Here is a 53726-nt window from a genome sequence, read left to right as displayed (position 1 = left end):
AAAAAGACCGCGAATATCACCAGAAAACACTTGCAATGCAGGAGCCACCCACAGATGCCGTTGATGGTGATCAGTGCTGCAAATGCAGCGAAGGCCCGCTTGGTGGCCAGTTGCACTACGGCGGTGGAGACCTTGGCGAATGTTTCTTATGGGCCGTTCCTTGTTTGGGCAGAATGGCTTTCGCTTGCGGGATGCTGCGTCGCCTCTAACGGCTACTCTGAGCCCAAAGCGGAAGTTCACTCGCCTAAAGCGAAACGAGTGGTTTTGGACGATTTTGCATTAGCCTGGTCCCAAGTAGCAAAGACAAACATCCAAACGCCAATCCCATAACGAGGGCATTGGCAACGAAGATACCGCCAAACAGGGATATCGCTGTTCTTCCCGCCTGCTCGATAGACGTGTCTACTACGATCGATACCCAGTCTTTCAGGTATAATGCGAACAGGATCGAAAGCCCTACGGGCGAAATGATAAGCGCTGCACCGAGAGAGGCCAATCCTCGCCCAAGGACGGCTCGCAGTGTTGAACCTTTCAGTACTATTGCGGCTGTGGAAGCAAAAACGACAAGCGCAGAGAGCAGGACGAGCAACATATCCAAAATTGGGAAGAGGTCTTTCGTAACAGTTCCTGTAAGGGCCGAAGTGAATGGCAATAGAACGAAGGTCGCAAACCCTGCTGCAAGGAGCCCTGTGAATAGCTTTGGCAACATGCCAGACGAGCGGCTATCGCCCAGCTTTTGTTGCTTAGGTAGAGTGGGCAGAGCCGGGTCAATCTGATCCCACTGCACAGACATTTGTTTTTGACGAGAAAGCATTACAGCCCCCTTGCATTGTTAAGTTTGAGACGACCCAGCCAGCCGCGTGTTATTGGAAATCTGGTGAGCTGGAACGGGGTTTCTTTCGGCGCTTGGACTAATGTTTGCGCGAGCTGGACATGCCGACGTGCGAGCATTGGTATCTTTGCAATTTCAGGTGATGAACAACCTGATTACGTAAGCGACATTGGCTAGGCACAAGACGCTGCCGAACCAGATTGCGCTGAACCAGAATACTTGCTTTAGCAGTTTCAATGATAGCTCTCCTCTGGATCGATTTTTCCGCGGAAAACCCAGTACGTGTAGGCGGTGTAGGCCAGGATCACAGGCAGCAGAATGACGGCTCCGACCAAAGCAAAGGCCAAGCTGCTGTCTGGCGCTGCGGCTTCGGCAATCGTGAGGCTTGGGGGTAGCATATAGGGATAGAAACTGATCCCAATGCCAATGAAGCACACGACGAACAAGGCAATGGCGCAGAAGAAGGGCTGATAGTCGCGCTGTGTCTTCAGGCCGCGATGAAGCATCCAAGCAATGAGAGCAACAACAGCCGGCACACACACAGAGAAAACTACACCGGGCCACGAAAACCATCTGATCAGATAGATCGGATCTTGGAACGGGGTCAAAAGACTGACGAGGCCAATCAACCCGAGCGTCATGAGCATCAGTGGACGTGCATAGGAACGCATCTGGTGCTGTATTCCGCCCGTTGTTTTCATATTGAGCCAGGTCGCGCCCAGCAAGGCATACCCGATCACCAAGGCCACACCCGATAGGACAGAGAACGGCGTCAGCCAATCCCACTGTGCACCTGCGTACACCCGATCCTCGATCGGGATACCCTGAACCAGGGCGCCAAGCGTGATGCCTTGGCCGAAGGCGGCCAGGGTTGACCCACCGTGAAACGCAACATCCCACAGCCAACGCCCGCGAACCGTTCGCCACCGGTATTCAAAGGCGACACCGCGAAAAACAAGCGCAAGAAGCATGATGATGATGGGAATATAGATCGCAGGCATCACCACAGAATAGGCCAGCGGGAAAACTGCGAACAAACCGCCGCCCCCCATGACCAGCCAGGTCTCGTTCCCGTCCCATACCGGTGTGACCGAGTTCATCATGACATCACGATCTTTGTCGGTTTTCGCGAATGGAAAGAGGATTCCAATTCCAAGATCGAACCCGTCCAAGATCACATAAGTCAGAACGGCAAAGGCAATGATACCTGCCCAGATTGTCGAAAGTTCAAGCATTACGCTGCCTCCGCCAAGGTAGAGACTTCAATGGGTTTGTGACTTTGCTGGAAACCTTCGACAGGTGGTTTTCCCATGAGGCGCAGCATGTAGAACGTGCCTGCTCCGAAAACCGCGAAATATACGACGATGAAGGCTATAAGAGATGCTGCGACAGCAGGCGCATCCACTTGTGACAGGGAGTCTGATGTCCGCATCAGCCCGTACACCGTGTACGGCTGGCGCCCCACTTCGGTGGTGATCCAACCGGCCAGCACCGCCACAAACCCACTGGGCGCCAAAAGAACGGATGTCCGGTGCAACCAACGATCTTCGTTGAGGCGGCCGCGAACCCGTTGAACAAGCGACCACAAGCCGACACCCAACATGGCAAAGCCAATAGCGAGCATGACACGAAAGCTATAAAAGACGATCGCAACCGGGGGTTCTTCTTCGTCAGGAATGGTGTCCAGCCCATCAAGTGGCGCGTTCAGGTCATGTTTCAGGATCAGCGACGAAAGTTTCGGAATAGCGATGGCATAGTCCACGCGCTTCTCATCCTCGTTTGGAATACCAAACAGGATCAGTGGGGCACCTTCGGGATGGCTGTCGAAGTGACCCTCCATCGCCATCACTTTCTGCGGCTGATGCTCCAGTGTGTTCAAACCATGAAGGTCGCCGGCGACGATCTGCAGAGGGGTGACTAGAACGGCCATCCACATTGCCATCGAGAACATTCGAGTGACCTCAGCCGTGCGATTGCGGCGTAGCAAGTGCAATGCCGCAACCCCGGCCACCACAAATGCAGTGGTGAGATAGGCGGCTAGAACCATGTGTGTCAGGCGGTAGGGGAAGGACGGGTTGAATACAATCGACCACCAGTCAACGGGAATGAACTGCCCCAGCTCGTTGATGTCGAACCCAGCCGGGGTTTGCATCCAAGAATTGACCGACAAGATCCACGTAGCCGATATCAGAGTGCCAAGAGCGACCATCGCTGTGGCCATCATGTGCAAGCTCGGACCGACGCGTTCGCGACCGAACAGCATAATGCCGAGGAAGCCTGCCTCCAGGAAAAAGGCCGTCATGACCTCGTAAGCCATCAAGGGCCCGATTACAGGGCCTGCGGTATCCGAGAATGTGCTCCAATTGGTACCGAATTGGTACGACATCACGATCCCGGACACGACACCCATCGCAAAACCAACTGCGAAGATCTTTTTCCAGTAGTTGAACAGGTTGAGGTAAGTCCTGTCCTTGTGCCATAGCCAGAGGCCATTGAGAACGGCCAAGAAGCTTGCCAAGCCGATAGAAAAGGCCGGGAAGATGATGTGAAACGACACAGTAAAGGCAAACTGGATGCGTGCCAGAGTCTCTGCGTCAAAGTTTGCGAATAAGTTCATTGCCGTTTCCTTTGGCATTGGGTTGCAAAGTGCGGCAGTGAGCAGAAGTACCTCGGCTGCCAGCTCGTCGATGTCATTCAGATGAGCCGGATTTGGGTTGTTGCCTGTATCAGTTCATTTGGGTTCTGGACGGTTGTTTTTGGGTTTTGGACAATACCGGGGTCGAGATTGGCGACTGAAGTCCGGAACCGCGGCTTCCTCAAACGTGTGACGCTTGAGGGTCCAAAACAAAGTTGCCATCCGGCTCATTTATCGAGCCGGATGGCAACCTATCAGAAACTGTACGAGTTCTGTGCGGGATGGACAGTCAAACTGCGTCTGGATGCTAACAGCGCATGCTGACCGGTCAGGTTTGTTCGGCTATGTTTCTCCTTTTTCTATTTCACTAGTGATCAAACTTTAGTCGTTCCAGTCCTTGTGTTCTTCTTTGAAGTCGTCGCGACGCTCTTGAGCTTCGTCCTGCGCGTCTTCGAAGTTGTCCTTCTGGATCGCACCGCCCACGGCACCAACTGCGGCACCCGCTGCAGCGCCACCCACGATGCTTTCGCCTGCGATACCGGCGACAGTGGCGCCGACAACTGCACCCTTGATCGCCTTGTCGGTGACATAGTCAGCATGAGCTGTTGCCGCCATGGTGATCAGAAGTGCGCCTGAGATCGGGGCGATAATGAATTTCTTCGAGGTCTTCATAGGGTTCATCCTTGTTCTGGGTTAGCAACCACCGTGGCTGCTGTGTGCCATTGAACTAGGTGACCCGATGGCCCGCTTTCTTTTGGAGACGGGACAAGGTTTTGTGGATCTTGGACATCTTTCGATCCCCGGTGCCAGTCCCTCTAGCGGCCAGCTTTACGGAATCTGGCAGGCGTTTCACCTGTCCAGCGCTTGAACGCCACCGAAAAGGCGGCCTGATCCGCAAATCCAAGCATGAAAGCGACGCGGGCAACACCTTCTCCACTCCGAAGCATCCGTTTTGACAGATCGCACAACACCCCTTCTAAGAGTGCTTTGAAGCTTGCTCCCTCGGCCGACAGGTGCCGGCTCATAGTGCGCCGCGTCAGTCCAAGCTCTTTGGCTATATCGTCGCCGTTTGGTATCGGTCCGGGAAGACGCTCCCCGAGCATGTCCACAATGCGGTCGGACAGACTACGGACTGCATCAGGCTGAGCCTTCAGTTGCGCTTCCCCGTGCCTACGTAAATGCCCCAACAAAGTGGGGTCTGCCGTTGGTATCCGAAAACTCATGCCGTTTGGGGGTAGAGCCAAGGCGTATCCGGATTTGAAACCTGAGACTTCACATCCCGCCAAATCCGCCAGCAGCCTACAGTGCTCCGCATCGTCCGTTTCTAACTCGATAGAGATCGGTGCAAGCCCGCCAGAGGTGATTTGTTGAACTCGCTTATAAAGACCGAATATCAGCATTTCGCGGTGGCGAGGGTATTGATGCGCTGGGATAATACTGCTCTCCAGAGTGATCTTTGGCTCATCTGGTGCACCCACGACGTCTAGGCGCAGGTCAGGGTCTTGCATTGCGTAAAAGCGCTGCGTCAATGCCAACGCGTCTTCCACCGTTTCGGCTGCCCGCACGATGTAGGTCAGAAGTGTTCCGGGACCTTGCGCCGAAAGCCCAACCCGCACTGCGAAGGTTTTGTCTTCCAGAACCCGACAAGCAATTTCAACGGCGCCTGCTTCATGCAGCAGCTCGACAGTGGCATCGGGGCTGTCAACGATATCAGAGGGTGCCCCCGCCATTTCCAGGACTTCAAGAAACGGAACCCGCGCGCCGGGTTCTTGCGAATAACGCAGCGCGACATTTTGCAGTCTGTAAGCACTGATGCGTGGCACTTTTGCGTTCTCCCCTGACTTGCACGCAACTCCCTGCAGTCACTGCAATTGTCCAGAAGCCAATAACAAATGTCCAGAACCCTCAGGATCGAGGACGCGATGACGGTTAGGTCCCGATCATCAGAAAGGAAATGACCATGATCTACTTCGCAAGGTACTACCGCGTACTGAAGGCAATTCAAAACTCCGCCAAACAAGAATGGTCCGGTGAGAGCATCCACGGCCTGCACACTTCGGCGCTTGGTGAAAAAACACCGGATGGGCGTCGCTGGGACCCTCCCTACACCCCGCCGGAACAGCCCTCAGACCCTACACAACAACAAACCGAGAATTGAAGTTCTCCAAACACCGAAAATCTACACGCGCAGCGCGGCTGCGCTACAAAAGGACATGAAAAATGAAACCACCCGCGTTCCTGATGGCGCCTGTACTTGGCCTCATCTCAACTCCTGCCTTCGCTGCTAGCGGTGATCCCAGATGGTGGGTCGCGCCCAATCAAACCGACACCTACGCATGGGTCGGCTTGGTCGTTCTCGCCCTTGCGATCCTGCTGGTCGTACACCTCTATGCGCGCTTTGAACGCTACACCGAACACAAGTCAATCGGCACTCCGCTGCGCACAACAATTCCGACGATGCTCACTGTCGCCTTGGCGTATGAGTTGATGCCTGCCCTGAGCCACTTCAGCAGTCTACTGCCGGGCGCCCTAATCCTGACCGCAATCGCCCGCGACTTCATGTTGTGGTGGCGTCCATCGAAAGAGGAGTTGGTAAAATGATTGAGCTTCTCGTCACATCTTTTCCGTTTGTCCTACGCGTGATTTATCTGAAATGGCGCGGGCTGCCAGTCACCCTGTACAATGTTCACCGGGCGCTCTTCATGTGGTTCGTCCTGGCCCTGATCGTGTTCTTTGCCGTGTTCTACTACTACCCTAAATCCTACACTGGCCTCGTGCCTTTCAGAACTGTTCCGGTCGTTGCCGAGAACGGTGGAACCGTCACAGACATCTATGTAAAGGGCGGTGATCGGGTAGAACCGGGCGATCCGCTGTTTGCCGTCGAGAACGCTTCTGAACAAGCCGCCGTAGAACTCGCGACGCGCAAAGTTGAAGAGATCGAAAGCGCGAAATTGGCTGCTGAGTTGCAAGTCCAGACCGCGCAGGCCGTTCTGGATGCCGCGATCACCGCCAGAGAGCAGGCCGAATTGGTACTCATGGATCACGAGGCGCTACAAGCAAAAGGCTCTGCGGCATTTCAAGTAAGTCAACTGGAACGCGCGCAGGCGACCTTGAGCACTCGAGAAGCCGAGGTTGAGGCTTCCGAAACGCAACTTGGTGTGGCAAAAGTTCAGGCAACTGCTGTTCTGCCCGCCCAACTTGCATCAGCGCGTGCATCTTTGAAGCAGGCTCAAGTGGAGCTGTCAAAGACTCTGACTCTCAACTCTGTCGACGGTGTAGTTGAACAAGTCACCCTAAACGTTGGGTCACGCGCGGCACAAGCTGCGATGAGCCCCGCAATGCTGATCGTACCCGACCGAAAAGATGTAGAGAAAGGACGTGTCGTAGCCGGCTTCTCACAGGTTTCTCGCACCGAACTGTACGAAGGTATGGCCGCAGAGGTGGCATGCGAAAGCAACTTCAACATCTCGATGCGCAACACCGTTCTTCCTGCAAGGATCGTACGTATTCAGGAGCAGATTTCTTCCGGTCAGCTAGCGCCTAGCGGTCGCCTGATTGAGCCCAGTGAGAAGGCAAAACGGGGTCAGATCGTTGTGCATCTCGACCTGGTGCACCCAGAGCACCGCGAACTTTTGGTTCCAGGTAGCGGTTGCATTGTACAATCCTACACCACCAATTTTGAAGGCGAAATGGAAGGAACACTTGTCGCCCACGGGATTCAGGCCATGGGTATCATCAAGGCGGTCGGTCTACGGGTTAAAGCTTGGTTCGGTCTGACTTCGGGTATCGGCTTAATCGGTGGTGGTCACGCCTGACTTTCCAACTGCATCCATTTTTAACAAGTGCGGCTCCCAACAAGTGTTGGGAGCCGTTTCGACAATTTGCAGACAGATCGCATGTCAAATAAATGCGAGTTTTGTGACGGCTTTCTACTACACGGCGAACGATTTGATTGTCCGCTCAGGTGATCTTATGCAGGAAAATGACAACCACATACAGTAGCCCGGAATGTCCGTTTCGTCCGCACAGCCGCCGTACGCTCCTATTAGCGAACTATCGCATCTTGGCCCGCTTCTGTTGCAAAGATTACTGAAGTTCAGAGAATTACATCTGACCTGCTTTGGTATGCGACCAGCTCTTTGAATTGTTGAAAGGGACAGAGCCTTGGTGTGTATTGGTGAAAACCGCGTCGACTGTAACGGATGACAGTGAAGTTGGTAGCCAACATATCAGGCAAATCGCCCCAGGCTTGCGGCGAGGTTCCGTTCACCAGGATCGGGGGGGCTATCACCTGTTGACGTGATCTTCAGCGTCTGTTCCTTTTCTTGTCCTTCAACTGTGAATCTGACCCGCAACGGAGACATTGGTTTCAGCGAGTATTGCCGCTTTAGGTTTTCAGTTCACGTAACAACTACGCGTTCGACAAACGCCGGATCGGTCCACACTTTGCGGCGCATACAATCCGCTATCACTTCAACGGCATCAAACAGGTCTACATAGCGCAAATAATACGGTGCTAACCCGAACCGCATGATGCCCGGTTCGCAGAAATCGCCGATCACGCCTTGTTCGATCATTGCCCTGACGACAGCATAGCCATCTCCGAAATCGAACGGTACGGCATGGCCCCACCATTCGGAAAGCGGTTGCCTTGCTTCGGAATGATGACGCTCGGCCACATAAACATCGGCCGGGGCACCACGGCCTCCAATCACATATTTGTAAGTGCAGCCTACAGCGAAATCGACGCCCAACCCGTCCAGATCCATGGGGACTACCCCGCCGGAATGACGCAGATCCCAGATGATCAGAGCGCCCGCCTCGTGAGCCAACCGGGTCATGCGTTCCATATTCATCAACTGACCCGAGCGGTAGTCGACATTTGACAGCAAAACAGCTGCCACCTGATTATCCACGCAGCCCGGCGAATTCGTCCTGTGCATCAAGTTCAGCGCAATGGTTACGTGTCAGCATCGAACGTGTCCCTCTAAGTTTCGGGCGACGACGCCTGCTGTTAGAAATTTGTTTACAATATTGAAGACAAATTCCTATAATTTATACAAAATTATGAATTATATAAAATATGACTCAAAACAAGCTATCCACCGCAGAACAGGTTTACGCGGATTTGCGGGCTCTGATCCTGAACGGGACGCTGAGGGCCGCTCAAAATCTGCGGGCAACCGCCTTAAAAAATGAATACGGATTTGGCCTGACACCGCTGCGCGAGGCCCTGAATCGTTTGAATACGGAGCACCTGGTTGTCTCGAACTTCAATCAGGGTTTTCGGGTCGCCGACATTTCCCTGTCTGAGCTTGAAGACCTCGGCCGCACCCGGATTTTACTGGAAACGGCTATGCTTACCGAAGCCATGGAACGTGGTGACGACGCTTGGGAGAGTGCAATCGTCGCTGCGCATTATCAGCTGGGCAAGCTTGATCCGCCCTCATACGACGCCGATGACGCGGCGATGACCCTATGGGAGCAGCGCCACGAAGCCTTTCACGAGGCGCTGTTTTCAACCTGCCAGTCGCCGTGGCTGCGGCGTCTAGCCAACACGATCGACGCACAACGCAAGCGATATCACAGGAATATTCTGCTGGGCGTTGGGGAAATGGCCCAATCGGATTTGTGCAACGTAGTCAACGCGCGTCTAGCGCAGATCATGGGCCTGCAACCTCATACCGAACTGATGGAAGCCGTATTGGCGCGCGATATTGAGCGCGCCTGTACTCTGCAGACAAAGCATGTCGCTCTGACTTCGGAAGCTTACCTGAGTATTAAAAAGCTTTTGAACGAACAACGTGCGGCGTGAATATCCAGTAAAGGGGATAGACATTGGAAACGAACGACAAGGGCGAGCGTCTGCTGAAACGGGGCGTCGAGGAAACGCTGGTCACCGATTTCGCCACCAAGCACCGCAGCAGCTATGGCGATTTTCTGGAGCTCAAGACTCTGCTAAACCTTCAAAAAACGTTCCAGGACCCAGCGGAACCGGATGAGCTGTTGTTTCTGATCATCCATCAGGTCAGCGAGCTGTGGCTGAAGCTGATGCATCATCAGTTGGTCGAAGTGCGGCGGTTTCTGCGACAGGATGACTTTGGTCCGGCTCTTAAAAATATCGATCGGATCAAGGCGATTCAGCGCCAGCTGATTGCAGCCTGGGAAACGCTGCTCACGATGACGCCGGCGGATTACATGACATTTCGCGACGCGCTGGGAAGTTCTTCGGGTTTTCAAAGTTATGGCTATCGCCAGATCGAATTCATTCTGGGCAATAAGGATGTCTCAACCCTGAAGGTCCATCGACACGACCCCGAGGTGATGGCAGAACTTAATGCCGCACTGAACAAGCCCTCGCTTTATGACGAAGTGATCATGATGTTGGCACGGCAGGGTTTTGATGTGCCGGCCGATCTGCTGGATCGAGATTTCTCGCAACCGTACGCGGGCGATCCGCGGGTCGTGAAAATCTGGATCGAGGTCTACAAGAACACTGGAAAATACTGGGATCTGTATGCGCTGGCCGAAAAGCTGATGGATGTAGAATCCCTGTTCCAGCGCTGGCGCTTTGACCATGCAACCGCAGTAGAGCGGGTGATCGGGATGCAGCCGGGCACCGGCGGGTCCAGCGGCGTGGCGTTTTTGAAAAAGGCGCTGGAGTTGAAATTCTTTCATGACCTCTACGACATGCGTTCGCAGCTGTTTTACGCGCAGGAGAGTGACGCTTGAACTTTCGCGGGTTCTCCACCGACGAGCTGAAGCGGGAATATTCCCCGAGCGCACAGATCAGGGGGATCTCTCTAATTATCTCAAGGCTTACACGGATATGAGCGCCGCCGCCCGCGTGGCGCTGAATGTGCGTGAAAACCTGCAATACGGCCCGTCCTAAGCACATGTGCTGGATTATTTCCCGGCGCCTTCAGACCGCGCGCCGTTTCATGTTTTTTTCCATGGTGGCTATTGGCAGGCGCTCAGCCAGCGGGAATCGACCGCAGTGGCACAGCCGATTGTCGGGAGTAGCACGGCCTTAGCGACACTGAACTATACGCTGGCCCCCGCCGCCCGGTTGGATGACATTGTCGTTGAATGTGCGGACGACGGTCAACGACCCCTTGCATCTGACGGAAACGGACATTGGCGATCTGTCCCCGATCCATAACCTGCCTCCCGCGCAATGACTTTTGACCTTCAGCCCGGGAAGCACCACTTCGACTTCATCATGCATCCCGACAGCTATCAACCGACACCTCAGTAGCTGCCCATTCGCTGTGCGTTTGCGGGCCGGCGGCATTGTAACTTCGCCCCGGTAAGGTTTTGGTGCAGCTATTTCAGCGTTGCCAGAAGTGTTCCAATTTCATCCTGACTCAACCCTTCGAACAACTCAGCCCGTGCTGCTGTCACGCCGGCTGCGCATGCTGACAGCCGGTCCTGTCCGGCAGGTCGCAATGTCACCAACGAGAACCGACGGTCATTTGGTGACTGTTCCTTTGCGATAAGGCCTCTGTCCACCATACGGTCGATCAAACGGCTGGTTTCCGTGCGTTCGATATCTGCCAATGAGGCAGGATCGCAGATCGACTTGATCAGCAAGACATTGTAGCAACCGCCATTCAACCAGTTTCAGGCCATGTGGCCGCAGAACGGTGTTCACCATTTCCCGTACCTGAGTGTTCAGTGCACTCAGACGAAACTCGGGTGAATCCTGTTCCTCGACCCTTGCCATGTCGGAATTTAACATAAGACCCATTCCGCAACGGGATGCCGCGACGTTGCGCGAACGATGATAATGAGTGGGGATTGGCGAGCGGTGCTTTTCCGATGATCACAGGATTAATCGTGGATATCAAAAACCAGAAAATCCTGTGCGCCACTTAGCTGATCCCACTTATGTCTGCCGGTTGCCCTTCAGCCAGTTGTCGATGCAGGCTGCGGTGCTTTGAACGAAAAGAAATTCGACCGGAAAAGGAACCGGAACAGGGACGCATCACGTTCTTTCCGAGCGTTGTTGATCAGTTCGAAATACTGCGTGTTGCTAAGCATTGTCTTTCTCCTTGTGTCTGTATACCCAAGGCGGTTGTTGGATTGGTAAAGTAGAATTACCAAATTTGCATAACCGATACCGGACTACATCATCGGATGTATTCGAATTACCTGTTTTGAATAAGCCAGAAATACCGAGTGTTGCGTTGCAAAGTGTTCTAAGGCCCGTGGATAAATTCATCGCAGACAAGACGGCAAACTGACCCAACAGAATTGGGTTGAAGTACGCAGTCACGTTTGAATGTGCCAGGTATCGAGAGGGGTAAAAGAGCTCGGCTGCGTCAACTACGATACAGACCAAAGCAACTTTATGCTAAATATCTTCCCCAGACATTCTGGCGTCGCTGATTTGGGCACAAATACCTAAGGTTGAAAACCTGCAGCAGGCGCAGATGTGACTGAAAGAGAAACGCCGCTCAAGTGAGCGGCGTTTTTGTTGGTTTGTTTGGCCAGGCTTACTCGGCAGCTTGAACTCCAGTGCCCTCAAGCTTGTCGCGCTGCCCGTCACGGTAAAGCGCCTTGGCCAGTGAGACACACATCAACCCCATCACCATGGTGAATGGCAGTGCACCAATAATCATTGCATTGCGCAGTGCGTCCATCGGGTTGTTCTCACCCGCTGCTAGAGTCAGCGCACCAATCACCGCGGTTAGGATCACACCCCAGATGATACGATGCTTGATGCCCGTTTCCTGGCTGCCACCCGACATGATCGTATTCATCACCAGAATGCCCGAGTCCGCAGAGGTCACCAGGAAGGTCATGATCAGGATCACGCACATGACATTCAGCATCGACAGCAGACCACCGTCGATCATGTAAGACAGTGTCACAAACAGCTTGTTGGTGTTCGAGGCCCCGATGATCGCACCTTCGGCCGCGCCCGCCAGTTCAAGGTCGATTGCTGTGCCACCCAGAACCGTCATCCACGCGAAGCACACCAGCGCTGGTGCGAAAACACAGCCCAGGATGAACTCACGCACGGTACGACCCTTCGAGATGCGCGCCAGGAACAGGCCCACAAATGGTGAGAACGCGATCCACCAAGCCCAATAGAACGTGGTCCAACCCGATTGCCAGCCAAACTGACGACCTTGCTCACCGGCGGCATAGGCAGCTGCCAGGGTTGCTTCGTCCAGCTCGGCGGCCGCGCCTTCCAGCCCGCCTTTGAATCCGTCAAAGCTGCCCCAGGCATTGGTTGCGCCACCCATCAGATCTGCAGCATGCGCCTGTGCTTCTGCAGGCAGGGCTGCAGCAAATGCTTCCGCCGACAACGGACCGTATGCACCAAAGCTAAGCGACAGGAAGTGGAAGATATAGTCCACCATCGCCGAACCATACGTGGTCAGTGCAAAGACGAACGAGCCAAATATCACAAATGTACCCAGCAGGATGATTGACAGCACAAGGTTCAGGTTCGACAGGTACTTGATCCCGCGCCCAACACCCGACACCGCCGAGATGATCGACAGCGCCATGATGACGATCAGACCCGCGATCAGGCCTACTTTGGATGGCGCCGGCACTTCACCGCTCAGATCCATTATCCACTGAATGCCTGTAATCGCGTAAACGCCGTCGATAAACTGACTGATACCAAAGCCGATGGTGACCGATACACCCAGGATGGTCGCAACCACGCCCAGAACGTCCACCACATGACCCAGAAAACCGTTCATCAGCTTGCCAAACAGCGGCGTCAGAGCCGCGCGGATCGTCAATGGCATGTTGCGTGTATAGGCGTAGTAGGCCAGCGACAGGCCGGTCACCACATAAATCGCCCAGGCATGAAAGCCATAATGCAGAAATGTGTAGCGATAAGCCGATTGGATCGCCTCGGGCTCATTGCCCGGAACATTGCCTGCAACCACCACGGGGTTCGAACCCCACAGGCCTAGCGGCTCGGCCGTGGCAAACACCATCAGACCCACGCCCAGACCGGCCCCAAACATCATCGAGAACCATGAAAAGTTTGAAAACTCGGGCTTTTCGCCGGGTGTACCCATGACCCGCTTGCCGGTACCTGGAAGGATGGCCACCACCACTAGGAACAGGAAAAACAGACCAACGATGATGACGTAGAAGCCGTTGAAGCTTTCCAATAGTTTGCCGTTCCAGCTGCCCAAAGTGCCATTGGCATTAGCTGGAAACATCAGCGCCCATAACACCAAGGCAACCATGATCGCCTTGCTTATCAGCGCAATGGGTACGCTGTAGTTTTCGTAAAAACCGTCATCCGCGGTTTTTATCTCTAAGTCCGTAAACGGTTCCTTTATCGACATCTCTGTTCTCCCTTGTCGGTAAATGGCTTGTTATTTTCTTTGAAAGTGCGCCATACCAGCCAAGTTTACAGATGGGGCGCAGCTCAGTTTGTTCTTCTCCGTCCGTTTTTCGCTTCTTCGCGTCACAGAAGCGCGCGGACTTTTTCCAGAAGGGCGGCGTTCACGGCTACACCTTTCTTTGCTGCACCCTCCCGGCACTTTTTGCGACCATCGCCCGGCAGGCGGGCACCGTCTTGTGAGCGGACCGAGTCGATCAACTCGGCCAGTTTGTCTTGAAACAGCCCGCCCGACGTTGCTTGTGGGTCAATGGCGATAAAAAATTGACCGGTTTTCGGCGGGCCGCCCGCCGTGCCCGAGAACGGGCTGGCCACTGATCCCAGCGCAGCACCTGCCATGGCGGCGGCCATCAGCTCGACTGTCAGCGCAATACCCACGCCCTTGTAGCCGCCCGAAGGAACCATCGAGCCTTTCAGACCGGCCTCGGGGTCGGTGGTCGGTTGACCGTTTGCATCCAGCACCCAGCCTTCTGGTACGGGTCGACCTTCGCGGGCGTGTTTCATCACCTCGCTTTTGGCAATTGTACTGGCGGACTGATCGATTAGCAGCGCGGCGTTGCCGTCGGCATCAGGGGCGGAAATCGAGAACGGGTTGGTACCAACAACGGGTTTTGCGCCACCCGAAGGCGCAATCGAGGCGGGAGCGTTGGTAAACCCAATACCCAGCAGGCCCGCCTGTGCCAGGCGCTGCGTATGTACGCCCAGAACGCCGCAATTATACGAGTTGTTGACCGCCAGAACCGCAACGCCCAGTTCCCGCGCTAGCGGGATCAGTTTCTCAAAACCCAGATCAATTGCACTGTGGGCAAAGCCGGTGGCGGCATCCACGGTGACAACAGCAGGGCGCGGCAGCGTGACCACCGGTTTCGCAGTGCCGTCCACCTTTCCGCATTCGACATGCTGGGCATAGATCGGAATATAGGCCAGCCCATGTGAAGCCACCCCATCCGCTTCGGTCATCGCAGTCGCAACCGCCAAAGGACGCGCGTTTTCCTCGGACGTGCCGGCATTGACTAGCGCGCGAAAGGCCAGATCTTCGATTTCGGACAGAGATAGGGATTCGGTGGCGATCATTATGGTTTCCGTTCGTGTGTGTTGTGCTCCCCCTGGGGCAGAGGTTGCGTTTCAGTCGTTGTCGCTTAGACCCGCACCGGCGCCGCGCAGGCGGCTTTCTTCGGTTGCGGGAGCGAACGTGCGGTGGGCAAAGGCGCTGAGTCTGTTCCAGTTTTGCTCGGACACATCGGCGCGCAGCATCGGTTCTAGACGCCCGGTCATCTCGGCGGGCGCAGAAAAAACCAGCTTTTCAGCATGGCGCGCCTCAAGCGCATCAGGTGAGGCTTGAACACAAACCTGCCGTCCGTCTGTTGCCAGCCGCGCGCTCTCCCATTCGGCGGCGACCGGCACACCCAGACGCAACGCCGCACCACCCATGAACGGCACCGACAACAAGGGCAGGCTGACGTTTTCCATGGTGATCAAGCCCCGCTCCATCAGACGCACGGCACAATCGCTTAGTGATGCTCCGGCGATCAGCGGACTCATCCGGCGGGTTGGGGCATGCCATATTTCCGCGCTGAGAGAGACCGGCGATACGTCAATCGAGGGGATGCGGTCGTTCATCTCAAGCAGATCGGCCAACATTCCGGCCCCGGAAAACCCAAAGGCCGACAGCCATCGTGTACCTTTTGCGGCCTCTTCGGCCAGACCCCAAGACAGGCCTGCACCGCGCGCGGCGCGTTTACTCATGGCTTCGATTTCATTCAGCGAATGACTCATACCGCAGCCCTTTCAAGCTCGGGGAAGATCCAGAAATCGGCATTTTCTGACGTCAATTCGTAGGGCAGGGGGGCATTTTCATACATGCAGATCCGGACCCAGCGGTCCGAACGGGGATCAAACTTGGTCGCCCCGAAGAAGGACAATTTGCAGCGCAACATGTCGATGGGCAGCACCCGGTCCGAGATCGTATTATCCCGGATTTCAGCATAAGGTGCGCGGCCTACGATTTGGACACGTCGTAGGACGTGACGGTGTTCAGGATGGCGCAGCAGAAAATTCGCAACCTGCGCCTCGTCCGACCAATGGGCCAGAGAGTGATACAAAAGCGCCGCATCCCGCCCGGGTGCCAGAGGCTGTTCATATTCCTCTATGGGTTCCTCGAAACGTTCACCCAGGCGCGGTTCCAGCTTTTCTTCGGACACGTACCAGGCCCGGGCCTTGCTGGCCGGGGTCGACCAATCCGTCTCTATCGCCCAGCCATAGATGTCCTTCAACAACACCCGCAGATCGCCGATCTTCATGGCACCCGCAATTCGAAAGGTTGCGGTGTTGTCTGCCGCCATGCCTTCGGCAAACCCGTCCACCAGTTCCCCGTATGGTTCCAGGATCAGCGACGCAATCCACTCCTGCCCTTCCAGTGTCAGGCTATTCTCGGCCCAAGTATATAGTGCGTCCCAGGGATAGTCCGCTCCTAGATCGGCGCCGGTCAGATATTCGGTGACCTTGCCGACATCGCCGCGTAGAGCCGCCAGTTTTTCAATCTGGATCGGGTGTTCTGAATGCCAGGTTTCAACGATCTGCGTGTTGCGTGCCAGCATATCGCGAAACAGGGCGATTTCAGCCTCGGTTGCCTTTTGAACGGCGCGCACGGCCTGAATGGCCTGCTCTCGTGCAGCCATCCAGTTGTTGAACAGCACCGGGTGGTTCAACAGGAACGGCGCCATGCCCAACCCTGTCGAGTTGCCAATACCGATCGAGCGGGCAATCCCGGGGTCCAGCCGCGCAGCCTGGGATCCGTTTTTCGTTGCGCGTTTATCGGCCATATGTTGCACCAAATCGGTTATGAACCACCGCGTCAGATAGACCGAGAGCATCTCAACTTGGAACGGCACGCGGAATTCAGGGCGGTCGGCGATCATCTCACGATCTGCCGCACCCAGCTTGCCCGAGCCGTAAACGGCTGTCGTGCGCATCAGGTAACCAACGTCTTCGATCTTTGCGGTCGACGGCTGGCGTCCCTCGGCCAGTTCGCTGACGACATGTTCCCACAGGCGCACGGATCGGTTTGCCCGCGAAACCGACAGTTCAGTACCAGTCACACGTCCGGCCTCTTGCACCGGGATATTCAGCGACAAGCGTTCAATGTCGTCGGCGGATGGCACCCCGTCAAACAAAGTGAATGTGGCATCCCAGGCCTCGGCAATCACTCGGTCTGACCGTTTTTCGGGCGGCAGGTCATGGGCATAGGCGATCAGCGAATAGGATGAATTCGGCCCGTGCGCGGTATACACGGCATGGCCGACGCCGTTTTCGTCGATCTCGAAAGCAGATTGTTCAAACCGCCAATTTTCTCGGGCCAGCCGCCGCGTCAGAATACGCATGAATGACAGGCGCGACTGGTGCATTGATCCAAGGCGCGCAAGACGCATCACCAGCTTTGGGTCGCGTTTGGCAACATCAGTCATTCGGCTATGCTCCCTCAGCTTTCTGTTGGCCCGAAGTTATCGCTAAAAAAGCGATACCAGTTGTCGCCCATGATCCCGTCGACTTCATTGGCGTTCAGACCGGTTTTGCCCAGACCGTCCCGGATATTCCCAAAATCGCGGTTGTCCTGAAACCAATTTGGCATGGGCGGGAAACCGGGGGCCGAGGCAGAGCCTTCACCATAGTCGATCTCTTTCGTCCAGCGACCCACGCGCATCCATTCCACGATACTGTCAGGCTGATCCTGGCACAAATCGGTGCCTATCCCCAAATGCTGGGCGCCGTATTTGTCCGCAGTGCGCGCGATCATTTCGCAGAAACTCTCAAGCGTGCAGTCGGACTTGTCCTTGAGGTGATGAGGGTAGACCGAAAAGCCCAGCATCCCGCCGTTTTCCGTAACCGCCCGGATCACCGTGTCCCGCTTATTGCGCAAGGCAGGCGACCATTCGTGCGGATTGGCATGGGTAATGGCAATGGGGCGTTCGGAGAACTCGGCCGCCTCGATGGTTGACCGATCCGCCGAATGGCTCATGTCTACGACTAGGCCAACCCGGTTCATCTCTTTGATGACCTGCTTGCCCATGCGGGTGATGCCGGTGTCTTCGGCCTCGTAACAGCCCGTCGCCAGCAGCGATTGGTTGTTATAGGTCAGTTGCATGAACCGCGCGCCCAGATCGTGCAGGATTTCGACCAGACCGATATCGTCTTCGATGGGCGAGGGGTTCTGGAACCCAAAGAACACTGCCGTCCGACCCGTTTCGCGCGCCACATCTATGTCGCTGGCCCAGCGACCTTTCATTATGAGGTCGGGGTATTGCTCAAACCAACGGTTCCATTTCTCAAAATTCAAAACTGTTTCTCGGAAATTCTCATGGTACGCGATGGTGACGTGAATCGCGTCCACACCCCCTTCGCGCAGTTGACGGAATATCCTTTCCGACCAGTTGGCGTATTGCAGGCAATCGATCAGCATCAATCCGGCTTTCCAGCGCTGATATAGGCGGTCTTGACCGTCGTGTAGAACTCAGCTGCGGCCTTGCCCTGCTCGCGGGGGCCGTAAGAGCTGTCGCCGCGACCGCCGAACGGCACGTGATAATCGGTACCTGCTGTGGGCAGGTTCACGGTGACAACACCGGTGCGGGCGTTGCGGCGAAAATGCGTGGCCCGGGCCAGCGATTTGGTTACGATGCCCGAGGTCAGGCCAAAATTGGTGTCGTTGACGACGCTCAGCGCTTCGTCATAGCTGCCCACCTTGATGACGCTGGTCAGCGGCGCGAACATTTCTTCGCGGTTGATGCGCATGTCGTTGTTGGTGTTCAGGAACACGCCGGGGCTCATGTAATAACCGTTATGCGGCATTTCCAAACGCTGACCACCACAAGCCAGTTCCGCGCCTTCGGATTTGCCCAGATCTACATAGCCCAGATTCTCGGCCAACTGCTGCTGGCTGACGACGGGGCCCATCTGAACCCCTTCCTCCAGCGCGTGGCCCACTTTCATCGCCTGTGCACCCGCGACGAGCTTATCAACAAATGCGTCGTGAATGCCTGCGTGAACCACGAGCCGGGAGGAAGCTGTGCATTTTTGACCCGTGCCACCAAAGGCACCACCCAGGGCCAAAGTTACCGCCAAATCCAGATCGGCGTCGTCCATAACGGCCAGGGCGTTTTTTGACCCCATTTCCATCTGAACCTTGGTCAGGTTTTGGATGGCCGCCGCCGCTATTCCCTTGCCGACCGGCACCGATCCAGTGAAGGAAATCGCGTTGACCTTGGAGCTTTCGACAAGGCGCTGCCCGATCGAACGGCCCGACCCCATCACAAGGCTGAACAGACCCTTGGGGATGTCCTGACGGTTGATGATCTCGGTCAGGGCCACAGCCGAGGCCGGCGTGATGTTGGCGGGCTTCCACACAACCGCGTTGCCGTAACACAGCGCCGGAGCGATCTTCCACGAGGCCGTCGCCGTGGGGAAGTTCCACGGGCTGATGATAGCGACGACGCCTACGGCCTCGCGGCGCACATCAACCTCGATGTCGGGGCGTACGGAATCGGCGTTCTCACCAATCTGGCGGAGGCATTCGGCGGCGTAATAGGTGAAGAACTGACCGGCGCGATACACTTCGCCCTTACCTTCGGCCAGCGGCTTACCCTCTTCCCGGCTGAGCAGAGTGCCCAGTTCCTCGGCTCGGGCCATCAGTTCATTGCCGATGGCATTTAGAACTGCCTGCTTACGTTCAAGCCCATAGGCCTCCCATTCAGCTTGCGCCACGCGTGCTTGATCCAGCGTTGCCTCTAGCTGATCGGCGCTGGCCTGCGCAAACATCCCAACCAGGTCGCTCAGATCAGATGGGTTGCGGTTTTCAATTTCGCTTTCACCTGCCAGCCATTCGCCAGCGATCAGGTTCTTTTGGATGTCAGCCATAGCTGTGTCGCCTCATTAAGAAAGTGTTGATTAGGTATGGACCTTTTTGGCACCATCAATCAAACTAAAATTATTGAACTTTACTTCAGCAAAACTGAAATAAACGGATGACACTCAAAATCGAAATACTTCGCGGCTTTGTGGCAGTTGCACGATGCGGAAACCTGACAGACGCAGCTTTGGTCCTGAAACGGACACCGTCGGCCGTGTCAATGATGATGAAACAACTGGAAACCCATCTTGGGGAGCCGCTGTTCGAAACGGACCGGAAAAACAAACTCACCGCGTTGGGAGAATTCGTGCTCGAGCAATCAGAGCAGGAGGTGCAACATTTCGACAATACGGTTCGTTCTATCGAAAATTTCGCCGATGCCAGCCTGGGGCATGTTCGAATTGCAACCGTTCCATCGGTGGCTGGTACAATAATTCCACAGGTGTTTTCTCGAAAAATCAAGGATTATGACAAAGTTCGCATTGACCTGCGCGATATGGATTCCAAGTCTGTCCTGCACGAATTATCGCGCGGTCGAATTGATATCGGCATCGCAACACTTGGCGTCAACGGATCCAGCCTCCACAGCCGACTTCTGTTGACGGACCGGTTCGGCGTTCTGTTTGCTCCGGATCATCCGCTGGCTAAAGAGAGCGGTCCTATAGGTTGGAAGGCGCTGGAACATGAACGCCTGGTTGCAAATAGCCTGTCCGACGGCATTCCTGGTCCCGAAGCAGAAAAACTGCACGCCAGATCGAAGCTTTCGGCCCATAACCTGACGTCTATTCTGGGGATGGTCAGGGCAGGTATCGGTGTAACCATTCTACCTGAAATGGCTGCAATCTCTTTTGGTCCAAGCGAACTTGTGTTCCGGCCACTGGCGGATGAGATCGTGAAACGCCAAATTCACCTGTTGCGCAAAGCGGGTTCGGCATTGTCCCCCGCGGCACGCAAACTGGAAAATGATATCATTGAAACAGTCGCAGAATTGACGCAAGAGCATCAATTTTGACGATCGGCCATGGGCAGGAAAGATAAGTTTAAGACCAGGACGTCATGCGGCTTTGGTGGCTGAGAACATGGGGCTGACCGCGGCCTCTGAATGTGCCAGAACCTGACAATCGGGCAGCCAAACGGTTTGCTCTCGCCTTGGCATAGTCTACAGCCGTCAATATCCCGGCTTTCACCATCTTCAACGACTTGGGGAAGGATCGGATTAACGCAGGTCCTTATCTGCTCGTCCGAGCCAAATTGCACTATCATACCCATCTTCGTCTGGGTTTCCGTGCGCCCCAGTGATTGCGCGCAGAGCAGGGGCCAATTCCGGATAGACAAAATCAAACCCTTTCCGCCGCAACAGTTCAGGCATTACGCGTTGCCCGCCCAGCATTGTTTCGCGCGCCATTTCACCCCCCAGACCCCTCAGCAGCCATCCGGGAAATTGCAGGAAAGCGGGTCGGTTCAAAGCCTGCGCCAGAGCGCGCGTGAAGTCTATATTGCGAACCGGCTCTGGTGCCGTTGCGTTGACGGGTCCTTTGATATCCTGCCGCGCCATCGTAATGGCGATGACGCGGATCATGTCATCACATTCGATCCAGGACATCCATTGCTGCCCATTTCCCAATATACCGCCACCACAGAACTCAAACGGGGTCAGCAACCGGGCCAACATTCCGTCCTCAACGCCAAGAACAAGCCCAATGCGCAGGGTAACAACCCGAACACCATACGCTGCGATCTTGTTGGCAACATCTTCCCAGCTCTCGCAAACCTGATGAACAAAGGCATGGGTGGGCTGAGAAGCCTCAGTCAGTTCTTCGTCCTGACGCAACCCATACCAGCCAATTGCGGACCCGTTGATCAGGCATTCGGGGTGGTGATCCAACCTTTCAATCACAGCTTCCAGTGCACTTGTCAAATCTACACGGGAATTGATAATCCGCGCCCGCTTCCGGGTGGTCCACAGGCCGTTTGCAACGGGCTCTCCGGCCAGATTGACGATAGCGTCAAACCGGTCGGAATTATGGATTTGGTTCAGACTGCTGATGATCCGCACAGGGTGGGGCACCGCATCGGCATTGCGCGGATCACGCGTCAGAACGGTGACATAGTGCCCACCCATGACCAGCGCCTGCACCAACCGCCGACCGATGAAGCCGGTGCCGCCGGTAACCAAAACGCGCTGCCTTGGGGGCAGGGGAGCAACAAGAGCTAAGGGATTATCTTTCATCAATCGGTCGCAGCGGCCTGCGGCAGTCAAATCACGCATACCAAACAGCACGACACCGATGGCCGAGAAGGTGGCCATGACGGTCCACCAGCCATAATTTGCGGGAACAAGTGCGGTGGGCAAAGCCGACCAGGCCCACAAGTAGGGCGCAGCAAGCGCCAGGATCGCTCCATAGTTCAATGCCAGCAGCGTGTGATTGATGCGTTCGCTGCCCGGCAAGCGACGCGTCATGTCTTCTTCGACAAAATCCCAAAGCGTGATCAATACCTCAAAAGCAAGAAAAACACTCAGGGCAATTGTGAACAACCCGTGGGGTTCGAACCAGCCAAAACTCAAAAAGATCACTGCATAGAGCAGGTTGCGAACCCCGTGCAAGCGCAATTCTGTCTTTTGCGACGGCCGCCAGGCAAGCCGTTCCGTGCCTTCATGATGCACGAGTGTGTCAAACGCCCCCATGAATACCTGAATAGAAATCAACGTCCAAAGTAGAGTGTCGTTCATATCCGTTCCTAACTGTCGTGAAAAATCGCATCCTGACGGATCAGCTCACCGAACAGGCGACTGCGCAGGCTGAGCGAAAACAAAAAGCGCGCGCCACCAAGATCGGTATGCGCGATGGTCAGAACACCCGGGCACACCCATTTCGGAAGCCGTAGCTTTTTGCGCCCAAGTTGAAAAAAGTAGTGATCGCTGTGAAATTTGATACTTGCGTGATCGGCACTGACCTGCAGAGCAATTCCGATCCCGCCCCCGATATATTCTTCGATCCCGGTGGGACCTGCAAAACGTTTTGAGCTGTGAATGACCTGAGGAAACCCGGCGGCACGGCCGTATTGGCGGACCCAGAACTGCCCAAAACCGGCACAATCCTCGGTCACGGTCACAATAGCAGGTTGATCCATGCATGAGGTGTCAAAGGGCAGGGGACCCCCAAACAACCGTGCAAGCTGTGCCACAAGGCGACCTGCCGCGTTCATACGCATCGCAACCACTTTGCCCTGATAGACAACGCTAACACCGTCAGACAGAGCATGGCCAAATCGATGCTGCAACCGTTGGGGCAAAGCAGACCAGGCTTTTCGCCCGACAAGCTCGCGAAAACGGTTATCAGTGGAAATCGGACAATGGGGTGAAAAGTTAACCTGCTTCATGATCCACCTGATACTGGTAATACGGTTATTTCTGTATAAAGAGAAATATGTTGGAAAATTTTTTTTAACTGCCCGTCTTCTTTCCTCCTATTTTCAAAAGGTTAATAACTTTATCTCCCATTTTCATAAGGTTAGACAGTTTCGCTTTTGGGACCGACAGCATTTGATTGGACCATCGATCTGCCGTATTCAGAAAGTCTTGCATGTTGTGCATACGTTCAAGAACAACGGGATGCAGGCCCGGTTCGGACGTGGCCTGAGACACACAGATGTCTAGGGCGCGCATGGCCGGATCGATTTCGCGTTCCTTGCGGCCTTTGGCAATCAGTAGAGCCATCTCCCATACGTCGGTTTCAGCCTCGAAATGTTCCCGTCGGTCGCCGGGTACTGGCACCCGGTGGATCAATCGCCACCCAACCAGTTCCTTAAGCGAGTTTGACACGTTTGACCGGGCAATTCCCAGCTCATTGGAAATCTGTTCGGCGTTCAGAGCCGTCTCACTCAGATACAAAAGCGCATGTATCTGCGCGACAGAACGGTTCACGCCCCATTGGCTGCCCATATCCCCCCAATACAGAATAAATTTGGATTTGGCAGACGATTCGGATAAATCAGTAATTTCTGTCATAACAGAAATAAAGGATATTAATGCACTGAAGTCAAGCTACTCGGCCCGACCATATTTTGACGAAACTTATCTATGACGATGAACCACGCGACGTACTTCATGGTCATGGGCGTTACATGGCCAAAACGTCTTTTGTGGATTTCACCTCTGCGATCTCACCCTCAAGCGTTGCCATACTGACTGAGTGAACTTGATGTGCACTGTGGGACTGCCCATCCGGGCCGGTAAGCCCGTATGTCCAGACCGCATCAGCCGTATAGATTGGCTGAAACCCAAGATCAGCTGCGCTGCGCGTCGTCGATTCCACGCAATGATTGGCGGTCGCACCGCACAGTATGACCCGTTCGACGCCAGCGTCTTGCAAAATTGCTTGTAATGGAGTTCCAACAAACCCGCTGCTGCCAGTTTTGACGACAAGAGGTTCGTCATTAGCCGGGGCGGCGAATGGTTGAACGGCGCATCCTGGGGCATCAGGGTGAAACGGATCATCAGGATCCGTACCATGATGGTGCACGTGAACGATCGTTCCCCTGTCGCTGCGGAATTTTTCCAACAATTGGGTAATGTTGCTTTCCGCTTCCGGGCAAGAGCGTTCCGTACCAGATGCATCCTCGTGCGCCAGCGCCATCTGTACATCTATCACCAGTAGTGCGGTTTTCATCTTTTTCTGTCCTTAGCCTGAAATTCCGGCCTTGCGGCTGGCCAGTATGTCTTCCACACGCTTGCCATAGATGCGAATACTGATCTCGTCATCGATAACGGTTCCTGGCTGCTCGTCATATGTCATGGTGGCCGTAATGCGCGGATGGCTGCCTTCAACCTTGGTCACACCGTGCAACGAATACCCCCCCCGAAACAAGGTCAGCGTTCCCGCCCCGCGTGAGAATGTCTGCGCATGCGACATATCACCGTCCAACAACCGGTCCACGGCCTCTCGGTCTTCATCCTCATCCGTTCGAGAATTCGGCAGAAAGGTGAACTCACCTCCTTTATCAGCGGCCTGCAACAACAGGGTCACCGTGCATTCGCTCGTATCATAATGCCAGGCGTGCCCGCTGCCGGGCTGCAAGGCAACAACGTTGAGCGCCTGAAACTCGTCGGCGCAGCGATACAGCTGATCTTTCATCTGCACCCGCCGCACAAACTCTGTCAGAATTTCCGAATGATACAGCTGTTTTAAGCCTGTCTCAGCTGGTATCTGATCATCCGCAAGCTGCACCGCGCTGTGAATAAATTCCTTCCGGCGCGGATCATTATCTGGCAGCGAAGGATCAATCGCACCTTGGTAAATGTTTCGCTTAACACGCAGGACTTCAGCGGTTGGCAGCAGCGCATTCGCCTCTGCGTTCATCTTGTGCAAGGCGTCCTGACGTAGAAAACATTCCAGATTGCACCATCCCTTGGCTTCAATGCTGTGCTGGCACTCGGCCAGAAATGCTGCACCCGAATTGTTTTCCAGATCGGCAATCGGATAACGATCAAGGTCGATGAAATCCAAAGCGACATCCCGTTGGGCTTGGCTGATGGCAGTCATGATGGTCTCCTCCAAGAAAATGCAATCGGTCAGAAGAACAGTGTCAGGTTTCGATACTATGCAGAGACCCGAAGATCAGATAAAACGAAACAATATGCACCCATGGACATAAAAATTTTATGGAAAAGGAATGCGCCACAACCTGAACCTCAACTGGCTGCGGAGTTTCGAAGCCGCCGCGCGATTGCTGAGTTTCACATCGGCGAGCCATGAGATCGGCCTGACTCAGACGGCTGTCAGCCAGCATATCAAAGCACTGGAGGCGCAGCTTGGCACCAAACTGTTCGTACGCCGTCCAAAAAGTTTGCAACTGACAGATGTAGGCAAAGCCTATCTACCTTCCGTCCGCGAAGCCCTTAGCACGATTGAGATGTCGACCAGCGGCCTGTTCGGTCCTCGTGAGGCAATAACGATCACCGTTCGTGCCTCGATGGCCTTTATCATGTGGATTTCTCCAAGATTGGATGGCTTTCTTCAAACTAACCCCAATACAAGCGTCAAACTGATGACCTCGATCTGGAAAGATTCGTCAGATCAACACCCGGTTGATGTCGATATCATTTTGGCATCCAAAGAGTATGCAGGCCCAAATCTTGAGCCGCTTTCAGTAGAGGCTATTGTTCCAATTTTCAGCGCTACATCCGATGTCGAGATTAAGCGCCCTAGGGACCTGTTGCAGCATCCTTCAATTCACATCCTGGGCTTTGACGATCATTGGGCCCGTTACCTGTCTGCCTTCTCTTTGGAACCGACCAATCGCGGAGCGAAATTGGTAACTGACACGTCCACAGCCGCTATTGAAATGGTTGCCTCCGGATTAGGCTGTGCCGTCGTCATTGAGCGGTTTGCGAAACAGGCGATAAAGACCAAGCAAAACATCCGCATTGTTGGTGAAGCGGCCGCACTAGAACAGTCACACTATCTAGTCCACAGGGCACTCCCCGCAACCGTTCACCCTCAGGTCGAAGCCTTCAATTCGTGGCTTAGACAACAGTTTTGAATTTCGATCTCGAATGCCTATCCTTCGGAAACATTGGGAGAACCCCCATATTTTCCTGTTGATCTTTAGGTGATCTAATCTTGCCCCATTGGTGATAGCGTGAAACGATCGGATTGTAGTCCGAGCCGACATCCAATCGAGAGGTTTCATGGAACAGGGTGGTTTTAGGCTATCACCTGTTATCAGGGAAAGCGTCAGGGCTGACCATGCGCGTTGCGCCTTGTCTGGGGCACCCCAAAGGGCAAAGATTTTTGGGGCTTCAACTATACGACCTGTGTTTTATCAAATGGCCAGTTCATGATGAGCAAAAAGATCCTAACAAAAAATCTCTCGGAGACACCCGAGACCCAGCGTCCGGCGTCAAATCTGGTCAACGTAATGAATATTAACCGTGACGACACACTTGGAATTCGCGATCAGATTCGTGCTGAATTGGCTTACCTGATATCAAACGGAGTATTGCAGAACGGGGCGAAACTGCCGTCCTGCAGGGCGCTTGCGCGGGATCTCAGTGTTTCGGTGAACTCGGTGTTGGGAGCCTATTCCAAGCTGGTAGACGAAGGTACGATCATTTCAAAGCCAAAATCTGGCTACTATGTTTCGCTTAACTTGAACCGGGCACAGGCCCAGACAGATCAGGAAAACAATGCGGAATTTCCAAATATCGTCGAAAGAATAACCCGAAGGCAGCTGCCATCAAAAGCAGGCTGTATCACGCGGCCCGCAGATTGGCCGGACTATCAGTTTCCATTTGTGTGTAATCAGGCCGCCTCGAACCGGTTTCCGTTGGCAGAATGGCGTGAATGTTCGCGTCTAGCGCTGAACATGCGTGACCTTAGCAATTGGACAGGTGACAACCAATATCGGGATTCCGACACATTTATCGAACAAATTTGCAGCCGGCTGTTGCCGCAAAGGGGGATTGTCGCGAAACCTGAAAACGTGCTTGTGACCATGGGCGCGCAGCAGGCCATCTATATCGTGGCGGCATTGCTGCGGAGCTTTGGCCGTGTTGTTGCGATCGAAGATCCGGGATACGCGGACGCGCGCAACATCTTCGAACAAATATTCGATGAGGTAAGGTATATCCCGGTCGACGGCGAAGGCCTTGTCGTAGATGACAGGTTAGCTGGGTGCGATCTGGTCTATGTGACGCCAAACCGCCAGATGCCGACAGTTCTGTCAATGTCCCAGGCGCGAAAGCGGCGGTTGCTGGAAATGGCAAAGAAAGAAGATTTTCTGATTATCGAGGACGATTACGAAGGAGATATGGACTTCGATGAGAACAGTCTGCTTCCACTGTATAGCGGTCATTCTCAGGGGCGAGTCATCTACACTGGCAGCTTGTCCAAAAGCTTGGCTCCGGGATTGCGGCTGGGCTATCTGGTCGCTCAGGAATCCCTGGTCCAGGAAGCGCGCGCCCTGCGCGGTATGATGATCCGCCATCCTCCCCACGTGATTCAACACACCGCATCGCTGTTTCTACGTTTCGGTCACCACGAAACGCATCGGGCAAAGCTGCATCAAATTTTCAATGAACGCTGGCACGTTGCATCACAGGTCATTCAGGAGTTATTCCCTGACTTCGAATTGCAATACGAATATGGCAGCACGAACTTTTTTTTCCGAAGCGTGCAGGGGCTTAACGCGCATCAGATCGCCGAAGCCGCGCGCCAAAGGGGCGTGATTATCGAACCTTCAAGTGTCTGTTTTTCTGATAAAAACAAAGGCGATATAACCTTCAGGCTTGGCGTATCCGCCGTTCCGGCGGGTCAAATTGAGCAAGGCCTTCGCACCTTGCGCAGTGCTATTGATACGCTCTGACTGTACCCACAATTAAACCAATCTGTGTCTATCCAACAGACCGACAGGCTTACCCTAATTAAGGGGCAAGACCATTCGGGCTGGTCTGATCAAGTCACTTGCCCACGCGAAAGCAAGTTCTTCTTTTGTTTTGAATCACCTTGCCCACAGGTCCGTCAGGTTGAAAATCAGGAGGTGGCTGATGATTATTCTGGGGCATTTTGTTTCAAACGAATTTTGGCCAGGTGTAAGCAACAGAATTTCCGAAATCAGAAACCCAGCGACCGGGGCCGTAACGGGAAAGGCTGCATTGGCATCCATAGAAGACGTGGACACCATCGTTAAGACTGCTGCGCTGGCGGCCCCGGCCTGGGCTGCCACCCCGCCTGCCAGCCGCGCAACGATCATGTTCGAGTTTCGCGACCTTTTAACAAAACATACCGATGAGTTGGCAGAGTTGCTGTCGTCGGAGCACGGAAAATCTCTGCCGGATGCAAAAGCTGAGATTGCACGCGGCATTGAGGTCGTGGAATTTGCTTGTGGCATTCCTCAGCTTCTGAAAAATGAGCATTCAGAAATTGATGCAGAAGAAGTAGCCAGTTTTTCCGTCAGACAGCCGTTAGGAGTAGTCGCAGGGATAACGCCGTTCAATTTTCCTGCAATGATCCCGCTGTGGATGTATCCGGTTGCCATTGCCTGCGGGAACACATTTGTCCTGAAGCCCTCGGAAAAAGATCCATCCGTGGTAATGCGCATTGCAGAGTTGTTTGCGCAGGCGGGACTGCCACCCGGGGTTTTCAATGTTGTGAACGGCGACAAAGTCGCTGCGGACGCCCTTTTGAACCATCCACAAGTCGAAGCAATCAGCTTTGTCGGCTCAACAGCAATTGGCCAACATATATACGCACGAGGCTCAACGAACGGAAAACGTGTTCAGGCGCTATGCGGCGCAAAGAATCATCTGGTGGTCATGCCGGATGCGGATTTGGACCGGGTAACGGACGCGCTTATTGGCTCAGCCGGCGAACGATGTATGGCTATGTCGGTTGCCGTGCCCGTTGGTGAAGACACTGCAAATCGCCTGATCGAAGCTCTTGTACCCAGAGTGCGGGCCATGAAGGTTGCCCCGTTTACTGACCCGTCCTCAGAGCTTGGTCCGGTGATCAGCAAACAAAGCTATGATCGTATCCATACCTACATAGAACAGGGCCTTGATATGGGAGCCGAACTTGTCGTCGATGGGCGCGACATCACTTTGCAAGGATACGAAGACGGTTATTTCATCGGCGGATGCCTATTCGACCATGTGACGGCGGATATGCCCATTTACAAAGATGAAATCTTTGGGCCTGTGCTTTCAGTGGTGCGTGTCGCCAGTTATGAAGACGCAGTTGGTCTGATAAACGATCATGAATTTGGAAACGGTACGGCGATTTTTACCCGCGAAGGCGACGCTGCGCGTGATTTCTGGGCGCGAGCGCGCACAGGTATAGTCGGAGTAAACGTGCCAATCCCGGTTCCGGTCGCTTATCATTCCTTCGGAGGGTGGAAGCGGTCCTTGTTCGGCGATCATCACATCCACGGCATGGAAGGAGTGCGATTCAATACCCGGCTCAAAACCATGACATCCAGATGGTCATCCGGGATTCGTACGGGCGCTAAATTCAATTTTACCGACGGTAAAGATCTCTGACCCAATGCTTGGATTGAGCGACTGTCATTAGAACTCTCGCACTGAGATGCTGAGGCGCCATATCATATTCTGGCAAATTTTTCACACGAAGCTGATCCCAAAGATTGCGTAAAATTGTTGACACGTGGCTATGCAAAATCTGTGCTGCATCCTGGTCTTTTTCTGAATCTCATCTTTAGAACGCATCAAGACGCCGAAGAACCACCGCAGGGACGATCCTTTGAATCGATGTTCGCCAGACTAGCGCTAACTGTTCCCATCTACACTAAAATTACCCGCTTGATTCTAACTCGTAATTGATAATTATCATTATTTTACAATACGGTAAACATTGCACTGATCTGTGCCCATATTTTCACCGATCTGTGCCTTTCGCTTATTGGCCTGCATAATCTTAACTTGACGCAAGGGGGACGATGCAAGCCTTCTGCGAAATGAGGGGTTGCGCCTACTCTCGTATGGAACGCATCATATTCCTTCAGGGAGAACAGAGCGGGGCCTGTGGAATCGTTGCAGCACCTTGTTCAAAATAGGCATTTTCACGGGGAGGACACAGCGTGCTGATGCGAGGACTTGACGCTCTTACAAGGGCCATATCCGAATTCGCGGGTTGGATCGGATGGTTTTTGATTTTGTATTGTATGGCGTTTGGCGTCTCAGACGTTTTCATGCGCTACCTGCTCAACAATCCGTCGCAATGGATCGGCACCACTTTGCAAGCCGCTATGGTGCTCTTGGCATGTGTGGGCGGGATCTATTCGCTTCAGCATGACAGCTTTGTGAAGCTCGATCTTTTCTATGCAAATGCAACGACCCGCAAGAAAGCCATTCTGGACGTTCTGACGGCGCCCATCGCAATCCTCTTTCTGGTCACTCTGATCTGGAAAGGGTACGAGGCGGGCCAGCTTTCTCTGATGCTCAATCAGTGGACGCCAACCTCGGTTCCGATTCCGATCTATCCCATCAAGTTTGCAATCCCTCTCGCCGGATTCTTTGTTCTGCTGATCGTCATCAAGAAGCTGCTTGTGGACTTGCAAACAATCTTCGGCGGCGAACCAGATGAGGCGTAAGCCGGACTTCGGTCACGTCCTTATCTGAACAAGTTCAAATCAAAAAATCATCTCTACAAACAAGGAGGATACAAATGAAACTAGAAAAATCCATAAAGACAGCCTTTTGGGCCGGTGCTCTTGCCACCAGCGCAAGCGTTGCTTTCGCTGCGGACGGCCCGCCGGATGAGGTTACCGAATGGGTTTTCCAACCGGCATTTGACCAAACGGACGCCGGTTGGGACAACGGTCTGATCCCATGGGTCGAAGCTGTCGAAGAAGCGACCCAAGGAACGGTTAAAATCCGTGTCGAGCCTGCCGGTGCGCTGGTGAGCGGTGCCGAAGCCTTTGCGGCCGCAGCTGCGGGCCAAACCGATGGCTATGCCGGTTGGGGTTCTGTCTATGGCGGTGACATGCCGGAAGGCATGCTGGCTTTCGGCATGGCGATGGGTGCCAATAACACCGAGGAAGCATGGGAAGTAATGTGGGGCAACCCTGACTATCGCGTTGGCGATATCGTTCAGGAAGCAGCACATGCACGTAACCTGCACTGGGCTGGCTGGACCAACCAGGGTCCGAACGCAATGTTCACCAAATTCCGGGTCGAAAAAATGGAAGACCTGGAAGGGCACAAAATGCGTGCAGGTGGTCCTCAGGCGATCTTCCACTCGACCATGGGCGGTGCTCCGGTTTCCATGAACGGTGGTGAAATCTATACCGCCATCAAGCTGGGAACGATCGAAGGCACCTACTGGGATACCGGCGGGATTGACGACATGTCCTTCCAGGAAGTGATCGACTACGCGATCATGCCCGGTTGGAACCCTGCACAGCACCAGGAAATCTTCATCAACCTGCAAAGCTGGAACGCCCTGACAGACTGGCAGCGCGAGCAAATCGACGGGATTTTTGAAGAAACGTACTTCCAAACCAGCCAAATGCATGCGGATGGTGTTGAAGAAGCACTGCAAATCCTGCGCGATGCCGGTGGCGAAGTGATCACGTTGAGCGACGAAGAAGTGGCAAGAATGCGTGAAAAATCCATCGCAGAAGTTTGGCCGCAAGTTGCTGCCGCGTCTAAGGGGAACGCCAAAGGCGTCGAGATCTACAAGAAGTATCTCGAAGATAAAGCCGCAGGGAACTAATCCCCCTTTAATTCGTCAGACATGACGCAAAAAAATTCCACTGGCTTGTAAACCAAGCCAGTGGTCCCCCAGACAATGCCGCCATCAATACGGCATTTGGAACCGCGCATATGCCGACGTTCTCAGGCTGCCACGTGCTAAGGAAAGACAAAAAATGAGCCTTGAACTTATCACAGCGCTGTACTTCATAGTGCTATTCGCCATTCTTTTCATGGGTTTGCCGGTCTCATTTGGCCTTGGCGGTACAGCAGTATTGTTCGCACTGATCATAGAACCCCGCGCACTTTTGTCAGTGCCAAGTGCCTTCTATTCGACTCCATGGAGCTCGATCCTGGTGACAGTGCCGCTCTTCCTTTTCATGGGGTCCCTGATACGATTTTCCGGAATAGCCGAGGCCGCCTATGACGCTGTCTATAAGCTGATTGGACACATTCCCGGTGGATTGGCGATGGGTACGGTTCAGGTTTGTACAGTTTTTGCGGCCATTACCGGCATCACGCCGCCCGCAACCACGACCATGGGGCAGATCGCATACCCATCCATGATGCGATATAATTACGACCGTAGGATCGCCATCGGGTGTATCGCGGCAGGTGGCGCCCTAGGCGCTTTGATCCCGCCAAGCGTGCCGTTCATTTTCTACGGTCTTTTGGCAAAAGTCTCCATTGGCGACCTGTTTATGGCCGGTCTGATGCCGGGACTTATGCTAGCACTCTTCTACACCATCTACATTGGTGTTCGTTGCCAATTTCAGCCGGAACTCGGGCCCGCCCTGCCGTCGGATGAGAAATTCACTGCAGGAGAGAAACTCAGCGCCGTTCTGAGCATCTGGCCATTCGCGCTTTTGATTGTGATCGTGCTGGGTGTTATCTGGGGTGGTATCGCAACACCGGCCGAGGCTGCTGCCTTTGGTGCTGCAGGTGCTTTCGTCATCAACTTTATCTATGGCAAGCTGACCAAGGCCGTTCTGGTTGAATCCCTGGTTTCGACAGTGAAGCTCAGCGGAATGGGCCTGTGGATCCTGATTGGCGCAACCGTTTACCTCAACGTGTTCAACACATTGGGCAGCCAGGACCTACTGACCAATCTGGTTCTGTCCATGCCTGGCGGTAGCACTGGCATCTTGCTGATGATGATGCTGATCATCCTGATCCTGGGTATGGTAATGGACGACTGGGCCATCATCCTGTTGTGCACCCCTCTATTCATCCCGATCATTGACGAATTGGGGATCGACAAACTGTGGTTCGGTGCCTTGTTCATCGTAAACATCCAGATCGCCTATCTGACCCCTCCGTTCGGTTTCGTTCTGTTCTGGATTAAGGGTGTTCTACCCAAAGACGTGAGCATGGGTGATGTTTACAACTCGGTTGGTCCCTTCGTTGTTCTGCAGTTTGTCGGCCTGACGTTGATCTTCATCTTCCCGGAAATCGCCACCTGGCTGCCTAACGCGCTGAAATAGAGGATATCAAATGTTCAAACATATACTTGTTCCAGTCGCACCCGGGCATGAAAAGGAATATTCGGAATCCATTGACGCAGCACGCAAACTGTTGGCAGAAGGTGGTCGAATTTCGATTCTGTCCATTATGGAAGAGCTTCCTTCTTACATGGTCTCATACTTTCCCAAAGATCAGTTTGAGAAAGCTAGCAAAGAACTGTCGGGCACTTTGACGGAAGAATTCGGATCGGATGTCGATATCCATGTGGTGTCCGGGCATACGACAAATACGATCTTGAACTGGCAGGAAAAGCACAAGGCAGACTGCGTTGTTGTTTCATCGCACCGACCTGGACTGTCTGATCTGTTATTGGGATCAACGGCCGCAAGGGTGGTACGTCACTCGAATTGCAGTGTTGTGGTCCTGAGATAAGCTGAAAACTTTATAGGCCGATCACTTAGGTCTGTTCCAAAACCAGAGGTCTCCGGTTCTAAGCTGAACCGGAGACCTTAGTATTTTCAGGTCGGGACATCTGTAAGGAGTGCAGACGCATCAACAAGCTATGGATGACTTTTTTAACATAATGTTCATTACCCGCCGAAGCGTTCGGCCAAAAGATGCTGGAGAAATTGGGTCGAGTCCCCTTCCCTCAAAGGCAATAGGAGTCGCGGTTCAGGTATCGCTCACACCGCCTGAACGGAACCCCGAGAAAGTGCCTCGGATGGCAAACTCCAACCGAGGCATTCAGAGATGAACTCATGAAGCTGAGATAGCGGGAACCGTCGCAACAACCCTTGAGACTTCTAGCAAAGTTAAAATGTCACCCGCGAACAATTCAGGAATGTCCCTTTCCTCGCCCATATTAAGGAAGAACAGGAAAAAGGCCCGATCAAAACCACAGTCAAACTAGAATGCGATCGAAATGGTCATCGCAAGAACGGGCGCAGAAACAATGGCTAGAACACACTCGCGGAAAGAAAACGCAAAGCCATCCAGAGCTACGATATATGAAGTCTCGCCCTGTCAGGCTTTGCTAAACAAGTGACATTCCAACTTGGTTGCAACATCATACCCAGAACCAACCCGAGCCACGGTGAGAAGGTCGTAAAGAACATTCGCCGTGCGATCCGCAAACAGTATTTCGCAGAAGAATAGATCAGATGTGTTCAATGCTTTTGGGGAGTTGTGAATCAATTAGCCTAGCGGAAATCTATAGGTCCTGAGCTTTGTCCCTAAGTTCACATCGGTCAAACCCCGATGGGCGCACCACCAGCAACCGGCAAAACGGCACCTGTAATGTAAGCAGACTCCGGCCCTGCCAGAAAAGCAACAGCGTTGGCTACATCTTCAGGATCTCCGGCACTCCGCAGTGCGACATTTGCGTATCTGCGCTCCTTCACTTCTTCGATTGAAAGGTTCAGATTTGCAGCAATTTTTTTGTTAGCCAGAATGTGCATTTCAGTATTGATGTATCCTGGGCAAACAGCGTTGCACCGAATTCCGTCTACGCCATATTCGGCGGCTATGGTTTTGGTAAGGCCAATCAGCCCATGTTTCATCGAAGTATAGGCGCCAAACCCCGCTTCGGCCCCAAGGCTTTTGGTCGATCCGATGTTGACTATCGATCCGGATCCGGTCTTGCGCATTTCTACAATTGCGGCTTTGGACAACATGGTTGGACCTAGCAGATTTACCAGAAAACTATCCTCCCACTGACTGGGTTCCGTATCAAGTATGTTGGCTGATCCGGCGAGAGATCCGGCATTGTTAACGAGTATGTCCACCCCGCCAAATCGGGCTTTGGCAAACTCAATGCAGCGCTGCACATTTTCTTTCTTGGTGACGTCCGCCATAAAATATGCTGCTGTGCCGCCAGATGCCTTTAATTCACTCACCGCCAGAGCAAGCAACTCCGCCTTACCAATAGCTCCGTCGGGCGTTTCAAGAGGTTCGTCGATATCAGTGAGCACAACAGCAGCGCCATCTTGTGCCAGCCTCCAAGCGATAGCCCGACCAATGCCTCCTGGTGCAGATGTACCTGTGACAATAGCGACTTTTCCAGTTAATGTGACCATTTCGGAGCTTTCTTTCTTACCAGGCAACGACACTTGCATCAGATATTTTGATTAGATGATCGGCGTTTGTCTAGAATCTGAGCAGTGCCCCAAAAATCCAGATGCAGCAAATGCCTGACCTCGTCGGCTGCGACGATAATCGAACATGTGCGGATACAAACTTTCATGACCAAACTGGTTACGAGCTTTCAAAGACAGGGCGTGGAATGCCGTTGACGTCCAGAGCAACGAAAACGAAGTCAGCATCGGTGACCTTTTGGGCTTTGTCTGAATACCACGGGCGCGCCCAGGCGTCGACATGAACGCATATGGAGGTTCGTCCAACTTTGCGCAATGTAGCGTATAGTGTAACTTCGTCACCTACTTTGATGGGGCGCAGAAACTGCATAGCCTCTACAGATACTGTAGGTCCACGGCCCTGCGAAACACGCCCTGCCATGTTGCCGGCAGCAAGATCCATCTGCGACATCAGCCAACCACCAAAATATTCCGAGACGGATTTGTGTCTGCAGGCATAGCGATTGTGCGTATCACCAGAACACCTTCGTCCTGTTGCCGGCCATGCGATCCCAACCGTTGACCCTTCGCCAGAGTATTATCCGTGTCATTGCTAATATTTTATGCGCCTATGGGAACCGAAACCTAATTCTAAACGGCTCAACGACCAACAATGCAAATCATTCCAAAAGAGCATTGTTGCACTTACTGAACTCGCCACGTTGTTGGAAAGATTGTCCCCTTTTCACACAAATTTCGGAAACAGGTTTGCTACGCACGAAATTTCGATCCTAGCGCCAGTCGAATTGTTGACGAATTGACTTTCGGGGTACAGCAAATAGCTTAGATACTGCGCATTATTTGTTCCTTGCCAAAGTCAGTGAGCGAATTTCGCGTTTGCGCCTGAATCCTACAAATTTGAGGCGATGTACCAAGTCTACAACTCGGCATGCAGCTCTCTTGTGGGCAAATGAACATAGCGTGCACTTTCCTTAAAATTGTCTAGCGACAGGTCCCAGCACATCCCAGGCCAAACTAGTTGCAGTTGCTTTGCTGCTGGCCGGTAGACAGCAGTATAAAGCGTGCCAAAGCCCGAGTTGAAGGCCGTGGAGTAAAGCGGCGGGCGCAGAAAGGCGTCGATGAAGCGCTTTTCACTTTCAGGGTGCTGATTGAGACGGTTTAACAGAAACCTCTCCCGCTCGACAGTCGCTGTAAAACGTGCGTGCTTGGACCATTCGACATGGCCCTGATGATTGGTTGCCACCGGCACGTTCGAGATTTGTGGGTGCCGGTCGGGGGCAAGGTAGACCGTGCTGTAGTTATACTTCGCATCCAGAAGGGTGACGTTATAGCTCATGTGGCAGGGAATGCGGCACAGGCAGTCGACCGCCTGCTCTGTCGTTTCGCAGGTTTGCAGCACATAGCGCAGGATCAGCGGCACACCGAAACCGTCGCCCACTTCACGCCTACCGCCAAAGGTAAGCGAAACCGTCAGTCCTGAGTCATTGATACCGTCGAGAAGACCCAACACACCATCGCTCATTCCAATCACGCCACGTCCGTCCCAGTGGGTTTTCAGCACGGCGGCGTCAAAGGTTTTTGGATGATAGTCGTAGTTGCGCACCAGAAATGGTGTCTTGCCCCGCCATACCGCCTGACTGCAGCCCGAAAGGTATTTCGGGGGGCAATAAAAGCTGAGAAACCGCGCTTGACTGTCACTGCCCCCGACCAGTTCGACAACCTCTTCATAAAGCGGCAGAATCTCGGGCATGTGCTTTTGCAGCGCGCGTAGGCATTCGCGATAGGTGGGGCGGGCCGAATACCCCTCTTGCGCCCACCACTTGTGATAGGCGGGCCAGTATTCGGCAAACAGCCCGGCCAACTTGGGGCCGGGCTGTTCTTCGTCGATTGAGCGAAATACAAGCGCCATGGAGCTTTCTACATGATTTTGAACGCGGGGTCTTCCATCGGTTGGGCGGCGGGCAGAGGCTCGGCCGCATAGGCCGACGTGATGCCGTGTATCCACTTCTTAGACTTGTCCGTCAGTTTGAAGCCCTTGGTCATTGACCGGCCGCGCGTCACCAGAATCCCCAGATCAGCACCTTCATAGCGGTAGTCGCCGACATTCGAGATGCGTAGGAAGAAAGCCTCATTCTCTCCCACCGCCCGGCGGTGATAGTCGAACCGGTCGAACACCACACGGCCATCCTCGAGCATCTTGTAGATGCCCGACTGCGGGGCCTGCGTGATCCGATCAACGCTGTCATCGGTGTGTTTGATAACCATCTGTGACCAACTGTCGATCATGTCCGGGTCGGCCCAGCGGGCATTGAGCTCTTCAACATCCAGATCGAACGGTTTTTTCGAAAACTCCAGCAGATGAAACAGGAACAGCGGCGCGTCCGCATGGGCAAAGGCTGCGTGGTTGGTCATCGAACTGGCACCGGTGATGCGGGGGTTCAGTTCGCCCAACCACAGCTCGTCGGTTTTCTTGTCGATAAGGAAATCGAGTTCGAAATAGCCACGATAGCCGGATTTGCGTAGCTCTTCACCGAACTCGAAGGTCAGTCGCCGCGCCTGCTCGCGGGCTTTCGGGGGGAACGCGGTCGAGAAAATTTCATTCCCGCACCAGCCCCCGCGATAGGGGGTGAGTTCCTTGAAGCCCACAAGTTCGGTCATCAGCGGGCCCACTATTGTTCCCTCCGAAGTGGCACAGGCCTCAATCGCTGCCCCACGGCAGTCAATCCGCTTCATGATCTTGATTTCGCCTTCGCCGACGATCTCGTGTTCGTGCTTTTTGAAATCGATTTCAGACTTGATGAAAAACGTTGTGTGGCCACTATCGCCAAAGGCCGATTGCAGTACCAGATCATGGCCTAACCCGGCTTTTTCGCAGATCTTACGCAGGTGGTCATAGCTTTTGACGACGCTCAAGGTGTTGGGCACCGAGGGCACGCCCGCCTTGTTGCCGATGCGCACGGTTTCAATCTTGTTGTCGCATTTCGTGCGCAGCTTGGCCTTGGGGAACCACAGCTGTCCGCCCAATTCCTTGACCAGCTTCTCGGTGGTCTCATCGAACATCAGGAAGACAAATTTCGGCTTGCCGCCGCGCCGTTTGATCAGGTCAATGACCTCTTTGTGCTGCAGCAGGTAGTTGTTGATATCCTCAATCGACTGAAACTCATCATGTGGCATTTCCGAGGGTACGAACACGTTCGGATGTCGCCCGTCAAAGCAATCCATGTAGCAGATATAGGTGAAATTCATCACCCATTCATCCAGCCCCAACAGGTTGAAATTGGTCGCAGACACAAAATAGATCGGGTCCTTGTTGGTGTGGAAATAACGACGAATTTCCGAGATGTTCTTGAGCACCTTCTTTGGCATGTTTGTTGTCCTCCCTGACCCCTTAGGGGCTCTTGATTGATTTCAAAGCGTCTTCGGTAAAAATGCGCAGGCCCAGATCGGCGCGGAATCCGTGGATCTCGGACACGTCCAGTTCCTGCATGAATTTCAGAATTTCGGGGCTGATCACCTGCCCCGGCACCAGAATTGGGAATCCCGGCGGATAGGGGATCACGAAGGTGGCCGAAACCATCTCTTCTCCGGCCTCCAGCCGTTCCAGCATTTCTTTGTCGGGCTCGACGTAGTCGCAATTGTCTTCATCATATGACAGGAAAAACGCCGTGCGGATGTCACCGGCTTCGGTACCTGCTTCACAGCGGAACGCATCGTGGAACCGACTGAAATCGGGCAGAGGCGGGACGTGTTCGATCAGGTTGCTGACGCGCTTGTCAAAGGCCCGTTTCTCCATCTTCGACGCGTCATCCATCAGATCGTCCAGTTCCTTGGCGATCTCGACCAGCACCTCGATCAGATAGGCGACTGAGCTACGCGTGGTGCCGATATTGGTCATAAACAGCACGGTATTACGTGAAGTCTTGTTGATCTGGATGCCGTATTTGTCCATCAGGATCTTGGTCTTGAACGTATCGCCATCCCAGCCGGTCGCGCCGACATGCAGGGTGATCCGGGTGGCATCCAGAACGAACTCGTCCTTGGCCCAGCAATCCCAGACGTCGGCCCAACCCTGATCGGGGTCGAAATAGCTGGTCATGCCGCTTTCACGATATTCCTCGGGAATCATGTCGCCTGCCGTGACGAGCTTGAAATACTTACTCAGCAAAGGGTGGGTTGTGACCGCCCTGCGAATTGCCATGGCGCTTTCGACCTGCCGCTGGACGAATTCATATCCTTCGATCTCTACCTGTCTGCGGCCTACATCCAACGAAGCGATTATCTGATAGTTGGGCGAGGTGGAGGTATGGGTCATGTAAGCCTCGTGAAACGCCTCTTCGACTGCTCCCTTAAACTGTTGATCGTTGACGTGGATCATCGAACCCTGCCGCAATGAAGTCAGCGTCTTATGGGTTGATTGAGTTGCATAGACTCGGACCCGCGCATCAGGCGGCGCGATCAGGCGGGTGTTTAGCAAGACCTCGTCGTCTGCGCCATCGAGAGCCGCCTGTTGGGCCTCGTAGGCCTCGGCATGTTCTGTCGTACGGAATTGTTCGCGCAGAATATTGGCCGACCGCATTGCAGTACGTACACGCGAGTTTGGCGCAAACCTTGCGTAGGCGAACCAGGCCTCATCCCACAGGAATACAAGGTCTTTCTTAATCGCCAGGCATTCCTGTATCACTCGCTGAACGTTATAAACGATGCCGTCAAATGTGCAGTTGGTCAGCAACACCATCCGCACCCGGTCCAGTTTACCTGCGGCGCGTAATGCAAGCAGCTTGTGCTTTATTTCGCGGATCGGCACCGCGCCGTACATCGAGTAATCGTGCAGCGGATAGCTGTCCATATAGACAACGCTCGCCCCCGCCAGAACCATCCCGTAATGGTGCGACTTGTGGCAGTCTCGGTCGACCAACACGATATCGCCGGGGCGCACCAACGCCTGCACGACGATCTTGTTGCAGGTCGAAGTGCCGTTGGTAGCAAAGAACGTCTGTTTCGACCCAAAGGCGCGGGCAGCGGCCTCTTGTGCTTCCTTGATCGGACCACGTGGCTCTAGAAGCGAATCCAGACCGCCTGAAGTGGCCGAAGTTTCGGCCATGAAAATGTTTGATCCATAAAACGCCCCCATATCCTGAATCCAGTGGCTGCGGCTGATGGACTTGCCGCGGCTGATGGGCATGGCGTGGAACACACCGGTCGGTTGCTTGGAATATTCCTTGAGTGCGGTGAAGAACGGAGTTTTGAAACGCCGTTGCACCCCGCGCAGAATGTTGAGGTGCAACTCCAGAAAATCTTCCTGATTGTAGAACACCCGCCGGCACAGACCCAGATCAAGGCCCGCGATATCCTCGGCGGAACGGTCGGTGATCAGATAGGCATCCAGCTCTGGGCGCAGCTTGCCGATGCGGCGACAGGTTTCCGGGCCGTATTCCGAGGGCGACAGAGCGTCAAGATCGGAGCCTTCGCCATAAAGGCTGACATACCGACCCAGAACATTGGATTCGTTCTTGGATTTCAGGCCAAGCCCAGGGCGCACGATCACCGCTTGCACATTCTGGTTGAATAGAACCCCGATCAGCGCATCCTCAACGCTGGGAACCACAACAGTTTCATAAATGAACGGGTCTTCGCTGCGCCGCATCCGTTGCAGGCTGGATTGCAGAAACCTTTCTTGGTGTTCGTTGACATCATCGACGATCATCACCTCGAAATACGGCCGCCCCAGCGCGCGCGCCTCATGGGTTTGGGTCGACTCATCTTCGAACTCATCGCCTTCGGTCTCATCCGCAATCAGCGGGATCGACCGGCGACGATATGCGCCAGATGTCAGCGCGCGGGACACCCGACGCACGGCTGTCGAGAAATCTGTGAAATTACCATGCTCAAGCAAGCGCCGCAGATAGTCGAAGGCCGACGCCCCTGGAAAGGCGAAATACATCTCGATCGGGGCCAGTGCGTGCAACAACTCAAGCGCCCGAGCGCGGTATTTGTCACCGCCGTCGCGATACAGGGACTCAGCTGTTTCCCGTAGCGCGCTCCATCGGTCTGCCCTCAGTTGAGAGGCGCTGTAGTAATCCGAGATGGTGTGGAGCTTTTCGCTATCGGAAATGCCGTGCATGAAATCTGTGTCCTTTCTGCCGATACCGAAAAGCTGCCTCGGGATCAGTCTGTGCCTGAGCGCCCTTTGTAGAGATAAAGATTGTCGGGTTTCGTTTCGGCGCTTTCGCTATATCCCAGCGCCGTTCTGGGGTCGGATGCCGCAACCCCTGCGACATCACCTTTTTGCGGAATGCGCAGCGGGCCCAGCGTGTTCAGATAGGCATCCGCCCCGCTGGTGCGGTCATAAACGGGGAAATCCGCCTCGCGGTCACGGAAGCTCTTGAGAACCTGCCCCAGGCCTTTCAGCCCGACCTCGCGCTGACGGCGAACCTGATCCAGATCGATTTCGATGGGGAAGATATCCTCTTGCCCGGCTGATTGGTGCAGCACGGTGGCCGACGGATCAACCACCAACGAGCGGCCCACGCCACCGGCAGCCAACCCGTTTACGTCGAACACGTAACACTGAAACTGCGCGGCAGTGGCCTTGGCAATCGACAGCTCAGCCTCACGGTCGGTAGTGCCGGTCAGAACCGGGTGCAGCAGAACCTCAACCCCCTGACTGGTCAGGTGGCGTGTGGTTTCAGGGAACCAGATGTCATAGCAGATCGACAGGCCAAACCGGCCCACATCCGGAACATCGAAGATGCAGAACTCGGTGCCCGAGGCGATGTTCTGTTCATAAGGTTTGAACGGAAACATCTTGGAGTATTTCGAGACGATCTCACCATCCGGGTTGATCACCACGGACGTATTGAAGATGCGTCCATCCTCGCGCTTTTCGAACATCGAGCCGGGGATCAGCCAGATGCCATAGCGCCGCGCCGCATCCTGAAAGCGTGACAGGTCGTCATTGGGAAAGGGCTGGGCAAACCGGTCGAGCGGACCATGGGGTGCCAGTTCACTGAACAGGGCCATCTGGGTCCATGGGAATCGCGCCATCATGATGTCGATCCGGTGCAGCATCGCCTCGACATTCGATTGCAAAGCGCCGACATGCATCTGAATTCCGGTTATCGCAAAAGGGGTCATTTTTCTTTTCTTCTCATTTTCTTGCCGATTGCGACCACCGTTTGATCCGGCATTCTTCATCGGAACATAAAATCGCATATTCGTGCAAGCCCACTGGCCGCAAGAGTTTCAGTTATCCCGTCTCTTCCTCGCCTAACGTCTCAGTAAAGTCGATATCGTTGCGCACCCAGAAGAACCGAAAACCGCAACTGCGCAGCCACTTCTCCAACCGATCCAGGCTAGCCCATTCCCGCCGCAGCCCGCGCGTCGATTCTACCAGCGCCCACTGGCCATCGACCAGAAAGTAGACAATCCAGGTGTTGGGATGGGCCACCTGGTTGGCAAAACCGCCGCTAACCACTTCGCGCGCGGTACGCACGGCTACCGGGTAATCACCAATGCGGTTCTCAGCAGCCAGGATGGCCAGGTCGTTCTGTCGGATCGTGAAAGAAGGAAGAGGGGTGACGTTCATGATTTGCCTATCAAAATAACACACCTATTCCGGTACCTCACGATCCATGTTTTGTTCAACCACGGACGGGATTACGCGGCCTCGGTCTGATCTGGCGTATCCAGCTCTGCTTCAGAGTCCAGATCCTGAATTGCGTCGAACAGTGCTTTGCGACGCTCGCTGATATCTTCGGATTTGAGGTTTTCCAACCGCGTTGCCAACGTCCAGATATGGCCGAACGGATCAGCAACTGTGGCACAACGCTCGCCCCAATATGTATCGTTAGCTTCGGCAATTAGGTTTGCTCCATTTTCCAACGCGGTCGACAGAACAATGTCGACATCTTCAACATACATGTGATGACCAACCGGCGTAACTGTTCCTGAACCGACAGGCACGTGCGCGCCCCAGCCAGCAGTGACGAACAACATCGAGTTGCCAATCTTGATCGCTGCGAAGCTCGGGGCTTCCTCAGCATCATAGGCCTGAATCTTTGCGTTAAAAGCACTCTCATAGAATTGCAAGGCAGCCGGAACGTCGGCCACCGCAAGCGATGCAGTGCAAGTGCGATATCCGCGCGGCAGGGTGGCAGGTTTCTTTTTCATATCCGAAATCTCCGAATAGGGCGGGAGTTGTCCAAAGGAATATGCGGGAAACTCCCGCACTATGCATCATACTGTGGATCAAATTTTGTGATGTTGCAACACTATGAATCATAGTGCTTGGAAATCCGTGCGACGAACCTCAGAAGGTCGGCGGGGTGCAGGCACTGACAATCCGGCACTTTTCCGGACCCATCTGCCGGAACCGATGCGGCGTGCGGCTGTCAAAGTAGTACGCATCCCCTGGTCCCAGCACTTTGCGCTGTTCCCCCACAGTCACCTCGACCCGACCCGAGATCACGATACCGCCCTCTTCGGCCTCATGCCCATACATCACGCGCCCTGTATCGGCGCCCAGATCATAGGTTTCCTGCAGGATCATCATCGCGCGCCCATGCAGGTTCGATCCCACCTGCCGGAGTGACAGCCCGCCCTTCCCGATCTCGGTCAGCTCCTCGGCGGCATAAAAAACAGTCTGTTCCGTCTCGATCTCAAAAGAGAAAAAGTCGGACATACCAATCGGTATTCCCTGTAGGATGCGCCGCAAAGCGCCGACGGAGGGGTTCATCTTGCCCGATTCGATCAGCGAGATAGTTGAGTTCGGAACTTCCGATTTCTTGGCCAGCGCCCGCTGCGACAGGCCCGCACGTTCGCGCAGGGTACGCAGGCGCAATCCAAGGGTCAGGTCATCGTGATTGGCGTTTTTCATGTTCAATATCCGCAACACTTTTCTGCGCCGGAACGGTAAATCAATGAGTTATGATTCACAAGAAATAGGCTTTCGCTTGGCCTCACAGCCTCTACAGTCGCGCGATCAAACACGCGGGCGCAGCGCCCGACAACCGTAAAGGATGCAAGATGCTGAACGCTCAGATTGCTGAACGCCGTAACACCTCGATCGCACAGGGCGTAGGGATGCAGACGCAGGTCTATGTTGATCGCGCAAAGAACTCCGAGGTTTGGGACGTCGAGGGTAAGCGCTATATCGATTTCGCCGCTGGCATTGCCGTCGTGAACACCGGACATTGCCACCCCAAAGTAATGGAAGCGGTGCAGAAGCAGGCTGCAAGTTTCACCCACACTTGCCATCAGGTTCTGCCCTATGAGAATTACATTCGCCTGGCCGAGCGCCTTAACGAAAAGGTTCCTGGTGATTTCGCCAAGAAAACCGTTTTTGTAACAACGGGTGCCGAGGCAGTTGAGAACGCCGTCAAGATCGCCCGCGCTGCCACCGGCCGCCCCGCCGTGATCGCCTTTGGCGGCGGTTTCCATGGTCGGACGTTCATGGGCATGTCGCTGACCGGCAAAGTTCAACCCTATAAAGCGGGCTTTGGCGCAATGATGCCCGACACTTATCACGTGCCCTTCCCTGTTGAACTGCACGGTACGTCGACCGAGGATTCGCTGGGGGCGCTGAACAAACTGTTCAAGGCTGATCTGGATCCTGGCCGCGTTGCCGCGATTATCATCGAGCCGGTTCAGGGCGAAGGCGGCTTTTATCCTGCACCCGCAGAACTGATGCGCGGCCTGCGTGCCCTGTGTGACGAACACGGGATCGTGCTGATTGCTGATGAGGTGCAGACAGGTTTCGCCCGTACCGGCAATCTGTTCGCAATGGACGCCTATGACGTTGCCGCAGACATCACCACAATGGCCAAAGGTCTGGCGGGCGGCTTGCCTCTGGCAGCGGTCACTGGGCGTGCCGACCTGATGGATGCGGCACACCCCGGCGGTCTGGGCGGCACCTATGGCGGTAACCCGCTGGGCATCGCAGCGTCCCACGCTGTCTTGGACGTGATCGAGGAAGAAGATCTGTGTGGCCGTGCCAATGAGCTGGGCTCGCGTCTAAAACAACGCTTGGAATCGATCCGTGCCCGTACGCCCGAGATTGTGGATATCCGTGGCCCGGGCTTCATGATCGCGACCGAGTTCAACACCGCTGATAGCAGCGCTCCGAACCCGGAAATGGCCAACGCCGTGCGCGCCGAGGCGCTGAAGCGTGGATTGATCCTGCTGACATGTGGTGTTTATGGAAATGTGATCCGCTTCCTGGCGCCACTGACAGTTCAAGATGAAATCTTCGCTGAGGCGATGGACATTCTCGAAGCATCGATCGATGCCGCGAAAGGAGCTTGATTATGCTGGATACCAAAATCACCAAGCTGGAACTGAAAGACCCCGGTCTTCTGGAAACCCGCGCCTATATCAATGGCAAATGGATTGAGAGTGAGGCGACCTTTCCGGTCTACAACCCCGCCACGGGTGATCTGATCGCCGATGTGACGGATGTCAACATCGAGGGCACCGCGCAAACCGTCGACGCGGCCTATTCAGCCAAGAAAGACTGGGCGGCTAAAACCGGCAAAGAGCGGGCGGCAATCCTGCGCAAATGGTTCGACCTGATGGTCGCAAACGCCGATGATCTTGCCACGATCCTGACCGCCGAGATGGGTAAGCCCTGGGCTGAAGCGCGCGGGGAAATTCTCTATGGCGCATCCTTCATCGAGTGGTTCGCCGAAGAAGCCAAGCGTGTTTACGGGGACGTCATTCCGGGCCATCAGCCCGACAAACGGATCGTCGTGCTGAAACAGCCCGTGGGTGTGGTTGGCTCGATCACCCCGTGGAACTTCCCCAACGCCATGATCGCGCGCAAGGTCGGTCCGGCGCTGGCCGTGGGCTGTACCTTTGTGGCCCGCCCAGCGACACTGACGCCGCTCTCGGCGCTGGCAATGGCTGTACTGGGCGAACGCGCAGGCATCCCCGCTGGCGTGTTCAACGTTATCCCAGGCACCGACAGCTCTGGTGTTGGCAACGAGCTGTGCACCAACGAAAAAGTTGCCAAGATTACCTTCACCGGGTCGACTCGGGTGGGACAGATCCTGATGCGCCAGGCGTCAGGCACCATCAAGAAAATGTCGCTCGAACTGGGTGGCAATGCGCCCTTCATCGTGTTCGATGACGCGGATGTGGATGCAGCCGTCGATGGCGCGATGATCGCCAAGTTCCGCAACAATGGCCAGACTTGCGTCTGTGCTAACCGTATCTATGTTCAGGCCGGTGTCTATGATGAGTTCGCCGCAAAGCTGGCCGAAAGGACCAAGGCCCTGAACGTCGGCGACGGGTTCGGCGATGGCGTGACCACCGGGCCGCTGATCAACGATGCGGCAGTCGCCAAGGTCGAAGAGCACATTTCGGATGCAGTGTCGAAAGGCGCGACCGTCACACTGGGTGGCAAACGCTCGAATCTGGGTGGTACATTTTTTGAACCTACCGTCCTGACCGGTGTGACCCGTGACATGGTGGTGGCGAAGGATGAGACCTTTGGCCCCGTCGCACCGCTGTTCAAGTTTGAAGATGAAGACGACGTGGTCGCCATGGCCAATGACAGTGAGTTCGGTCTGGCCTCGTATTTCTATAGCCGTGATCTGGCGCGTGTTTGGCGTGTGGCCGAGGGGCTTGAATCGGGCATGGTGGGTATCAACACTGGCCTGATCTCGACCGAGGTTGCGCCCTTTGGCGGCGTCAAACAATCCGGACTGGGTCGCGAAGGCTCGAAATACGGGATCGAGGATTTCCTTGAGATCAAGTATCTCTGCATGGGTGAGATATCCTGAAGCCAACTAAGGCGCCTACAGTAATGTGACGCCAAGTAAGGACTGGGCATATGCTGCCCAGTCTTTTTTTGTGCTTCAGTTCAAAGGTTTTTGGCTGTCTGAATGTTCGGTTCAATATAATCAGAATGGACTACTTTATTATAAGTCTAGCATTTGACTGTTAAAACCTCGTCGTTACATGGCGGAACTATTATCATTTCGACATTGGCAAGGCACTACGTTGAAGTTTGAAAACCCTTTTATGTTCTAGGAAACCACTGCAATCTAGAGGTTTAGCTACCTAAATCGCACACACAACCAAATTGACCACCTAGGTACAGTGACGAGTTGATGTCTTACAGCGCGTTGAATCCGTTGGGCGATTAACCTAAAACCATGGAACATCTTGAAACTATTTGAGCATAGCTCTATTCGCATAAATTAGTTTCACCTTCGACCACCCCTAAAAGGGACTAATTTCGAAGATTGAGCAAAAATGCCATCAGGCTATCAAGAGATCACTTCATTATTGTAGTTGACTTCATTTTCATATATGTTTCGAACATGACTGGACTACGTGAACGTCAAAAAGCACTGCGACGAGAAGAGATGATGAAAGCGGCGATGTCGCTGTTTGGATCTCGTGGCTATGAATCGGTGAAACTTGAAGAAATCGCACATGAAGCGGGAGTTTCGCCGGGAACGCTTTACAGCTATTTCAAAACCAAAAATGACTTGCTACTAGCTGTTTTAATTCAAGATTTCGAGCTTGGTTTCAAGAATGGGCGTCTGATACTTGAAGGTCCTTTATCGGATGGAATAACGGCCATCAATCAATTGTTATTGGCCCATTTCTCTCGCCGCCAACATGGCCTGACAGAAGATATGTGGCGCTTTGCAATTGCCGCATTTATTAGCCATCCTGACACCCATTTCGCAATAGAATACGAAAAATGCCTGACTCAGATGCATAATCAATTTTTGATTCTAATTCAAAAATTGAAAGTTGAAGGGCATTTGCCCAACTATGTTTATGCCGATAACCTTGCTTCTGTGATAACAAATTCAGCAATTATGAGCTTTTTGAAGTTCATTCGAAAACCCAATGTTTCTAGCGAGAAATTTGAAGCCAAGCTTTTGTCGCAGAATTCTCAATTAATCAAATTAGCACAACAAGCAAGCGTGTAGATCAGATGTACAGCGTCAGGAGCGGACCAACCTGTCTAACCCACGTTACTTAAAGGCGAGCGTAGACCCGCACTTATGATGAATTTACATGAATAGTTCATTATTGGGGACTTAATGCCCAGGCTAAAGCGTCACAGCTTGTCGCGCAAACTAAACCAGAGCATTGCAAGTACCAGCAGAGGTGTGCGCAGCATCGGACCGCCAGGGAAGGTCTTTGTGGGAACCTTGGCCATGATATCAAACCGCTCTGCCTGACCGGCAATAGCTTCTGCAGCGATTTGCCCTGACAACGTTCCCATGGCAACGCCAGCACCCGAGAATCCTGAGAGCGACAGAATGTTACCAGACATGCGTTCGTAGTGGGGCATGCGGTTCATAGTGATCCCCAGCGTCCCGCCCCAGGCATGATCGATTTCGACATCTTTGAGCTGCGGGAAGATTTCGGCCATCGGCTTGCGCACAGCGCCAGCTATGTCAGCTGGAAACTTGTAGCCATAAGATTCTGTTCCACCGAACAGAAGACGGTGATCGTCCGAAAAACGGAAATAGTTGATCACAAATTTGCTGTCCGCCACAGCATAGTTGTTGCGGATGATTTCTTCCTGAGCCTCGCGGCCAAGCGGTTTCGTGGAAACGATGAAGTTGTTGATCGGCATGACCCGCTGGGCCACATGCTTGTGCATGGTGCCTAGGTACCCATTGCACCCCATGACCACATATCGCGCCTTAATGGTCGCTTCATCGGTCACCACGGTGGCAGGGTCGCCTTCCTTGACCTCAACAACTTTCGATTGCTCGAAAATCCGCGCCCCGGAGTTCACCGCCAGACGGGCAAGACCAAGCACCAGCTCAAACGGGTCCACATGCCCTGCCCCCATATCCAGGGTTCCGCCATTGTAGGCTGGCGAGTTAACCAGATGGCGGCATTCGTCCTTGTCCAGCAAACGGATCTTATCGTACCCGTATTTTCTGGACATATGCTCGACATACTCAGCGTTATGCGCCTGATACCGCTCCCGGTGTACCGTGTGGATCACTCCATCATGGAACTCAGCTCGAACTTCTGGTTTTTGGGTCAACGAACGGACCAGATCGACCGCTTGGGCGCCGATATCCCAAAGTTGGCGGGCGTGAGCCTCACCAACCATTTTCTCCAGACCGTCCTGCTCGACCCTCTGGCCCATGCTGACTTGACCGCCATTTCGACCGGATGCGCCAAACCCAACGCGTTGTGCGTCCAGCACGACCACGTCATATCCACGCTGTGCCAAATGATATGCAGCGGACAGGCCGGTAAAGCCTGCCCCTACGACGCAAACGTCGCATTCCAATGCACCTTGCGCCTTTGGAAACGGGGCAAGCGTTTCAGCCACGTCTGCATAGTAAGAATTAGGGTACTCACCCTGACGATCGTTTGCAGTCAGCAGATCCATTGGGAACTCTTATTTTTCAGGCCGCTTTGAAAATACCGTCGGCGCGGATTTTCTCGAGGCATTCATCAAGCGATTTGCGGGCACGATCCACGAAGATATCGATCTCTTCGCACGTGATGACCAGCGGCGGCGCGATAACCATCCGGTCTCCAACGTGGCGCATAACGATATTGTTCGCAAAACACCGTTCGCGGCAAATATAGCCAACGGTTCCCGCATCAGCGGCAAATGGCGCGCGCGTTGCCTTGTCGGGCGTCAGAGCAATGGAACCCATCAGGCCTTCAACCCTTGCTTCACCGACCAGCGGGTGCTCCGCCAACTCTTCCCACCGCTTCTTGAGGTGGGGGCCAGCCACGTTGCGCACATGCTCCAGCACATTTTCTTCTTCGAGAATACGCAGGTTTTCAAGAGCAACAGCACAAGCAACCGGGTGACCGGAATAGGTGTAGCCGTGATTGAATTCAGTATCGCCGATAACCTTGGCAATCTCGTCCGACACGATCGAGGCGCCAATTGGCACGTAACCCGCACTAAGCCCCTTGGCCACTGTCATGATGTCGGGTTTGATGCCCATGGTTTGCGACCCGAACCAGTTTCCGGTCCGACCGAACCCGCAAATCACTTCATCCGCGATCAGCAGGATACCGTATTTGTCACAGATACGCTGGATTTCAGGCCAGTAAGTCGCAGGCGGGATAATGACGCCGCCCGCACCTTGGATCGGCTCACCAATAAAGGCTGCGACCTTTTCCGGTCCGATTTCCTTGATCTTCTCTTCCAGCTGTCGCGCGCGCGCCAGACCGAACTCTTCCGGAGTCTGGTCGCCGCCTTCTGCCCACCAGTTCGGTTCGTCAATGAACTCGATACCCGGGATCGGCAGACCGCCTTGCGCATGCATGCCTTTCATACCGCCAAGCGAAGCACCACCGATGGTCGAGCCGTGGTAGCCATTCCAGCGCGAGATAATCACATCACGTTCGGGCTGATCCTTCTCTGCCCAGTATGTACGCACCATGCGAATATTGGTGTCGTTGGCATCCGATCCGCCATTGGCAAAGAACACGTGGTTCAGGTCGCCCGGAGCAAGCTCGGCCAACTTCTTAGCCAGCATGAGAGCAGGCACATGTGAGGTCTGAAAGAACGTATTGTAGAATGGCAATTCCCGCATTTGACGCGCGGCGACATCGGCGATCTCTGGGCGGCCATAGCCGATATTGACACACCACAGGCCCGCCATACCGTCCAGAATCTCTTGGCCTTCGCTGTCTTTCAGCCAAACGCCCTTGGCGCTGGTGATAATACGGGCACCATTTTCATTGATTTCCTTGCCCGTTGTGAACGGGTGCATGTGGTGAGCAGCGTCAATGGCCTGCAATTCGGTGGTCGGCAGATGATTTGCTACAGTTGTCATGTTAGCCTCTCAAATCAGACGTTCAGCAATAGGTGCTGGCGTTCCCAGGGGGAGATTTCGCGTTGATATTCTTCGTTTTCGGCGCGCTTGATGTCCGCGTATAGGCAACAGAACTCTTCGCCCAACAAATTACGGATCTCCTTGGCTTCATCAAAGACGTCCAAGGCCTCGCGCAGACTGGCGGGCAACGGATATTCCGCGTCCCAGACTTCTTTTTTGGCTTCTGCCCGCGGTTCGGTCTTATTCATCATTCCTAGGAAACCACATGCCAGCGACGCGGCTATTGCGATATATGGGTTACAATCCATACCGGTTACGCGGTTTTCCAGCCGACGCGCGGACGGCCCGGAATGCGGCACTCTCAGGCCGGTTGTCCGGTTATCCGATGCCCATTCAATGTTCGCCGGAGCGCTCTGCCCTTCAACCGTTATCCTCCGATAGGAATTCACATAAGGCGCAAGCAGAGGCACAACCTCCATCAGATACTTTTGGGACCCGCCAATAAACCACCGGAACAGATCGGATTCTGTTCCATCTTCCTTGGAAAAGATGTTCTCACCGGTTTCGATATCCACGATACTTTGGTGCACGTGCATTGCGCTACCGGGTTCGTCCCGGATCGGCTTGGCCATGAAAGTCGCGAACACGCCGTTCTTCAGAGCGGCCTCGCGGATCGTGCGCTTGAAGTAGAAAACCTGGTCAGCAAGACGCAAGGGATCGCCGTGCATCAGGTTGATTTCGATCTGGCCGGCACCACCCTCTTGGATGACAGTGTCAATTTCCAACCCCTGCGCTTCGGCAAAGTCATAGATCGTGTCGATAACCTCGCCAAACTCGTCCACAGCAGCCATAGAATAGACCTGCCGGCTGGCGCCCTTGCGCCCTGTCCGACCTACCGGGGGCTCAATTGCTTCGTTCGGGTCATGGTTAGGCTTGGTCAGGTAAAATTCTAATTCTGGTGCGACGACGGGCTTCCAACCTTTTTCACGGTAGAGATTGACGACTCGTCGCAGAACTTCACGAGGTGCGATTTCAAGCGGAGTTCCGTCTCGGTTGAACATGTCACAGATCACTTGCAGTGACAGATCGCTTGACCACGGAATCGAGCAAGCCGTGCTCATGTCGGGCCTTAGGACGATATCGTGCTCGAGCCACTGACCTTCGATTTCCATATCAACGTACTCGCCCGAGATCGTCTGATAAAACAGCGAAACCGGAAGTGCCAGATCTGTGGATGGCTTGAACTTCACGGCCGGCATTGCCTTACCACGCGAGGTACCGACCAGATCAGGGACAATACACTCGACCTCCTCGATCCGGCGACCTTGGGCAAATGAGATAAACTCTTCGGGCAGATCGTCTTGCCAACTAGATGTGATCGCCTTTTTCATCAAAACCTCCACAATGCCTCAAGACGCGAGGCATTCAATTTTTCTGCCACAACTTTTGATCAAAATTTTTAGTTAGTCAATCGCAACTTTGAAATCAGAGTGGCCATAGTCGCATAAACCTAAGCCCGAAGGGTCTGCCGAACTAAGGCTAGCCCCTGTCGGATGTCTTCTTCGATCGCCTTCTTAACCTTCTCTGTATCACCCTCACGCAAAGCCAGAGTCGCCTCCCGATGCTGATCCAATAGCTTCGCAGTTCCATATCGCCCGCATACGACCCGCAAAGATGGCCCAACCTGAAGCCAAAGGGATTCCGCAATCCGTTGCAATATCAATGCGTCTGCCGCTTCATATAGTGTGAAGTGGAATTGGTAATTCGCTGCCAGATACTCACGCGTATCGCCATTATCGATGGCCTTGTCTACAAGGGTATCTATTTGTTCTAATTCGGCAATCACACGATCATCAATATTTGCTGCCGCCATCGTGGCCAAGGCGGGTTCGACAGACATTCGAACCAATTCAATCTGACTCAATCGGTGATCGGACATTTCTGGCACTTCAACGCGGCGGTTCTTTAAAGAGCGCAATGCACCTTCGGCGGTCAAACGCCGAATTGCCTCACGGACCGGAGTGACACCGGCACCAATCGATTCTGAAAGACCAAGAATTGTAATCGGTTGACCCGGTATAAACTCTCCAAAAAGTATCATCTCCTTAACACGAACATAAATCGTCTCGTGTTCGGGTTTTTTATCGCTCACGTGGTTCATTTCTTGCCTATCTTCCGTCGGTCTTAGCCAAGCAACCTAACTGCTCGCGTTGAAACTATCAAATTTTTAGGAAAAGGTTGCAACGAATCTATTTTTGATCAAAAGTGCGGAAAACCCGCCATTTGGCGATCAGTTTTTATGGGAGGAATATATGCTGAATTTGAATTCCAGCGCTGCCATTTTGGCGGCGACACTTTTTGCGCAGGCGGCTTTTGCCGAAGAGGTGCGTGTATACAACTGGTCTGACTATATTGACGAG

At 54.1% G+C, this 53726-nt stretch carries 49 protein-coding genes; 17 read left to right on the top strand and 32 right to left on the bottom strand.

Translation table 11 applies throughout. The features are described 5' to 3' along the window. A partial coding sequence (locus RUE5091_RS23455; protein WP_207383763.1) for a hypothetical protein occupies nt 1-209 on the top strand: 209 nt, incomplete at its 5' end. Between the two features lie 35 nt (nt 210-244). On the opposite strand, the gene RUE5091_RS21260 is transcribed toward RUE5091_RS23455, so the two are convergent. The 5 genes from RUE5091_RS21260 to RUE5091_RS21240 all read right to left on the bottom strand — a co-directional run bounded on the left by RUE5091_RS21260 (nt 245) and on the right by RUE5091_RS21240 (nt 5290). After that, on the bottom strand, nt 245-814 hold the full coding sequence (locus tag RUE5091_RS21260) for a hypothetical protein (RefSeq protein ID WP_131726355.1): 570 nt from the start codon (nt 812-814) through the stop codon (nt 245-247). A 251-nt stretch (nt 815-1065) separates the two neighbouring features. Next, on the bottom strand, nt 1066-2067 hold the full coding sequence (cydB, locus tag RUE5091_RS21255) for a cytochrome d ubiquinol oxidase subunit II (protein ID WP_058283948.1): 1002 nt from the start codon (nt 2065-2067) through the stop codon (nt 1066-1068). Continuing rightward, entirely contained in the window at nt 2067-3449 is a 1383-nt protein-coding gene (locus RUE5091_RS21250) for a cytochrome ubiquinol oxidase subunit I (protein ID WP_058283953.1), read from the bottom strand. Before RUE5091_RS21250 ends, cydB begins: the two co-directional genes overlap by 1 nt. 399 nt (nt 3450-3848) lie before the next feature. Then, nucleotides 3849-4139, bottom strand: a complete 291-nt coding sequence (locus RUE5091_RS21245; protein ID WP_058283947.1) for a glycine zipper domain-containing protein — start codon at nt 4137-4139, stop codon at nt 3849-3851. Nucleotides 4140-4282: 143 nt separating this feature from the next. Further along, complete coding sequence (locus RUE5091_RS21240) at nt 4283-5290, bottom strand: helix-turn-helix domain-containing protein (RefSeq protein WP_058283946.1); 1008 nt, start codon at nt 5288-5290, stop codon at nt 4283-4285. A 137-nt stretch (nt 5291-5427) separates the two neighbouring features. On the opposite strand from RUE5091_RS21240, the gene RUE5091_RS23150 reads away from it, so the two are divergent. The 3 genes from RUE5091_RS23150 (at nt 5428) to RUE5091_RS21230 (ending at nt 7282) form a co-directional block, all read left to right on the top strand. Further along, nucleotides 5428-5625 carry a hypothetical protein gene (locus RUE5091_RS23150; protein WP_131726354.1) on the top strand — a complete coding sequence of 66 codons (198 nt, stop codon included), beginning with the start codon at nt 5428-5430 and terminating at the stop codon, nt 5623-5625. Between the two features lie 62 nt (nt 5626-5687). Next, nucleotides 5688-6068 carry a hypothetical protein gene (locus RUE5091_RS21235; RefSeq protein WP_058283945.1) on the top strand — a complete coding sequence of 127 codons (381 nt, stop codon included), beginning with the start codon at nt 5688-5690 and terminating at the stop codon, nt 6066-6068. Continuing rightward, nucleotides 6065-7282, top strand: coding sequence for an HlyD family secretion protein (locus RUE5091_RS21230; RefSeq protein WP_058283944.1), 1218 nt, complete (start codon nt 6065-6067; stop codon nt 7280-7282). The genes RUE5091_RS21235 and RUE5091_RS21230 overlap by 4 nt, the downstream gene beginning before the upstream one ends. Before the next feature lie 585 nt (nt 7283-7867). Here RUE5091_RS21230 and RUE5091_RS21225 read toward each other — a convergent pair. After that, entirely contained in the window at nt 7868-8371 is a 504-nt protein-coding gene (locus tag RUE5091_RS21225) for a kynureninase/PvdN C-terminal domain-containing protein (RefSeq protein ID WP_207383762.1), read from the bottom strand. A gap of 179 nt (nt 8372-8550) precedes the next feature. Between RUE5091_RS21225 and RUE5091_RS21220 the strand changes: the two genes are divergently transcribed. Both RUE5091_RS21220 and RUE5091_RS21215 read left to right on the top strand, forming a co-directional pair. Then, nucleotides 8551-9282 carry a GntR family transcriptional regulator gene (locus RUE5091_RS21220; protein WP_058283942.1) on the top strand — a complete coding sequence of 244 codons (732 nt, stop codon included), beginning with the start codon at nt 8551-8553 and terminating at the stop codon, nt 9280-9282. Between the two features lie 23 nt (nt 9283-9305). Then, complete coding sequence (locus RUE5091_RS21215) at nt 9306-10199, top strand: tryptophan 2,3-dioxygenase (RefSeq protein WP_082643772.1); 894 nt, start codon at nt 9306-9308, stop codon at nt 10197-10199. 594 nt (nt 10200-10793) lie between these two features. Here the strand turns inward: RUE5091_RS21215 and RUE5091_RS21205 are convergent. The 8 genes from RUE5091_RS21205 to RUE5091_RS21175 all read right to left on the bottom strand — a co-directional run bounded on the left by RUE5091_RS21205 (nt 10794) and on the right by RUE5091_RS21175 (nt 19755). Beyond that, the gene (locus tag RUE5091_RS21205; protein ID WP_058283940.1) at nt 10794-11084 is read right to left on the bottom strand and encodes a MarR family winged helix-turn-helix transcriptional regulator; all 291 of its coding nucleotides are present in this window, start codon (nt 11082-11084) and stop codon (nt 10794-10796) included. Nucleotides 11085-11375: 291 nt separating this feature from the next. Next, nucleotides 11376-11510 carry a hypothetical protein gene (locus tag RUE5091_RS23785; protein WP_279385389.1) on the bottom strand — a complete coding sequence of 45 codons (135 nt, stop codon included), beginning with the start codon at nt 11508-11510 and terminating at the stop codon, nt 11376-11378. Nucleotides 11511-11965: 455 nt separating this feature from the next. Further along, nucleotides 11966-13792: a BCCT family transporter gene (locus tag RUE5091_RS21200; protein ID WP_058283939.1), complete on the bottom strand. Its 1827-nt coding sequence runs from the start codon at nt 13790-13792 to the stop codon at nt 11966-11968. 122 nt (nt 13793-13914) lie between these two features. Next, nucleotides 13915-14922 (bottom strand): Ldh family oxidoreductase, encoded by a 1008-nt coding sequence (locus RUE5091_RS21195; protein WP_058283938.1) that lies wholly within the window; start codon nt 14920-14922, stop codon nt 13915-13917. Between the two features lie 51 nt (nt 14923-14973). Continuing rightward, nucleotides 14974-15624: a DUF3726 domain-containing protein gene (locus RUE5091_RS21190; protein WP_058283937.1), complete on the bottom strand. Its 651-nt coding sequence runs from the start codon at nt 15622-15624 to the stop codon at nt 14974-14976. Further along, a complete protein-coding gene (locus tag RUE5091_RS21185) occupies nt 15621-17312 on the bottom strand; it encodes a hypothetical protein (RefSeq protein WP_058283936.1) in 1692 nt (563 codons plus the stop codon). The genes RUE5091_RS21190 and RUE5091_RS21185 overlap by 4 nt, the downstream gene beginning before the upstream one ends. 14 nt (nt 17313-17326) lie before the next feature. Next, a complete protein-coding gene (locus tag RUE5091_RS21180) occupies nt 17327-18304 on the bottom strand; it encodes a membrane dipeptidase (protein WP_058283935.1) in 978 nt (325 codons plus the stop codon). Further along, complete coding sequence (locus RUE5091_RS21175; protein ID WP_058283934.1) at nt 18304-19755, bottom strand: aldehyde dehydrogenase family protein; 1452 nt, start codon at nt 19753-19755, stop codon at nt 18304-18306. The genes RUE5091_RS21180 and RUE5091_RS21175 overlap by 1 nt, the downstream gene beginning before the upstream one ends. A 107-nt stretch (nt 19756-19862) precedes the next feature. Between RUE5091_RS21175 and RUE5091_RS21170 the strand changes: the two genes are divergently transcribed. Then, the gene (locus RUE5091_RS21170; protein ID WP_058283933.1) at nt 19863-20759 is read left to right on the top strand and encodes a LysR family transcriptional regulator; all 897 of its coding nucleotides are present in this window, start codon (nt 19863-19865) and stop codon (nt 20757-20759) included. A gap of 204 nt (nt 20760-20963) precedes the next feature. Here the strand turns inward: RUE5091_RS21170 and RUE5091_RS21165 are convergent, their stop codons facing one another. The 5 genes from RUE5091_RS21165 to RUE5091_RS21145 all read right to left on the bottom strand — a co-directional run bounded on the left by RUE5091_RS21165 (nt 20964) and on the right by RUE5091_RS21145 (nt 25290). Next, nucleotides 20964-22478 carry a TIGR01777 family oxidoreductase gene (locus RUE5091_RS21165; protein WP_082643771.1) on the bottom strand — a complete coding sequence of 505 codons (1515 nt, stop codon included), beginning with the start codon at nt 22476-22478 and terminating at the stop codon, nt 20964-20966. Nucleotides 22479-22486: 8 nt separating this feature from the next. Next, entirely contained in the window at nt 22487-23128 is a 642-nt protein-coding gene (locus tag RUE5091_RS21160) for a DUF4166 domain-containing protein (RefSeq protein WP_058283932.1), read from the bottom strand. Between the two features lie 64 nt (nt 23129-23192). Next, nucleotides 23193-23690, bottom strand: coding sequence for a GbsR/MarR family transcriptional regulator (locus RUE5091_RS21155; protein ID WP_243470849.1), 498 nt, complete (start codon nt 23688-23690; stop codon nt 23193-23195). Nucleotides 23691-23868: 178 nt separating this feature from the next. Next, entirely contained in the window at nt 23869-24417 is a 549-nt protein-coding gene (locus RUE5091_RS21150; RefSeq protein WP_058283930.1) for an isochorismatase family protein, read from the bottom strand. Between the two features lie 12 nt (nt 24418-24429). After that, the gene (locus RUE5091_RS21145) at nt 24430-25290 is read right to left on the bottom strand and encodes a HalD/BesD family halogenase (protein WP_058283929.1); all 861 of its coding nucleotides are present in this window, start codon (nt 25288-25290) and stop codon (nt 24430-24432) included. A gap of 130 nt (nt 25291-25420) precedes the next feature. On the opposite strand from RUE5091_RS21145, the gene RUE5091_RS21140 reads away from it, so the two are divergent. The 7 genes from RUE5091_RS21140 (at nt 25421) to RUE5091_RS21110 (ending at nt 33854) form a co-directional block, all read left to right on the top strand. Further along, nucleotides 25421-26290: a LysR family transcriptional regulator gene (locus RUE5091_RS21140; protein ID WP_058283928.1), complete on the top strand. Its 870-nt coding sequence runs from the start codon at nt 25421-25423 to the stop codon at nt 26288-26290. Between the two features lie 213 nt (nt 26291-26503). Next, nucleotides 26504-28114: an aminotransferase-like domain-containing protein gene (locus RUE5091_RS21135; protein WP_058283927.1), complete on the top strand. Its 1611-nt coding sequence runs from the start codon at nt 26504-26506 to the stop codon at nt 28112-28114. A 181-nt stretch (nt 28115-28295) separates the two neighbouring features. Then, on the top strand, nt 28296-29786 hold the full coding sequence (locus RUE5091_RS21130) for a CoA-acylating methylmalonate-semialdehyde dehydrogenase (protein WP_058283926.1): 1491 nt from the start codon (nt 28296-28298) through the stop codon (nt 29784-29786). A gap of 563 nt (nt 29787-30349) precedes the next feature. Next, nucleotides 30350-30856, top strand: a complete 507-nt coding sequence (locus RUE5091_RS21125) for a TRAP transporter small permease subunit (protein ID WP_058283925.1) — start codon at nt 30350-30352, stop codon at nt 30854-30856. Nucleotides 30857-30930: 74 nt separating this feature from the next. Further along, nucleotides 30931-31980, top strand: coding sequence for a TRAP transporter substrate-binding protein (locus RUE5091_RS21120; RefSeq protein ID WP_058283924.1), 1050 nt, complete (start codon nt 30931-30933; stop codon nt 31978-31980). 154 nt (nt 31981-32134) lie between these two features. Further along, entirely contained in the window at nt 32135-33442 is a 1308-nt protein-coding gene (locus RUE5091_RS21115; protein ID WP_058283923.1) for a TRAP transporter large permease, read from the top strand. 10 nt (nt 33443-33452) lie between these two features. Then, the gene (locus tag RUE5091_RS21110; protein WP_058283922.1) at nt 33453-33854 is read left to right on the top strand and encodes a universal stress protein; all 402 of its coding nucleotides are present in this window, start codon (nt 33453-33455) and stop codon (nt 33852-33854) included. 815 nt (nt 33855-34669) lie between these two features. On the opposite strand, the gene RUE5091_RS21105 is transcribed toward RUE5091_RS21110, so the two are convergent. From RUE5091_RS21105 to RUE5091_RS21065, 9 genes are all read right to left on the bottom strand, one after another. After that, nucleotides 34670-35536 carry an SDR family NAD(P)-dependent oxidoreductase gene (locus tag RUE5091_RS21105; protein WP_058283921.1) on the bottom strand — a complete coding sequence of 289 codons (867 nt, stop codon included), beginning with the start codon at nt 35534-35536 and terminating at the stop codon, nt 34670-34672. 139 nt (nt 35537-35675) lie between these two features. Further along, nucleotides 35676-35966, bottom strand: a complete 291-nt coding sequence (locus tag RUE5091_RS21100) for an acyl-CoA thioesterase (RefSeq protein WP_243470848.1) — start codon at nt 35964-35966, stop codon at nt 35676-35678. 465 nt (nt 35967-36431) lie between these two features. Beyond that, entirely contained in the window at nt 36432-37424 is a 993-nt protein-coding gene (locus tag RUE5091_RS21095) for a C45 family autoproteolytic acyltransferase/hydrolase (RefSeq protein ID WP_058283920.1), read from the bottom strand. 8 nt (nt 37425-37432) lie between these two features. After that, a complete protein-coding gene (locus RUE5091_RS21090; protein ID WP_058283919.1) occupies nt 37433-38881 on the bottom strand; it encodes a biotin carboxylase in 1449 nt (482 codons plus the stop codon). A 22-nt stretch (nt 38882-38903) separates the two neighbouring features. After that, the gene (locus tag RUE5091_RS21085; RefSeq protein WP_058283918.1) at nt 38904-41636 is read right to left on the bottom strand and encodes an aminotransferase class I/II-fold pyridoxal phosphate-dependent enzyme; all 2733 of its coding nucleotides are present in this window, start codon (nt 41634-41636) and stop codon (nt 38904-38906) included. Nucleotides 41637-41680: 44 nt separating this feature from the next. Continuing rightward, nucleotides 41681-42649, bottom strand: coding sequence for a carbon-nitrogen hydrolase family protein (locus RUE5091_RS21080; RefSeq protein ID WP_058283951.1), 969 nt, complete (start codon nt 42647-42649; stop codon nt 41681-41683). Nucleotides 42650-42761: 112 nt separating this feature from the next. After that, on the bottom strand, nt 42762-43100 hold the full coding sequence (locus tag RUE5091_RS21075) for a hypothetical protein (RefSeq protein WP_082643770.1): 339 nt from the start codon (nt 43098-43100) through the stop codon (nt 42762-42764). Between the two features lie 71 nt (nt 43101-43171). Then, nucleotides 43172-43684 (bottom strand): VOC family protein, encoded by a 513-nt coding sequence (locus tag RUE5091_RS21070; protein WP_058283917.1) that lies wholly within the window; start codon nt 43682-43684, stop codon nt 43172-43174. A 139-nt stretch (nt 43685-43823) separates the two neighbouring features. Next, entirely contained in the window at nt 43824-44390 is a 567-nt protein-coding gene (locus RUE5091_RS21065) for a cupin domain-containing protein (RefSeq protein ID WP_058283916.1), read from the bottom strand. Between the two features lie 149 nt (nt 44391-44539). On the opposite strand from RUE5091_RS21065, the gene RUE5091_RS21060 reads away from it, so the two are divergent. The 3 genes from RUE5091_RS21060 to RUE5091_RS21050 all read left to right on the top strand — a co-directional run bounded on the left by RUE5091_RS21060 (nt 44540) and on the right by RUE5091_RS21050 (nt 48462). Then, nucleotides 44540-45817, top strand: a complete 1278-nt coding sequence (locus RUE5091_RS21060; RefSeq protein WP_058283915.1) for a 4-aminobutyrate--2-oxoglutarate transaminase — start codon at nt 44540-44542, stop codon at nt 45815-45817. Nucleotides 45818-45819: 2 nt separating this feature from the next. Then, a complete protein-coding gene (locus tag RUE5091_RS21055) occupies nt 45820-47295 on the top strand; it encodes an NAD-dependent succinate-semialdehyde dehydrogenase (protein ID WP_058283914.1) in 1476 nt (491 codons plus the stop codon). Between the two features lie 543 nt (nt 47296-47838). Beyond that, the gene (locus RUE5091_RS21050; protein WP_058283913.1) at nt 47839-48462 is read left to right on the top strand and encodes a TetR/AcrR family transcriptional regulator; all 624 of its coding nucleotides are present in this window, start codon (nt 47839-47841) and stop codon (nt 48460-48462) included. Nucleotides 48463-48593: 131 nt separating this feature from the next. Here the strand turns inward: RUE5091_RS21050 and RUE5091_RS21045 are convergent, their stop codons facing one another. From RUE5091_RS21045 to RUE5091_RS21030, 4 genes are all read right to left on the bottom strand, one after another. Beyond that, the gene (locus RUE5091_RS21045; protein WP_058283912.1) at nt 48594-49895 is read right to left on the bottom strand and encodes an NAD(P)/FAD-dependent oxidoreductase; all 1302 of its coding nucleotides are present in this window, start codon (nt 49893-49895) and stop codon (nt 48594-48596) included. Between the two features lie 16 nt (nt 49896-49911). Then, complete coding sequence (locus RUE5091_RS21040; protein WP_058283911.1) at nt 49912-51306, bottom strand: aspartate aminotransferase family protein; 1395 nt, start codon at nt 51304-51306, stop codon at nt 49912-49914. Nucleotides 51307-51320: 14 nt separating this feature from the next. Beyond that, nucleotides 51321-52697: a glutamine synthetase family protein gene (locus RUE5091_RS21035; RefSeq protein WP_058283910.1), complete on the bottom strand. Its 1377-nt coding sequence runs from the start codon at nt 52695-52697 to the stop codon at nt 51321-51323. A 119-nt stretch (nt 52698-52816) separates the two neighbouring features. Continuing rightward, nucleotides 52817-53467 (bottom strand): GntR family transcriptional regulator, encoded by a 651-nt coding sequence (locus RUE5091_RS21030; RefSeq protein WP_058283909.1) that lies wholly within the window; start codon nt 53465-53467, stop codon nt 52817-52819. Nucleotides 53468-53726: the final 259 nt, after the last annotated feature.

The sequence above is a fragment of the Ruegeria denitrificans genome, from assembly GCF_001458295.1.
Lineage (GTDB): Bacteria > Pseudomonadota > Alphaproteobacteria > Rhodobacterales > Rhodobacteraceae > Ruegeria > Ruegeria denitrificans.
The sequence above is the reverse complement of the archived record's forward strand: the minus strand, read 5'-3'. Positions and strand labels throughout refer to the sequence as shown.

What these genes read in the sequence shown, in the direction of transcription:
- RUE5091_RS21260 (WP_131726355.1), bottom strand. Translation starts at nt 814, where the DNA reads ATGCTTTCTCGTCAAAAACAAATGTCTGTGCAGTGGGATCAGATTGAC.
- cydB (WP_058283948.1), bottom strand. Translation starts at nt 2,067, where the DNA reads ATGCTTGAACTTTCGACAATCTGGGCAGGTATCATTGCCTTTGCCGTT.
- RUE5091_RS21250 (WP_058283953.1), bottom strand. Translation starts at nt 3,449, where the DNA reads ATGAACTTATTCGCAAACTTTGACGCAGAGACTCTGGCACGCATCCAG.
- RUE5091_RS21245 (WP_058283947.1), bottom strand. Translation starts at nt 4,139, where the DNA reads ATGAAGACCTCGAAGAAATTCATTATCGCCCCGATCTCAGGCGCACTT.
- RUE5091_RS23150 (WP_131726354.1), top strand. Translation starts at nt 5,428, where the DNA reads ATGATCTACTTCGCAAGGTACTACCGCGTACTGAAGGCAATTCAAAAC.
- RUE5091_RS21235 (WP_058283945.1), top strand. Translation starts at nt 5,688, where the DNA reads ATGAAACCACCCGCGTTCCTGATGGCGCCTGTACTTGGCCTCATCTCA.
- RUE5091_RS21230 (WP_058283944.1), top strand. Translation starts at nt 6,065, where the DNA reads ATGATTGAGCTTCTCGTCACATCTTTTCCGTTTGTCCTACGCGTGATT.
- RUE5091_RS21220 (WP_058283942.1), top strand. Translation starts at nt 8,551, where the DNA reads ATGACTCAAAACAAGCTATCCACCGCAGAACAGGTTTACGCGGATTTG.
- RUE5091_RS23785 (WP_279385389.1), bottom strand. Translation starts at nt 11,510, where the DNA reads ATGCTTAGCAACACGCAGTATTTCGAACTGATCAACAACGCTCGGAAA.
- RUE5091_RS21200 (WP_058283939.1), bottom strand. Translation starts at nt 13,792, where the DNA reads ATGTCGATAAAGGAACCGTTTACGGACTTAGAGATAAAAACCGCGGAT.
- RUE5091_RS21195 (WP_058283938.1), bottom strand. Translation starts at nt 14,922, where the DNA reads ATGATCGCCACCGAATCCCTATCTCTGTCCGAAATCGAAGATCTGGCC.
- RUE5091_RS21190 (WP_058283937.1), bottom strand. Translation starts at nt 15,624, where the DNA reads ATGAGTCATTCGCTGAATGAAATCGAAGCCATGAGTAAACGCGCCGCG.
- RUE5091_RS21185 (WP_058283936.1), bottom strand. Translation starts at nt 17,312, where the DNA reads ATGACTGATGTTGCCAAACGCGACCCAAAGCTGGTGATGCGTCTTGCG.
- RUE5091_RS21180 (WP_058283935.1), bottom strand. Translation starts at nt 18,304, where the DNA reads ATGCTGATCGATTGCCTGCAATACGCCAACTGGTCGGAAAGGATATTC.
- RUE5091_RS21175 (WP_058283934.1), bottom strand. Translation starts at nt 19,755, where the DNA reads ATGGCTGACATCCAAAAGAACCTGATCGCTGGCGAATGGCTGGCAGGT.
- RUE5091_RS21170 (WP_058283933.1), top strand. Translation starts at nt 19,863, where the DNA reads ATGACACTCAAAATCGAAATACTTCGCGGCTTTGTGGCAGTTGCACGA.
- RUE5091_RS21165 (WP_082643771.1), bottom strand. Translation starts at nt 22,478, where the DNA reads ATGAACGACACTCTACTTTGGACGTTGATTTCTATTCAGGTATTCATG.
- RUE5091_RS21160 (WP_058283932.1), bottom strand. Translation starts at nt 23,128, where the DNA reads ATGAAGCAGGTTAACTTTTCACCCCATTGTCCGATTTCCACTGATAAC.
- RUE5091_RS21155 (WP_243470849.1), bottom strand. Translation starts at nt 23,690, where the DNA reads ATGGGCAGCCAATGGGGCGTGAACCGTTCTGTCGCGCAGATACATGCG.
- RUE5091_RS21150 (WP_058283930.1), bottom strand. Translation starts at nt 24,417, where the DNA reads ATGAAAACCGCACTACTGGTGATAGATGTACAGATGGCGCTGGCGCAC.
- RUE5091_RS21145 (WP_058283929.1), bottom strand. Translation starts at nt 25,290, where the DNA reads ATGACTGCCATCAGCCAAGCCCAACGGGATGTCGCTTTGGATTTCATC.
- RUE5091_RS21140 (WP_058283928.1), top strand. Translation starts at nt 25,421, where the DNA reads ATGCGCCACAACCTGAACCTCAACTGGCTGCGGAGTTTCGAAGCCGCC.
- RUE5091_RS21130 (WP_058283926.1), top strand. Translation starts at nt 28,296, where the DNA reads ATGATTATTCTGGGGCATTTTGTTTCAAACGAATTTTGGCCAGGTGTA.
- RUE5091_RS21125 (WP_058283925.1), top strand. Translation starts at nt 30,350, where the DNA reads ATGCGAGGACTTGACGCTCTTACAAGGGCCATATCCGAATTCGCGGGT.
- RUE5091_RS21120 (WP_058283924.1), top strand. Translation starts at nt 30,931, where the DNA reads ATGAAACTAGAAAAATCCATAAAGACAGCCTTTTGGGCCGGTGCTCTT.
- RUE5091_RS21115 (WP_058283923.1), top strand. Translation starts at nt 32,135, where the DNA reads ATGAGCCTTGAACTTATCACAGCGCTGTACTTCATAGTGCTATTCGCC.
- RUE5091_RS21110 (WP_058283922.1), top strand. Translation starts at nt 33,453, where the DNA reads ATGTTCAAACATATACTTGTTCCAGTCGCACCCGGGCATGAAAAGGAA.
- RUE5091_RS21105 (WP_058283921.1), bottom strand. Translation starts at nt 35,536, where the DNA reads ATGCAAGTGTCGTTGCCTGGTAAGAAAGAAAGCTCCGAAATGGTCACA.
- RUE5091_RS21100 (WP_243470848.1), bottom strand. Translation starts at nt 35,966, where the DNA reads ATGTCGCAGATGGATCTTGCTGCCGGCAACATGGCAGGGCGTGTTTCG.
- RUE5091_RS21095 (WP_058283920.1), bottom strand. Translation starts at nt 37,424, where the DNA reads ATGGCGCTTGTATTTCGCTCAATCGACGAAGAACAGCCCGGCCCCAAG.
- RUE5091_RS21090 (WP_058283919.1), bottom strand. Translation starts at nt 38,881, where the DNA reads ATGCCAAAGAAGGTGCTCAAGAACATCTCGGAAATTCGTCGTTATTTC.
- RUE5091_RS21085 (WP_058283918.1), bottom strand. Translation starts at nt 41,636, where the DNA reads ATGCACGGCATTTCCGATAGCGAAAAGCTCCACACCATCTCGGATTAC.
- RUE5091_RS21080 (WP_058283951.1), bottom strand. Translation starts at nt 42,649, where the DNA reads ATGACCCCTTTTGCGATAACCGGAATTCAGATGCATGTCGGCGCTTTG.
- RUE5091_RS21075 (WP_082643770.1), bottom strand. Translation starts at nt 43,100, where the DNA reads ATGAACGTCACCCCTCTTCCTTCTTTCACGATCCGACAGAACGACCTG.
- RUE5091_RS21070 (WP_058283917.1), bottom strand. Translation starts at nt 43,684, where the DNA reads ATGAAAAAGAAACCTGCCACCCTGCCGCGCGGATATCGCACTTGCACT.
- RUE5091_RS21065 (WP_058283916.1), bottom strand. Translation starts at nt 44,390, where the DNA reads ATGAAAAACGCCAATCACGATGACCTGACCCTTGGATTGCGCCTGCGT.
- RUE5091_RS21060 (WP_058283915.1), top strand. Translation starts at nt 44,540, where the DNA reads ATGCTGAACGCTCAGATTGCTGAACGCCGTAACACCTCGATCGCACAG.
- RUE5091_RS21055 (WP_058283914.1), top strand. Translation starts at nt 45,820, where the DNA reads ATGCTGGATACCAAAATCACCAAGCTGGAACTGAAAGACCCCGGTCTT.
- RUE5091_RS21050 (WP_058283913.1), top strand. Translation starts at nt 47,839, where the DNA reads ATGACTGGACTACGTGAACGTCAAAAAGCACTGCGACGAGAAGAGATG.
- RUE5091_RS21045 (WP_058283912.1), bottom strand. Translation starts at nt 49,895, where the DNA reads ATGGATCTGCTGACTGCAAACGATCGTCAGGGTGAGTACCCTAATTCT.
- RUE5091_RS21040 (WP_058283911.1), bottom strand. Translation starts at nt 51,306, where the DNA reads ATGACAACTGTAGCAAATCATCTGCCGACCACCGAATTGCAGGCCATT.
- RUE5091_RS21035 (WP_058283910.1), bottom strand. Translation starts at nt 52,697, where the DNA reads ATGAAAAAGGCGATCACATCTAGTTGGCAAGACGATCTGCCCGAAGAG.
- RUE5091_RS21030 (WP_058283909.1), bottom strand. Translation starts at nt 53,467, where the DNA reads ATGAACCACGTGAGCGATAAAAAACCCGAACACGAGACGATTTATGTT.